The 57,671-nt window shown below is 66.0% G+C and carries 58 protein-coding genes and 1 tRNA gene (2 of these 59 running past the window's edge); 55 read left to right on the top strand and 4 right to left on the bottom strand.

The annotated features are described in order from the left end of the window. The 7 genes from H5T74_07420 to H5T74_07390 all read left to right on the top strand — a co-directional run. Positions 1-1,270: the 3' portion of a PAS domain-containing protein gene (locus H5T74_07420; protein ID MBC7230204.1), read on the top strand. It extends 932 nt beyond the left edge of the window; only the last 1,270 of its 2,202 coding nucleotides appear in the window; the start codon falls outside the window, past its left edge; it ends in the stop codon at positions 1,268-1,270. Between the two features lie 365 nt (positions 1,271-1,635). Further along, entirely contained in the window at positions 1,636-2,304 is a 669-nt protein-coding gene (locus H5T74_07415) for a translation initiation factor IF-3 (protein MBC7230203.1), read from the top strand. Further along, complete coding sequence (rpmI, locus tag H5T74_07410; protein ID MBC7230202.1) at positions 2,216-2,413, top strand: 50S ribosomal protein L35; 198 nt, start codon at positions 2,216-2,218, stop codon at positions 2,411-2,413. Before H5T74_07415 ends, rpmI begins: the two co-directional genes overlap by 89 nt. Positions 2,414-2,473: 60 nt before the next feature. Further along, positions 2,474-2,860, top strand: coding sequence for a 50S ribosomal protein L20 (rplT, locus tag H5T74_07405; GenBank protein MBC7230201.1), 387 nt, complete (start codon positions 2,474-2,476; stop codon positions 2,858-2,860). After that, positions 2,853-3,686 (top strand): RNA methyltransferase, encoded by an 834-nt coding sequence (locus H5T74_07400; GenBank protein ID MBC7230200.1) that lies wholly within the window; start codon positions 2,853-2,855, stop codon positions 3,684-3,686. Before rplT ends, H5T74_07400 begins: the two co-directional genes overlap by 8 nt. Positions 3,687-3,720: 34 nt before the next feature. Continuing rightward, complete coding sequence (gene pheS / locus H5T74_07395) at positions 3,721-4,776, top strand: phenylalanine--tRNA ligase subunit alpha (protein MBC7230199.1); 1,056 nt, start codon at positions 3,721-3,723, stop codon at positions 4,774-4,776. 7 nt (positions 4,777-4,783) lie between these two features. Then, on the top strand, positions 4,784-7,204 hold the full coding sequence (locus tag H5T74_07390) for a phenylalanine--tRNA ligase subunit beta (protein MBC7230198.1): 2,421 nt from the start codon (positions 4,784-4,786) through the stop codon (positions 7,202-7,204). Positions 7,205-7,285: 81 nt separating this feature from the next. Here H5T74_07390 and rpsT read toward each other — a convergent pair whose 3' ends face one another. After that, entirely contained in the window at positions 7,286-7,549 is a 264-nt protein-coding gene (gene rpsT / locus H5T74_07385; protein MBC7230197.1) for a 30S ribosomal protein S20, read from the bottom strand. 352 nt (positions 7,550-7,901) lie between these two features. Between rpsT and lepA the strand changes: the two genes are divergently transcribed. From lepA to H5T74_07290, 19 genes are all read left to right on the top strand, one after another. Continuing rightward, positions 7,902-9,716, top strand: a complete 1,815-nt coding sequence (gene lepA / locus H5T74_07380) for an elongation factor 4 (GenBank protein ID MBC7230196.1) — start codon at positions 7,902-7,904, stop codon at positions 9,714-9,716. 76 nt (positions 9,717-9,792) lie between these two features. After that, positions 9,793-10,947, top strand: coding sequence for a radical SAM family heme chaperone HemW (hemW, locus tag H5T74_07375; GenBank protein MBC7230195.1), 1,155 nt, complete (start codon positions 9,793-9,795; stop codon positions 10,945-10,947). A 63-nt stretch (positions 10,948-11,010) separates the two neighbouring features. Continuing rightward, positions 11,011-12,045 carry a heat-inducible transcription repressor HrcA gene (gene hrcA, locus H5T74_07370; GenBank protein MBC7230194.1) on the top strand — a complete coding sequence of 345 codons (1,035 nt, stop codon included), beginning with the start codon at positions 11,011-11,013 and terminating at the stop codon, positions 12,043-12,045. An 18-nt stretch (positions 12,046-12,063) separates the two neighbouring features. After that, entirely contained in the window at positions 12,064-13,176 is a 1,113-nt protein-coding gene (dnaJ, locus tag H5T74_07365) for a molecular chaperone DnaJ (GenBank protein MBC7230193.1), read from the top strand. Next, positions 13,173-13,901, top strand: a complete 729-nt coding sequence (locus H5T74_07360; protein MBC7230192.1) for a 16S rRNA (uracil(1498)-N(3))-methyltransferase — start codon at positions 13,173-13,175, stop codon at positions 13,899-13,901. The genes dnaJ and H5T74_07360 overlap by 4 nt, the downstream gene beginning before the upstream one ends. Before the next feature lie 8 nt (positions 13,902-13,909). Continuing rightward, the gene (locus H5T74_07355; protein ID MBC7230191.1) at positions 13,910-15,196 is read left to right on the top strand and encodes a MiaB/RimO family radical SAM methylthiotransferase; all 1,287 of its coding nucleotides are present in this window, start codon (positions 13,910-13,912) and stop codon (positions 15,194-15,196) included. Positions 15,197-15,221: 25 nt separating this feature from the next. After that, complete coding sequence (locus H5T74_07350; protein MBC7230190.1) at positions 15,222-15,566, top strand: histidine triad nucleotide-binding protein; 345 nt, start codon at positions 15,222-15,224, stop codon at positions 15,564-15,566. 85 nt (positions 15,567-15,651) lie between these two features. Then, complete coding sequence (locus H5T74_07345; GenBank protein ID MBC7230189.1) at positions 15,652-16,596, top strand: PhoH family protein; 945 nt, start codon at positions 15,652-15,654, stop codon at positions 16,594-16,596. Between the two features lie 85 nt (positions 16,597-16,681). Beyond that, entirely contained in the window at positions 16,682-18,739 is a 2,058-nt protein-coding gene (locus tag H5T74_07340) for an HDIG domain-containing protein (protein ID MBC7230188.1), read from the top strand. Continuing rightward, entirely contained in the window at positions 18,736-19,170 is a 435-nt protein-coding gene (gene ybeY / locus H5T74_07335) for an rRNA maturation RNase YbeY (protein MBC7230187.1), read from the top strand. Before H5T74_07340 ends, ybeY begins: the two co-directional genes overlap by 4 nt. 5 nt (positions 19,171-19,175) lie before the next feature. Next, entirely contained in the window at positions 19,176-20,486 is a 1,311-nt protein-coding gene (locus H5T74_07330; GenBank protein ID MBC7230186.1) for an HlyC/CorC family transporter, read from the top strand. Then, positions 20,461-21,303: a laccase domain-containing protein gene (locus H5T74_07325; protein ID MBC7230185.1), complete on the top strand. Its 843-nt coding sequence runs from the start codon at positions 20,461-20,463 to the stop codon at positions 21,301-21,303. Before H5T74_07330 ends, H5T74_07325 begins: the two co-directional genes overlap by 26 nt. Before the next feature lie 10 nt (positions 21,304-21,313). After that, the gene (locus tag H5T74_07320; protein MBC7230184.1) at positions 21,314-21,592 is read left to right on the top strand and encodes an acylphosphatase; all 279 of its coding nucleotides are present in this window, start codon (positions 21,314-21,316) and stop codon (positions 21,590-21,592) included. Between the two features lie 6 nt (positions 21,593-21,598). Beyond that, positions 21,599-22,258: an MgtC/SapB family protein gene (locus H5T74_07315; GenBank protein MBC7230183.1), complete on the top strand. Its 660-nt coding sequence runs from the start codon at positions 21,599-21,601 to the stop codon at positions 22,256-22,258. Further along, entirely contained in the window at positions 22,150-22,956 is an 807-nt protein-coding gene (locus H5T74_07310) for a YggS family pyridoxal phosphate-dependent enzyme (protein ID MBC7230182.1), read from the top strand. The genes H5T74_07315 and H5T74_07310 overlap by 109 nt, the downstream gene beginning before the upstream one ends. A gap of 15 nt (positions 22,957-22,971) precedes the next feature. Next, positions 22,972-23,424 carry a cell division protein SepF gene (sepF, locus tag H5T74_07305; GenBank protein ID MBC7230181.1) on the top strand — a complete coding sequence of 151 codons (453 nt, stop codon included), beginning with the start codon at positions 22,972-22,974 and terminating at the stop codon, positions 23,422-23,424. 38 nt (positions 23,425-23,462) lie between these two features. Continuing rightward, the gene (proC, locus tag H5T74_07300; protein ID MBC7230180.1) at positions 23,463-24,260 is read left to right on the top strand and encodes a pyrroline-5-carboxylate reductase; all 798 of its coding nucleotides are present in this window, start codon (positions 23,463-23,465) and stop codon (positions 24,258-24,260) included. Between the two features lies 1 nt (position 24,261). Further along, entirely contained in the window at positions 24,262-24,540 is a 279-nt protein-coding gene (locus tag H5T74_07295) for a YggT family protein (protein ID MBC7230179.1), read from the top strand. A 162-nt stretch (positions 24,541-24,702) separates the two neighbouring features. Continuing rightward, entirely contained in the window at positions 24,703-25,773 is a 1,071-nt protein-coding gene (locus H5T74_07290; protein ID MBC7230178.1) for a DivIVA domain-containing protein, read from the top strand. Positions 25,774-26,086: 313 nt separating this feature from the next. Here the strand turns inward: H5T74_07290 and H5T74_07285 are convergent, their stop codons facing one another. Then, positions 26,087-26,410 carry a DUF167 domain-containing protein gene (locus H5T74_07285; protein ID MBC7230177.1) on the bottom strand — a complete coding sequence of 108 codons (324 nt, stop codon included), beginning with the start codon at positions 26,408-26,410 and terminating at the stop codon, positions 26,087-26,089. 333 nt (positions 26,411-26,743) lie between these two features. Between H5T74_07285 and ileS the strand changes: the two genes are divergently transcribed. From ileS to H5T74_07250, 7 genes are all read left to right on the top strand, one after another. Beyond that, positions 26,744-29,497, top strand: a complete 2,754-nt coding sequence (gene ileS / locus H5T74_07280; protein ID MBC7230176.1) for an isoleucine--tRNA ligase — start codon at positions 26,744-26,746, stop codon at positions 29,495-29,497. 280 nt (positions 29,498-29,777) lie between these two features. Continuing rightward, positions 29,778-30,170, top strand: coding sequence for a TraR/DksA C4-type zinc finger protein (locus H5T74_07275; GenBank protein ID MBC7230175.1), 393 nt, complete (start codon positions 29,778-29,780; stop codon positions 30,168-30,170). Then, positions 30,167-30,640: a signal peptidase II gene (gene lspA, locus H5T74_07270; GenBank protein MBC7230174.1), complete on the top strand. Its 474-nt coding sequence runs from the start codon at positions 30,167-30,169 to the stop codon at positions 30,638-30,640. Before H5T74_07275 ends, lspA begins: the two co-directional genes overlap by 4 nt. 58 nt (positions 30,641-30,698) lie before the next feature. Next, positions 30,699-31,466 (top strand): prolipoprotein diacylglyceryl transferase, encoded by a 768-nt coding sequence (locus H5T74_07265; protein ID MBC7230173.1) that lies wholly within the window; start codon positions 30,699-30,701, stop codon positions 31,464-31,466. Position 31,467: 1 nt separating this feature from the next. Next, positions 31,468-32,400, top strand: coding sequence for an RluA family pseudouridine synthase (locus H5T74_07260; GenBank protein MBC7230172.1), 933 nt, complete (start codon positions 31,468-31,470; stop codon positions 32,398-32,400). A gap of 112 nt (positions 32,401-32,512) precedes the next feature. Beyond that, a complete protein-coding gene (locus H5T74_07255; protein ID MBC7230171.1) occupies positions 32,513-32,833 on the top strand; it encodes a hypothetical protein in 321 nt (106 codons plus the stop codon). Between the two features lie 514 nt (positions 32,834-33,347). Next, a complete protein-coding gene (locus H5T74_07250) occupies positions 33,348-33,767 on the top strand; it encodes a hypothetical protein (GenBank protein MBC7230170.1) in 420 nt (139 codons plus the stop codon). On the opposite strand, the gene H5T74_07245 is transcribed toward H5T74_07250, so the two are convergent. Then, complete coding sequence (locus H5T74_07245; GenBank protein MBC7230169.1) at positions 33,762-34,643, bottom strand: PD-(D/E)XK nuclease family protein; 882 nt, start codon at positions 34,641-34,643, stop codon at positions 33,762-33,764. The genes H5T74_07250 and H5T74_07245 overlap by 6 nt on opposite strands. Before the next feature lie 253 nt (positions 34,644-34,896). On the opposite strand from H5T74_07245, the gene H5T74_07240 reads away from it, so the two are divergent. The 20 genes from H5T74_07240 (at position 34,897) to H5T74_07145 (ending at position 56,405) form a co-directional block, all read left to right on the top strand. Then, positions 34,897-38,328, top strand: a complete 3,432-nt coding sequence (locus H5T74_07240) for a DNA polymerase III subunit alpha (GenBank protein MBC7230168.1) — start codon at positions 34,897-34,899, stop codon at positions 38,326-38,328. A gap of 77 nt (positions 38,329-38,405) precedes the next feature. Then, a complete protein-coding gene (gene hisD / locus H5T74_07235; GenBank protein MBC7230167.1) occupies positions 38,406-39,665 on the top strand; it encodes a histidinol dehydrogenase in 1,260 nt (419 codons plus the stop codon). Positions 39,666-39,711: 46 nt separating this feature from the next. Continuing rightward, positions 39,712-40,296 carry an imidazoleglycerol-phosphate dehydratase HisB gene (hisB, locus tag H5T74_07230; protein ID MBC7230166.1) on the top strand — a complete coding sequence of 195 codons (585 nt, stop codon included), beginning with the start codon at positions 39,712-39,714 and terminating at the stop codon, positions 40,294-40,296. 18 nt (positions 40,297-40,314) lie between these two features. After that, a complete protein-coding gene (gene hisH, locus H5T74_07225) occupies positions 40,315-40,920 on the top strand; it encodes an imidazole glycerol phosphate synthase subunit HisH (protein MBC7230165.1) in 606 nt (201 codons plus the stop codon). A 12-nt stretch (positions 40,921-40,932) separates the two neighbouring features. Beyond that, a complete protein-coding gene (gene hisA, locus H5T74_07220; GenBank protein MBC7230164.1) occupies positions 40,933-41,658 on the top strand; it encodes a 1-(5-phosphoribosyl)-5-[(5-phosphoribosylamino)methylideneamino]imidazole-4-carboxamide isomerase in 726 nt (241 codons plus the stop codon). 94 nt (positions 41,659-41,752) lie between these two features. Beyond that, complete coding sequence (gene hisF / locus H5T74_07215) at positions 41,753-42,514, top strand: imidazole glycerol phosphate synthase subunit HisF (protein MBC7230163.1); 762 nt, start codon at positions 41,753-41,755, stop codon at positions 42,512-42,514. Positions 42,515-42,800: 286 nt separating this feature from the next. Continuing rightward, on the top strand, positions 42,801-43,991 hold the full coding sequence (locus tag H5T74_07210) for an ABC transporter substrate-binding protein (GenBank protein MBC7230162.1): 1,191 nt from the start codon (positions 42,801-42,803) through the stop codon (positions 43,989-43,991). A gap of 93 nt (positions 43,992-44,084) precedes the next feature. Then, complete coding sequence (locus tag H5T74_07205; protein ID MBC7230161.1) at positions 44,085-44,978, top strand: branched-chain amino acid ABC transporter permease; 894 nt, start codon at positions 44,085-44,087, stop codon at positions 44,976-44,978. Between the two features lie 88 nt (positions 44,979-45,066). Further along, entirely contained in the window at positions 45,067-46,092 is a 1,026-nt protein-coding gene (locus tag H5T74_07200; GenBank protein ID MBC7230160.1) for a branched-chain amino acid ABC transporter permease, read from the top strand. After that, positions 46,093-46,893, top strand: coding sequence for an ABC transporter ATP-binding protein (locus tag H5T74_07195; protein MBC7230159.1), 801 nt, complete (start codon positions 46,093-46,095; stop codon positions 46,891-46,893). Between the two features lie 115 nt (positions 46,894-47,008). Further along, positions 47,009-47,761: an ABC transporter ATP-binding protein gene (locus tag H5T74_07190; protein ID MBC7230158.1), complete on the top strand. Its 753-nt coding sequence runs from the start codon at positions 47,009-47,011 to the stop codon at positions 47,759-47,761. Continuing rightward, positions 47,742-48,110, top strand: a complete 369-nt coding sequence (gene hisI / locus H5T74_07185) for a phosphoribosyl-AMP cyclohydrolase (protein ID MBC7230157.1) — start codon at positions 47,742-47,744, stop codon at positions 48,108-48,110. Before H5T74_07190 ends, hisI begins: the two co-directional genes overlap by 20 nt. A 212-nt stretch (positions 48,111-48,322) precedes the next feature. After that, a complete protein-coding gene (locus H5T74_07180; GenBank protein ID MBC7230156.1) occupies positions 48,323-49,042 on the top strand; it encodes a zinc ribbon domain-containing protein in 720 nt (239 codons plus the stop codon). A gap of 251 nt (positions 49,043-49,293) precedes the next feature. Next, positions 49,294-49,800, top strand: coding sequence for a hypothetical protein (locus H5T74_07175; protein ID MBC7230155.1), 507 nt, complete (start codon positions 49,294-49,296; stop codon positions 49,798-49,800). A 60-nt stretch (positions 49,801-49,860) separates the two neighbouring features. After that, positions 49,861-50,079, top strand: a complete 219-nt coding sequence (locus H5T74_07170) for a hypothetical protein (protein MBC7230154.1) — start codon at positions 49,861-49,863, stop codon at positions 50,077-50,079. After that, positions 50,055-50,207 (top strand): hypothetical protein, encoded by a 153-nt coding sequence (locus H5T74_07165; protein MBC7230153.1) that lies wholly within the window; start codon positions 50,055-50,057, stop codon positions 50,205-50,207. Before H5T74_07170 ends, H5T74_07165 begins: the two co-directional genes overlap by 25 nt. Positions 50,208-50,382: 175 nt before the next feature. Next, a tRNA-Leu gene (locus H5T74_07160) sits at positions 50,383-50,469 on the top strand. A gap of 367 nt (positions 50,470-50,836) precedes the next feature. After that, complete coding sequence (gene polA / locus H5T74_07155) at positions 50,837-53,545, top strand: DNA polymerase I (protein ID MBC7230152.1); 2,709 nt, start codon at positions 50,837-50,839, stop codon at positions 53,543-53,545. 129 nt (positions 53,546-53,674) lie between these two features. Continuing rightward, a complete protein-coding gene (gene rpsA, locus H5T74_07150; protein ID MBC7230151.1) occupies positions 53,675-55,342 on the top strand; it encodes a 30S ribosomal protein S1 in 1,668 nt (555 codons plus the stop codon). 442 nt (positions 55,343-55,784) lie between these two features. Then, the gene (locus tag H5T74_07145; GenBank protein MBC7230150.1) at positions 55,785-56,405 is read left to right on the top strand and encodes a dephospho-CoA kinase; all 621 of its coding nucleotides are present in this window, start codon (positions 55,785-55,787) and stop codon (positions 56,403-56,405) included. A gap of 33 nt (positions 56,406-56,438) precedes the next feature. Here the strand turns inward: H5T74_07145 and H5T74_07140 are convergent, their stop codons facing one another. Further along, a complete protein-coding gene (locus tag H5T74_07140; GenBank protein ID MBC7230149.1) occupies positions 56,439-56,660 on the bottom strand; it encodes a hypothetical protein in 222 nt (73 codons plus the stop codon). Positions 56,661-56,749: 89 nt separating this feature from the next. Here H5T74_07140 and H5T74_07135 point away from each other — a divergent pair, with 89 nt between their 5' ends. Beyond that, on the top strand, positions 56,750-57,481 hold the full coding sequence (locus H5T74_07135; protein ID MBC7230148.1) for an HAD-IA family hydrolase: 732 nt from the start codon (positions 56,750-56,752) through the stop codon (positions 57,479-57,481). Between the two features lies 1 nt (position 57,482). Beyond that, positions 57,483-57,671: the beginning of an excinuclease ABC subunit UvrB gene (gene uvrB, locus H5T74_07130; protein ID MBC7230147.1), read on the top strand. The gene runs 1,824 nt beyond the window's last position; only the first 189 of its 2,013 coding nucleotides appear in the window; its start codon is at positions 57,483-57,485; its stop codon lies beyond the right edge, outside the window.

Genomic DNA, 57,671 nt, shown 5'->3' with positions numbered 1-57,671 from the left:
CGTGCCCCTCTTCGCGAGCTCCAGCGTCATCGGGGTGTTGAGCTGCTATTCCAAGCGGGCCAACGCCTTCGACGACGACGCCGCTCGCATCCTGCTCACCCTTTCCAGCGAGGCGGCGCTGGCCCTCGAGAAGGCGAGCCTCTACCGCACCACCCTGGAGGACAAGAGGAAGATAGAGGCCATCATCAACAGCCTGACCGACGGCATCATGGTCCTTGACCGGGAGGGGAGGCTGGTGCTGGCCAACCCCTTCGTGGCGCGGCTTCTGGACATGGGGGAGGATGACCGAGGCCGAGAGTTGGGGGAGATCCTGCAACGCGACGGAGAAAAGGTGGATTTCGGCGAGACGTCCCTGCGGCAAGCCATGGAAGAGGTGTTCGCGCACGGCCGGTCGGTGAAGGGGGAGGTGTGCGTGAGGACCGAGCCGCCCATCGTATTCCAGGTGCTCTGGGTTCCCCTCCATGACGAGGAGGGGAAGGTGGGCGGCGCCATCGTCCTGCTCCACGACGTCACCGATTTCATCGAGCTCGACCGCATGAAGTCCGACTTCATCTCCATCGTCTCCCACGAGCTGAAGACCCCCCTTACCTCCATCAAGGGCTTCGTCCGCCTGCTGGCCGCCGGCAGGGTGGGAGAGGTGAACGAAAAGCAGCTCCATTACCTGGATATAGTGATGCAGCAGACGGAGTCCCTCACCGAGCTCATAAACGACCTCCTAGACCTCTCGCGGATCGAATCGGGGATCATCGAGGTGAGGCGGGAGCCGGTACAGCTGCGCGAGGTGATCGAGGAGGTCCTGCAGGGACTGGAGAACCTGGCGCGCGAGAAAGAGGTCGTCCTGGTGGAGGAGGTCCCGGCCGGGATGCCCGCGGTGTGCGGGGACGCCTACCGCCTGGCGCAGGTCTTTACCAACCTCATCCACAACGCCATAAAGTTCACCCCTCCGGGAGGCGAGGTGCGCGTCGAAGGGGAGGGGGACGGCGAGCGGTGTCTGGTGAGGGTGAGGGACAGCGGCATGGGCATACCTCCCCAGGACCTGGAAAAGATCTTCGACAAGTTCTATCAGGTGGACTCCTCCTCCACGCGGCAGCAGAGCGGGACCGGCCTCGGTCTCTGCATCAGCCGCCAGCTGGTGGAGGCACACGGAGGGGAGATCCACGTGGAGAGCGAGCTCGGGAAGGGCTCCACCTTCACCGTCTCCCTCCCCGTCCGCATCCCGGCGGAAGAAAAAGCCGGAAGGGAAAGGGAGGCGAAGGCGGCGGCGGGCTGAGAGGCGACGGGGGGTTCGCGAGGCCTACACCGGACAACGCGGGGCGTGCGCACCGCGGCGGAAAGGCCGGACGCGGGCCGCGGGAGCAGCTCCGAGGTTGCCGCGCGGGAGAGCCCCATGGCCATCCCGGAGCGGGGGACTTCTGCGGCGGCATGAGCGGAAACGCCGTCCCCGGGGATGCCGCGTCGCCCCGGCAAGCGATCTCCTGTCGATGCGGGAGTGAGGGACCGGGAACGGGGATTGCCTGCGGGGCCGCCATAAACTATACTTCACCCCGTAAAAACGAATAACGACAAGAAGAGGCGGTACCGCTTCTCACCCCGCGGCGCAAAGCCAGCGGGGTTACGGGGTCGAGGGACCCGCGGATAGCGAGGAGGACCGCTATCCTTTTTGATTTTAAGGAGGGATGCCAGATAGACAAGCACGTGCGCGTCAACGAGGGGATCAGGGCCAGGGAGGTCCGCCTGGTGGGACCTGACGGCAACCAAATCGGCATCAAGACCATCGAGGAAGCCCTGAGGATGGCGGAGGAGATGGACCTCGACCTGGTCGAGGTGGCGCCCCAGGCCCAGCCCCCGGTCTGCAAGATCATGGACTACGGCAAGTACCGTTACGAGCAGACGGTGAAGATGAAGGAGGCGCGCAAGAAACAGAGCGTGGTGGTCTACAAGGAGATGAAGATGCGTCCCAAGATCGACCGCCACGACTACGAGATCAAGCGCAGGCATATCGAGAGGTTTCTCAAGGCCGGCAACAAGGTCAAGGTGACCATCATGTTCAGGGGACGGGAGATGAGCCACACCGACTTGGGCAGGAGCCTCCTGGAGCAGCTGGCGGAGGAGCTCTCGGAGCTGGGGACGGTGGAATCGCAGCCGAAGTTGGACGGGCGCAACATGCAGATGATCCTGGCGCCCCTGAGCACCGCGAAGAAGGACGGAGGAAGGAATGCCAAAGCAGAAGACGCACCGGGGCGCGGCGAAGCGCTTCGAGGTGACGGGAAAGGGAAGGATCAGGAGGAGGAAGGGATACGGTAGCCACCTCCTCACCAAGAAGAGCGCGCGGCGCAAGCGCGGCTACCGCGTCAAGAACGAGGTTTCGCCCCATGACCTCTCGGGCGTGAGGAAGATGCTCGGCAGGGGGTAGGGGTAAGGCGCCGTCGCAACGGCACAGCCGCAGATAAGAAGCTGGAAAGGACTGATCAGAGTGTCCAGGACAAGACATTCCGTGGCCAGGAAGAAGAGGAAAAAGAAGGTGCTGCGCATGGCCAAGGGCTACCGGGGGGCCCGCAGCAGGACCTTCCGCAGCGCCAACGAGCAGGTGATGCACTCTCTCCAGTACGCGTACCGGGACCGCCGCACGCGGAAGAGGGATTTCAGGAAGCTGTGGATCGCGCGTATCAACGCCGGCGCCAGACAGCACGGCCTCACATACAGCCGTTTCATCCGGGGCCTGAAGCTGGCGGGGATAGAGGTCAACAGAAAGATCCTCGCGGACATGGCGGTGAACGACCCCGCCTCCTTTGCCGCGCTGGTGGAAAGCGCCAGGGAGCATCTGGAGAAAGAGCCCGAGGTGAAGGAGGCGAGTGCCTGATGGGGTTCGCCTGTCGGGGGTGATCGAAAGCCCGCGCAACGAGCGCATTAGGCGTTACCGCAGGCTGCTGAAGAGGAATTTCCGCTACCGGGAGAGGAAGTTCCTGGTAGAGGGGCTGCAGTGCGTCTCCGAGGCCCTGGTACATCCCTCAAGACCCGAATGCCTGATCTGCGACGAGAAAGGCCTCAACGCACTGGAGGCGTATTCGGATATCGTCGCGGACCGCGGCATCCCCGTTTTCCAGGCGCAGCCAGCGGTGATGGCCTGCCTGACCACCGCGGTGACGCCCCAGGGAGTACTGGCGGTGATGCCCATGCTCGACGTGGACCTGGCGGCCTTACTGGAATCCGCCGCTTCCACGCTGGTGATCGCCGACCGCGTCAGGGATCCGGGCAACCTGGGCTCCATGATGCGGGCCGCCGACGCGGCGGGCGCGGGGGGGATGGTGGTGTGCGCGGAGAGCGCCGACCCCTACAACCCAAAGACGGTGCGCGGCACGGCCGGTTCCATATTCCACCTCCCGCACAGCGTGGGGCACGACATGCGCGATGCGGTGACCGCCCTCAGGGAACGCGGATTCACGATCATCGCGGCCCACCCGCATGCGGGAACGGAACACTGGGATTTCACCTGGCCTGAACGTATGGCCCTGGTGTTGGGCAACGAGGCCTGGGGCATTCCGCGGGAGGACGAGGAGCTGCTCGATGACCTGGTGAGGGTTCCCATCCTCGGCAGGGCGGAGTCGCTCAACGTGGCCGCCGCCGCGGCGGTACTGCTCTACGAGGTGGAGCGCGTACGCAGGATGGGGCGAAGAAGTACTGATTGACGGACGCCGGGAGGTGAGCATGTCCGCCGAGGAGATGACGGGCGAGGACGCGGAGAGCCAGGAGATCAGGTCCCTGCGGGAGGAGGCGCGTGCCGCGGTGATGCAGGCCGGCGACCTCGCGCAGCTCGAGGAAGCGAGGGTGGCCTTCCTGGGACGCAGGGGCAGGGTGACCGCGCTGCTGCAGGGGATAAAGGACCTGCCCACGGAGGAGAGACGAAACGCCGGCATGCAGTTGAACCGCCTCAAGGCATGGCTGGAGCAGGCCCTGGGGGAGCGCGAGGAGGAGCTGCGCAGGCGGGAATTCGATGTCGAGCTGCGCGGAGAAAAGGTGGACGTGACCCTTCCGGGACGCCACGTGGCCTTGGGCACGCGCCACCTCATCTCCAGGATCATCGAGGAGATCGAGGATATCTTCACGGGCATGGGATACCGCGTGGCGGAGGGCCCGGAGGTGGAGCTGGACTACTACAACTTCGAGGCGCTCAACACGCCGCAGTGGCATCCCTCGAAGTCCCTGCAGGACACCTTTTACGTGGACGCCTCGGAGGCGGGGAGAGAGGACGTGCTCCTCCGTACCCATACCTCGCCGGTCCAGATAAGGGTCATGGAGGCGACCGCCCCTCCCCTTTACGTCATCGCTCCCGGGAAGGCCTACCGCCACGACGTTCCCGACGCCACCCACTCGCCCATGTTCCACCAGGTGGAGGGGCTGGCCGTGGACGAGGGCCTCACCCTGGGTGACCTCAAGGGTACCTTGGAACATTTTGCCAGACGCATGTTCGGCGAGGAACGCGCAGTGCGTTTCCGCCCCCATTTCTTCCCCTTCACCGAGCCCAGCGCCGAGGTGGACGTCTCCTGCATCATCTGCGGGGGCGGTGGATGCCGGGTCTGCAAGGGAACGGGGTGGCTGGAGATCCTGGGCGCCGGCATGGTCGACCCCAACGTCTTCGCCTACGTGGGTTACGACGCGGAACGTTTCAGCGGTTTCGCCTTCGGGATGGGGGTGGAGCGTATCGCCATGCTCAAGTACGGTGTCCCGGACATCAGGTACCTTTTCGACAACGACATGCGCCTGCTGGCGCAGTTCTAGGGAGGAGATGGAATTGCGGGTCTCTTTGGAGTGGCTCAGGGAATACGTGCATTTCGACCTCGACCCCCACGAGCTCGCCGAGTTGCTCACCATGGCGGGGACGGCGGTGGATGCGGTGGAGCGGCTCGGCGCGGGGCTGGAAGGACTGCTGGTGGGACGCGTGATGGAGGTGAGGCCCCACCCCGATGCCGACCGCCTCTCGGTCTGCCGGGTGGACCTGGGGGGCCGTCAGGCGGAGATAGTATGCGGGGCGCCGAACGTGAGGGAGGGTATGCTGGCGCCGGTGGCTCCCCCGGGGGTCAGGCTGCCGGACGGAAGCGACATCGGCGAGGTGGTGATCCGCGGCGTGACCTCCTGCGGGATGCTGCTCTCGGAACGCGAGCTCGGCCTTTCCGATGACGCGGCGGGGATCATGGAGCTGGAAGGGGCGCCGGAGCCCGGCACGCCGTTGAAAGTGGCGCTGGGCGAGGAGGATACCGTGCTGGTCCTGGAAGTCACTCCCAACCGTCCCGACTGTCTCTGCATGCTCGGGGTGGCGCGGGAGGTGGCGGCCCTCACGGGGGGAAGGCTGGTACGACCTTCCTTCGAGTTGCGGGAGTGCGATCCTCCAACCGGCGAGGAAGTGGAAGTGGAGATACGAGACCCCGATCTCTGCTCCCGCTACGCGGCCCGCCTCATCGAGGGGTTGAGCATAGGGGCCTCGCCGTGGTGGATGAGAAGGCGACTGCGCGCCGCCGGGGTCAGGCCCATCAGCAACGTGGTGGATATAACCAACTACGTCATGCTGGAGGCGGGGCAGCCCCTGCATGCCTTCGACTTCGAGCTCATAGCGGAGGGAAGGATCGTGGTGCGCCGGGCTTCCGCGGGCGAGAGCATGGTCACCCTGGACGGGGTGGAGCGCAGGCTGACCCCCGACGACCTCCTCATATGCGATGCGAGCGGGCCGGTGGCCTTGGCGGGGGTCATGGGGGGCGAAAACACCGAGATCGGAGAGGGCACCACCCGGGTGCTGCTGGAATCGGCCCACTTCCATCCCGCCGGCATCATGCGCACCTCCCGCACCCAGGGCCTGTCCTCCGAGGCCTCTTATCGCTTCGAGCGCGGCGTGGACCCCTCGGGATGCGTGCGCGCCGCCGACCGCGCCGCCTACCTGATGCAGGAACTGGCGGGAGGGAAGGTCAGAAGAGGGGCGGTCGATGCCCGCGCGCGGGAGACCGCCCCCCTGCGGCTGGACCTCAGGGTGGGACGCGCCGCCCGCCTCATCGGCATCGATCTCCACGAGGAGAGGGCCCGCGATATCCTGGTCTCCCTGGAGCTGGAGGTGAAGGGGAGGCGGGAGGAGAAGGGAGAGGCGGTGCTGGACCTGGAGGTCCCCACCTTCCGGCCCGACCTGGAGCGGGAGATCGACCTGGTGGAGGAGATCGCCAGGATATACGGTTACCACCGCGTCCCCTCCACCCTCCCCGCCAGCTCGGCGAGCATGGGCATGCTCTCGATGCAGCAGAGATGCAGGAGGGAGGCGGCGCGGACCATGGCCGGCCTGGGCCTGCACGAGGCGGTGACGGTCTCCTTCATCTCCGAGCGCTGGCTGGAGCTCCTGGACCCCCCGCGCGTACTCTTTCCGCGACGCGCCGTGCGCCTGAGGAACCCCCTGAGCGAGGAGACCGCGGTGCTGCGGCCCAGCCTCCTCCCCGGGCTGCTGGAGGCGGCGCGCTTCAACGTCAACCGCCGCATCACCGACGTCCACCTCTTCGAGATGGGGAGGGTCTTCCTCCCCGCGGCGGGAGAGGCCCAGCCGCGGGAACCCCTGCACCTGGCGTGCCTGCTCACGGGAGACTGGATGCCCAAGCAGTGGGACGGCGCCGCCCAGGCGGTGGACTTCTTCACCGCCAAGGGGATACTTGAGAGGCTGGCCTCCTCGCTGCACGTGCCCGGATTGGAGTTGGAGAGGGAGGAACTTCCCTTCCTCCACCCCGCCCAGTCCTGCGCGGTGCTTGTCGAAGGGTCGAGGGCGGGGTTCCTGGGACTGCTGCACCCGCGCGTCTGCGACGAGGTGGACCTGCCCCGCAACACCGCGGTCATGGAGCTGGAGTTCTCCCGCCTCGAGGAGAGCCGGGCGGAACCGCACTTCCGCGAGATCCCGCGCTTTCCCACCCTCCAGATGGACCTGGCGGTGGTGGTGGACGAGGAGGTGGAGGCCCGCGACCTCGAGACGGCTATCAGGGAGGCGGGGGGAGAGCTGCTCTACGAGGTGAGGTTGTTCGACCTCTACCGCGGCGAACAACTGGGAGAGGGGAAGAAGAGCCTGGCCTTCAACCTGGTCTTCTGCGCCATGGACCGTACCCTGCGGGACGAGGAGGCGCGCTCCGTACTCGAGGACATCGTCTTCGCGCTGGAGAGAGGGTATGGCGCGCGACTGCGCGCATAGCGACCCCCCACAGGGATCGGGGAACGGAAGTATGCCCTCTTGGTGGTCCGTGGGTCCGCGCGCCCTATAACCCCTCCGGGTTCAGGAGAGGGCGTTGAACTTGCGCATGAGGCGCGACTTGCGGTTGGCGGCGTTGTTCTTGTGGATGATGCCGTCGCCGGCCGCCTTGTCCAGGGCCTTTATGGCCTTGGTCAGGTAGAGCTGGCACTCTTCGCGGTCGCCCCGCTGCCGGGCCGCCTCGAAGCGGCGGATATAGGTCTTGATCTCCGATTTGCGCGAGCGGTTGCGCATGCGCCTCTTCTCCGCCTGCCGCATGCGCTTTTCCTGCTGCTTTATGTTGGGCAACGCTACACTCCTTTCGTCAAACAGAGGAGATTGTAACACAAGGTGGGGAAGGGGTAAATCCCCTGTGCCGGTTCACTGCCTCGTGGGCACATGCACCCCGTCCCTGCCGCCCTCGATCCGTTCTGCCAGAGACTCCCTGCGAGAAAGATATACGGGCACTCCGCCCGGCGGAAAGCGGGAGAGGAAGCCCCAGGAGGGGAAAACCGCATACGGTCCCTCCATCATCCCGCGGGTGGCGGACACGGGCGAGGCGGGATGCGTGCGGAGGAGGGCCGGTATGCTCCGGCCGAGCTCGCGAGGTTCCGGGGGCGCCCCGGACGCGCAGGGGCTATAATTACCTGGGAGTTGAGACATGGACAAGAGCGGGATAAGGAACTTTTGCATCATAGCTCATATAGACCACGGGAAATCCACCCTGGCCGACCGCTTCCTGGAGCTGACCGACACCGTGCCGCGCCAGAAGATGGCGGAGCAGTATCTCGACCGCATGGAGCTGGAGAGGGAGCGGGGGATCACCATCAAGGCCCAGGCGGTGCGCATGCGGTACCGTGCCCGCGACGGACGCGAATACCGCCTCAATCTCATCGACACCCCGGGACACGTGGACTTCTCGTACGAGGTTTCACGCAGCCTGGCGGCCTGCGAGGGAGCCATACTGCTGGTTGACGCCTCCCAGGGAGTGGAGGCGCAGACGGTGGGCAACGCCTACCTGGCGGTGGAGTCGGGCCTGGAGATCATCCCCGCCGTGAACAAGATCGACCTTCCCGCATCCGACGCCGAGGGCACGGCCATGGAGATCGCGGACCTTATGGGCATCGATCCCGGGGAGGTGCTGGCGGTCTCCGCCAAGACCGGCGAGGGGGCGGAGGAGCTCCTGGAGGCGGTGGTGGAGCGCGTGCCGCCCCCCGCGGGGGAGTCGGATGCGCCGCTGCGCGCCCTGGTCTTCGACTCCACCTACGATTCCTACCGCGGGGTGATCGCCTTCGTGCGCGTTATGGAGGGAGAGGTCAGGCAGGGGATGAAGATCCGCTTCATGGCCACCGGGGTAACCGCCGCCGTTGATGAGGTGGGTTATTTCTCCCCGGACATGATCTCCAGCCCGGGCCTGGAGGCGGGGGAGGTGGGCTACATCATCACCGGCATCAAGGACGTCACCCGCATCAAAGTGGGGGACACGGTGACGGGAAGGGAGGCTCCCGCCGCAGAACCGCTCCCCGGCTACCGCGACCCCAAGCCCATGGTCTTCGCGGGCATCTATCCCGTGGATGCGGACGATTTCACCGCCCTCGGCGAGGCCCTGGAGAAGCTGAAGCTCAACGACGCCGCCCTGAGCTTCGTGCGAGAGAACTCCAAGGCGCTGGGCTTCGGTTACCGCTGCGGGTTTCTCGGGCTCCTGCACATGGAGATCGTGCAGGAGCGCTTGGAGAGGGAGTACGGGCTGGACCTCGTGGTGACCTCACCCAACGTGGTCTACGAGGTGGAGGACCGGGCGGGAAGGGTGTCCTATGTGCGCAATCCCTCCGAGATGCCGGACATGGGGGCCCTGAAGGAGATCAGGGAGCCCTACGTGCAGGCCACCATCCTGGTGCCCCCTGATTTTCTCGGGGGAGTGATGGAGCTGGTCAAGGAGCGTAGGGGCATCTACCAGGATGTGAGCTACCTCTCGGGTCGGCGGGTGGAGCTGCGCTGCCGCATCCCCCTGGCGGAGATGGTCATGGATTTCTACGACCAGCTCAAATCGCGCAGCCGGGGGTATGCGTCGCTGGACTACGAGCACATCGGGTTCCTCCCCGGAGACCTGGTGCGGCTGGACGTGCTCATCAACGGAGAGCCGGTGGACGCCTTCTCAGTCATCGTGGAGAGGAGCAGGGCGCACGAGCACGGAAAGCGCATCACCCAGAGGCTGCGCGAGCTCATCCCGCGCCAGCTCTTCGACGTCCCGGTGCAGGCGGCGGTGGGCGGAAGGGTGGTGGCCCGGGAGACCATCAAGGCCAGGCGCAAGGACGTACTGGCCAAGTGCTACGGCGGCGACGTGACCAGGAAGAAGAAGCTGCTGCAGAAACAGAAAGAGGGCAAGAAGCGCATGAAGATGGTGGGCAAGGTGGAGATCCCCCAGGAGGCCTTCATCTCCGCGCTGAGGACGGGCGGGGAGGAGAGGGGGAAGTGAGGGAGGCGGGGAAGGGTCCCGGCGGCGGTCCCGCCGGGGACGGGACGGTGCGCCTGCCGCCGGGGAGGCGGAGCCCATGAGGCTGTACATCCACTGGCCCTTCTGCCGCTCCCGCTGTTCCTACTGCGATTTCAACTCCCGCGTGGCCCCCGGGCGCGTGGTGGATGCTTACCGCCGGGCGTTGCGGAAGGAGTTGGAGATGTGGGCATACCTCCTGGAAGGGCGCGGCGGCTGCTTGCGCTCCGTCTACCTGGGGGGAGGGACGCCGTCGTGCCTGTCGGGGGCGGAGGTGGCGGGCCTCCTGGCCGCGGTTACCGGCGCCTTCGGCCTGCACGAGGAGGCCGAGGTGACGGTGGAGGTGAACCCCGCGACCTGGAGCGAGAAGGACTTCCGGGATGCCGTGGAAGGGGGAGTCGATCGCCTGAGCATCGGCGTGCAGTCCCTGGAAGACGGGGTGCTGCGCCTCCTCGGGCGCCCGCACGGAGCGGCGGAGGCGAGACGGGCTCTGCGCACGGCCCTGTCCTCCGGGGCGCGCTCCGTGGGCGCCGATCTCCTCTACGGGCTTCCGGACCCGGGCGGCCGCGCCTTCCGGAACAGCCTGGAGGAGGTCGCCGCCCTCGGGATCCCGCACCTCAGCATCTATGCCCTCACTCTGTCCGAGGAGGCGCCTCTGGCGCGCAGGGCGGAAAGCGGCGAGGTGGCGCTGCCGTCCGAGGACGCGGTGGCGGATGAATACCTGGAGGCCTGCGAGGCCCTGGACCGGCGGGGTTACGAGCACTACGAGATATCCAATTTCTGCCTCCCTGGCCATCGCTGCCGCCACAACCTGTCCTACTGGCGCAGGGAGGACTACCTTGGGCTGGGGGCGGGTGCGCACTCCATGCTGGGGGGCGTGCGTTTCTGGAACCAGCGCTCGGTGCTGCGATACCTGAGAGTCCTGGAGGAGGGGAGGCTGCCGGTGGCCGGCGCGGAGCGGGTTGCGGGCGAGGAGGCGCGCGAGGAGATGGTCATGCTGGGCTTGCGCACGGCGAGAGGGGTGCCCGAGAGGACCCTCCGCCGGTCGCGGGAGAGGCTGCGCGAGCTGGCGCGGGCAGGCCTGCTCGCCCTCGAGGGAGGGAGAGTTAGGCTCACGCCGCGCGGCATGCTGGTGTCCAACGCGATCATCTCCGAACTGGCCTGGGGAGGGGAGGACGCCGCCCGCGCCACCCGGTGCTCCGCCGGCATCACTTGACGGGCGGCGTCGGGGAAAGATAATTTGATTATGTAGGTAGCACTCGAGGGAGGAGAGTGCTAAATGCTGGACAAAAGGCAGCAGAAGATACTCAAGGCGGTGGTGCACCGCTATATCATGACCGGGTCGCCCATCGGCTCCAAGGCCCTGGCCGAGAGCCTTAACCTTGGGGTGAGCCCGGCCACCATCCGCAACGAGTTGAGCAAGCTGGAGGGCATGGGATACCTCTACCAGCCCCACACCTCCGCGGGACGCGTGCCCACCCACCTCGGATACCGCTTCTACGTCGACAGCCTGAGCGGGAGGACGCGCCTGCGCGAGGAGGAGAAGCAGGCCATCCTCACCCTCTTCTCCTACAAGACGCGTGAGCTGGAGGGCCTGCTGCAGGAGACCAGCTCCCTGCTCTCCCGGCTCACCAGCACCGCCGCCCTCATCATCGCGCCGCGTCTGAGGCGCAACACCATCAAGCACATCGACGTGGTGAAGCTGGCGGGAGAGGTGGTGCTGCTGGTGATCATCACCGATACCGGAAGGGTGGAGAAGAAGGCCATAGAGGTGACCGGCGAGGAGCTGGACGAGGACCTGGAGGCGGTGCAGTCTTACCTGAACCGGCGACTGCAGGGCAAGGGACTGGAGGAGATATACGCGGAGGAGAGCGGAGGCGAAAAGAAGGGCGGCGGACGCCCCCTCTCCGGGCTCACCCGCAGGGCCCTGGAGGCGATACGGGACATGCTCTCCCGCGACGACTACGAGAAGGTCTACGTCGGAGGCACCGTGAACCTCCTCCGCTACCTGGACGAGGAGGGCGTGCGGCGCATCGAGTCGCTGCTCAAGCATTTCGAAGAGCAGTATTTCCTCTTCAACCTCCTCAGCGAGGCCCTGCGTGCGCGTGAGCTCACGGTGCGCATCGGCGACGAGAACGCCTTCAAGGAACTGCAGTCCTTCAGCCTGGTGGCCACCCCCTACGCCATCGGAGACGAGATGATGGGCACGGTGAGCGTGCTCGGACCCACGCGCATGGATTACGCGCGCGTCATACCCACGGTGGAGTTCATCGCGAAGTCGCTGAGCCGCACCCTGGAGATGCTCAGGGGCTAGGAGGACGATGACCCTACGATGAAGGATTACTACGCCATACTCGGTGTCGCCAGGGATGCCGACCAGGAACAGATAAAAAGGGCGTACCGACGGCTGGCGCGTCGCTACCATCCCGACGTGGCGGGAGGCGACCGCGAGAGCGAGGAGCGCTTCAAGGAGATAAACGAGGCCTACGAGGTGCTGGGCGACCCGGAGAAAAGGCACCGCTACGACCTCTTCGGGGAGACGGGGATCGCCGCGTCCCCCTTCGAACGGGGCTTCGAGGGATTCGGCAGTCCCTTCGGGGATATCTTCAACCTCTTCTTCGGAGGCGGCCAGGGGCGTGCCCGCACCGCCTCACCCCGTCGGGGCAGCGACCTCCTGGCGGTGGTGGAGATAGAGCTGGAAGAGGCTTACAGCGGAGCGCGACGCGAGATAGAGGTGCCCCGGCACGAGAGCTGCCCGGAGTGCGGGGGCTCGGGGCTGGAAAAGGGATTCGGGCACGACCTCTGCCCGGACTGCGGGGGAGAGGGGCGCTTCACCCGCACCCGGCGCAGCGCCTTCGGCACCTTCACCTCCACCACCACCTGCCGGCGCTGCGGGGGCAGCGGGGAGATCAACACCCATCCCTGCGGCGGCTGTGCGGGAAGAGGGATAAGGGAGATACTCGACCGGGTGGAGGTGGAGATCCCGGCGGGCGTGGAGGATGGCGACCGTATCCGCATGAGCGGAAGGGGCGAGGCGGGGCAGCTGGGCGGGCCTCCCGGAGACCTCTTCGTGGAGGTGAGGACGAGGGAGCACCCCGTCTTCACGCGCCACGGGCGCGACCTGCACGCGGTGGTGAGCGTGGACATGGTGGAGGCGGCCCTGGGGGCGGAGGTGGATATCCCCACCCTGGACGGCGAGGAAAAGCTGCACGTGCCCCCCGGCAGCCAGCCCGGCGACTCCTTCCGGCTGCGCGGGAGGGGGATGCCCGAGGTGCATTCCCGCGCCCGCGGCGACCTCTATCTGACCCTGGAGGTGAGGATCCCACGGAGGCTGACGGCGGAACAGAAGCGCCTCCTGCGCGAGTTCCAGCGCCAGCGCTCACGCGACGAGGAGGCGCCCGGGGTCATGGAGCGCCTCCGCAAGGCAGTGAGGCAGAAGGCTTGACCATCCCGAGGTTCTTCGTGACCGCGCGGGACCTGACCCGGGAGCGCGTGGTCCTCTCCGGCGCGGATCACCATCACCTGAGCCGTGTGCTGAGGGCGAAGGTGGGGGACGAGGTGCGCATCCAAGACGGATGCGGCGGCACGGCGAGGGCCTTGATCGTCGGCATCGGGCGCGAGGCGACCGACCTCGAGGTCACGGAGAGGTGGCGAGAGGAGGAGGAGCGGCCGCGCCTCCATCTCTTCCAGGCACTGCTCAAGGGAGCCAGGATGGACCTGGTCGTGGAAGCGGCGGCTGAGCTGGGGGTCTCGTGCGTCGCTCCCTTTGCCTGCCGGCGTTCCCGCGCCCTGAGCGAGGAGACGGAACGCAGGGTCGAGCGCTGGCGCGCCATATGCCTGCAGTCGTCACGGGTGGCGGGAAGGCTCTACCTGCCGGAGGTCTTCCATCCCCTGCCGTGGGAGGAGATGCTGGGGTCCCTGTCGTCTTTCGACCGCGTCCTCTTCGCCGACGAGCAGGGAGGGGAGAGGCCGGCGGAGGCGTTGGAAGGGACGGGATGGGGGGAGGTGGCGCTGGTCGTGGGTCCCGAGGGGGGATTCGAGGACACGGAGAGGGACGAGCTGCGCGCGCGCGGCGCGCGGCCGGTCAGCCTGGGGCCGTACGTACTGCGCGCCGAGTACGCGGGGATGGTCCTGGTGGCGGCGGCGAGGTGCGCGTGCGGGCTGCTGTGAGGTGGGATATGGCCAAGGTGGCGGTGTTCACCCTGGGCTGCAAGGTCAACCAGGCGGAGAGCGAGGAGCTGAGGCTGCTGCTGGCGGAGGCGGGGCACGAAGTGGTGGAGGACCCCGCGCTGGCGGACCTTTGCGTGGTGAACACCTGCACGGTGACGGCGGAGAGCGACCGCAAGAGCAGGAAGTTGCTGCGCCGCCTGTGGAGGGAGGGCGCGGAGAGGATAGTGGCGGCGGGCTGTTACGCGGAGATAGAGCCCGAGACCGTCGGGAGGTCGCCGGGGGTGGTGGCGGTGCTCCCCAACGCGCGCAAGCGGGGCTGGGCGGAGGAGATCATCGCCCTGCTCCCTCCCGCCGGGGACGCGGGCGTGGGGCGGACAAGGCCCACGCGACGCACCCGCGGCTTCGTCAAGGTGCAGGACGGCTGCGAGCGCGGATGCTCCTACTGCATCGTCCCCCGCGCCCGTGGGGAGGAGGTATCGGTTCCCCCCCGGTCGGTCGTGGAGATGGTGGCGCGCTGGAGGGTCAGGGGCTGCGAGGAGGTGGTCCTCTGCGGGGTAAACCTGGGGCGGTACGGCCACGGCCCGGGCTACGACCTGGCCTCGCTGGTGCGGGAGGTGCTGGGATCCGGCGAGGGCTTCCGGCTGCGCTTGAGCTCCCTGGAGCTCGAGGACCTGCGACCGCGGTGGGTGCGGGAATGGTCGGCCATGCCCCGCCTGTGCCCGCACCTGCACCTGCCGCTGCAGAGCGGAGACGAGGGCATACTGCGCGACATGGGCAGGGGATATACCCCTGAGGATTTCCTGGAGGCGGCGGGAGAGATGCGCCGCGCCTGGCCCGCGCTGGCCATCACCACCGAGGTGATGGTGGGCTATCCGGGCGAGGGGGAGGCCGCTTTCGAAAACACGGTGAGGACCCTGGAGAGGCTGCGGCCGGCCCGCGTGCACGTCTTCCGCTTCTCGCCCCGTCCCGGCACCAAGGCCTGGGACCGGGGTGACGCCGTGGAGCCGGCGGAGGCAGAGAGGCGGTCCGCCGCCCTGCGCGCGCTGGCGGAGAGATGGCGTTGCTCCTACGTCGAGGAACGTCGCGGGCAGGGGCGAGGCCTGCTGGTGGAGAGGATAACCTGCGGAAGGGACGGGAGGACCGCCTGGGGAACCACCGAGGACTACATCAAGGGCGCCCTGCGGGAGCCGCCCCCGGAGGCGGAGGCTGGTAAAATAATCCCGGTGGAGATCGCCGGCCTGTGGAAGGGGGTGGCCCTCATGAGGCCGCTGCCGCGGGAAGACGGGTCGGTGTAGGCGGGGGAACAGGAGAGGGGGAGCCATGGAGGAATGCGTATTCTGCAGGATAGTGGCAGGCGAGATGCCCGCGGAGATCCTGTACGAGGACGAGGAGGTGGTCGCCTTCCGCGATATCAATCCCCAGGCGCCCGTGCACCTCCTGGTGGTCTCGCGGAAGCACATCTCCTCGGCGCTGGAGCCCGCGGCGCGAGACGGCAAGCTGCTGGCGAGCGTCTTCGAGGCGGTGGCGCGCCTCTCCGAGGACGAGGATATCGACTCCAGCGGGGTACGCGTGGTCACCAACGCCGGAAAGGCGGCGGGGCAGGAGGTCCCCCACCTGCATTTCCATCTTCTGGGCGGGAGGATGATGTCCTGGCCTCCGGGCTAGGCGGGCACGGGCAGGGAAAGGAGGAAAGGAGACGGAGGAGAGCAGGCAGAGCGAGCTCAAGATACTGGTGCCCGGCAATCGCCCCATGGTCAGCCTGCTGGGCGAGAGGGACGAACTGCTCAAGGTGGTGGAAAGGGCCTTCCGCAGCACCATACTGGTGAGGGGCAACGAGATCACCATCACCGGGGAGGAGGGCGAGCTGGAGACCATCTCCAGGCTTTTCGAGGAGCTCCTCGAGCTCCTCGACTCGGGCATGGTCCTCACGGTGGAGAGCGTGGAGAAGGCCATAGAGATGATCCTCGAGGAGGGGGACCTGAACCCCACCGACGTCTTCACGGACATCATCATCTCCCGGCGCGGCAAGGTCATCCGCCCCAAGACCCCCAACCAGAAGAGATACGTTGAGGCCATACGCTCCAACACCATCGTCTTCTCCATAGGGCCGGCGGGGACCGGCAAGACCTACCTGGCCATGGCCATGGCGGTGAAGGCGCTGCTGTCCAAGCAGGTGGGCAGGATCATCCTCACCCGTCCCGCGGTGGAGGCGGGGGAAAAGCTGGGCTTTCTCCCTGGCGATATGTACCAGAAGGTCGACCCCTACCTCAGACCCCTCTACGACTGCCTCTACGAGATGATCGAGGTGGATAAGTTTTCCAGATACATGGAGCAGGGGATCATCGAGGTGGCGCCCCTCGCCTTCATGCGTGGACGCACCCTCAACGACTCCTTCATCGTGCTGGACGAGGCGCAGAACACCTCCCCGGAACAGATGAAGATGTTCCTCACCCGCCTGGGGTTCGGCTCCAAGGCCGTGGTCACCGGGGACATCACCCAGATCGACCTTCCCGGAGGCCAGCCTTCGGGCATGAACGTGGTGCGGGAGATACTCAAGGGCATCGAGGGCATAGAGTTCGTCTACCTCGACGAGAGGGACGTGGTCCGCCATAAGATCGTGCAGGAGATAGTGCGCGCCTACCAGCGATACGACGGTGACCGCGGCGGGGCGGGCGGAAAGCCGGACAGGGGTTGAGCGCGCCCGCCGGCGCTGAAACCCTGTATAATCCGGTATAGAGAAGATGGACGATAAAGAAGGACCAATACGAAAAGGGTCCCGGTTGGGGGCCCTGTGGCGGCGGGTCGGGAAGAGGCAGCCCCTCCTCATCTCCCTGCTCCTCCTGTGCGTGGTCGTTTCCGTGCTCGTTCTGGAATATGTGCCGCGCTCCTTCCGCTTCGAGGTGGGGAAGCCGAGCACGGAGACGGTCATCTCCCCGCGCAGCTTCGAGGTGGAGGACGCAGCGGAGACGGAACGTGCGCGCGAGAACGAGAGGCGAAGGATAGCGGACCTCTTCATCAACCCCCAGGCACAGGCGCAGGCATTGGAGGAGCTGGAGGGATTTCTCGATCTCTCGCGGAGCGTGGCCCGGGAGGGGGGAGCCATCTCCGCGCAGGTGGAAACCCTGCGCCAGCGGGGAGGCAAAGACCTGGGCGAGGACACCCTGAGGACCATCCTCTCCCTTGACGAGGAGGAGGCGGCATCATTCTACACCGCGGTGGCCAACCAGCTCGCCTCGGCCATGGAGAAGCCCGTGGCCCCCGATGCGCTGCAGGAAGCGCGTGAGGAGATACGGTCGGGAAAGGAGTCCACCCATCTTGGCGGGGTTGCCTCACAGGCGGCGGCGGAGCTGGCCGCGGCGCTGCTGAGGACCAACACCCCGTATTCCCGCGCGGTGATAGAAAGGGACATGGAGGCGGCGGCGAACGGCGTGCCCCCGGTGACGGTGCGTTTCGAGACCGGCCAGCGCATCGTGGGCAAGGGAGACATCATCACCCCCCTCATCCTCGAGGCCCTCAACGAGGTGGGAGCGCTTTCGCCCGTGGGCACCTATCAGCAGGTGCTGGGAATGACCCTGATGGTCCTCTTTCTCTATGCCATGTCGTTGTACTTCTTCGCGGTGTTCCAGCGGGATATCGCCGCCGACTGGCGCCTCGCCGCCACCGTATGCCTGGTCTTTCTGGTCTTCTTCGCGCTGGCGCGCATCTTCGCCGTGTTCGCGGACGAGAACCAGATATGGGGCTACCTCGTCCCCCTGGCCCTGGTGGGCATGCTGTCGGCCATCCTCTTCGACCGCCTCACTTCCCTCTTCCTGGTCGGAGTGGGGAGCGTGGTCACCGCCCTGGTGCTGAAGGGAAACCTGAACCTCACCGTGGCGGCCATGCTAGGGGGGATGGCGGGGATGATGCTGGTGCGCGGGGTGCGCACGCGTGAGGACCTCATGCGCGCCGCGGCGGAGGTCTCGCTGGCGACGGCCGCGGCGGCCATGATCACCTCCGCCATGACCAGGGAGCTGCGCGTGCTGCCCCTGGCAGGGCTGGCGGGATTGGGGAACGGGGTGCTCTCCGGGCTCTTGGTCCTGGGATCCATCCCGGTGCTGGAGCGGTTATCGGGGATGGTCACCCCCATGCACCTCCTGGAGCTGGCCTCACCGGACCAGCCCCTCATGAAGGAGCTCATCTCCAAGGCGCCGGGAACCTACAGCCACAGCGTGGTGGTGGGCAACCTGGCGGCGGCGGCGGCCCAGGAGATCGGAGCCGATGCCCTGCTCGCGAGGGTGGGTGCTTATTATCACGACATCGGAAAGATAAAGCGCTCCGCCTTCTTCGTCGAAAACCAGCCCCGCGGCTTCAACGGCCATGATCGCATCAAACCCAACCTCAGCGCCCTGGTCATCTCCTCTCACGTCCGGGAAGGGGTGGAGCTGGCCAGGAAGCACAGGCTTCCCCGCGAGATAATCGACATCATCAGGCAGCATCACGGCACCACCCTCATCCGTTATTTCTATGCGCGGGCCCTTGAGGAGGGGACGGAGGGGGTGAGCGAGAGCAGGTTCCGCTATCCCGGTGAGCGGCCGCGCAGCAAGGAGGCGGCGCTGGTGATGCTCGCGGACGCGGTTGAGGCTTCGGCCAAGGCGCTGGGCAAGCCGAGCGCCGTCAAGCTGGAACAGGCCGCCAGGGACATCATAGAGGAGAGGCTGCGGGACGGGCAGCTGGCGGAATCCAACCTCACCCTGGGCGACCTGGAGCGGATAGCCCTGGCCTTCACCCGCATCCTTTCCGGAATGTACCATGAGCGCGTGGAATACCCGGTGCTCGTAAAGAGGGAGGGCGCTTTTTGAGGATCGAGGTCAGGGACGAGGCCGGGCTGGGGGAGAGGGCGGTCGAGGAGTTGAGGAGAGCCTGCCGCAGGGCGCTGCGGGCGGAGGGAGCCCGGCGCGACGCCGTGCTCTCCATCGCCCTGCTGGCCGAGGAGGAGATGGCGGCGCTCAACCGCCGCTACACAGGCAGGGAGGGCGCCACCGACGTGCTCGCCTTCCCCATGCGCGAGGAGAGCGGGGAGGGGTTCATCCTGGGCGACATCGCCATCTGCCCCGCGGCGGTGGACGCCTGGCGAGAGGAATACGGCGTGGAGAGCGGGGAGGCGCTGGCCTTCGTGGCGGTGCACGGTGTGCTTCATCTGCTGGGATACGAGGACGGAGACGAGGAGGGTGCCGGACGCATGGACAGGAGGCAGCGGGAGATCCTGCGCCTCGCCGGAGGGGCAGGATGACGGGGATGATGACGGGCGGACCCGCGGCGGCTGCGGCGGTGAGCGGCGGCGAGATCGCCTGGAGGCTGACGGCTCTGGTCGGATTGCTCGGTGCGTCCGCCTTCCTGGCGGCCTCCGAGATCTCGCTGGTGAGCGTGAACCGATTCCGCGTCCGTTCCCTGGCCGAGGAGGGAAGCCGGAGGGCGCAGGTCCTGGAAGGTCTGCTGGAGCAGCCGAACCGCTTCCTCTCCACCATCCTCATGCTCACCCTGCTGGTGCAGGTGGGCGCGTCGGCCATCGCCACCGGCCTGGCCCTGGCCTTCGAGCTCCCGCTGGCCGCCGCCATCGCCACCGGCGCCATGACCTTTTTCATCTTCATCTTCTCGGAGATGGCGCCCAAGACCTACGCCACCAACCACCCCGAGAGGGTGGCCCTGGCGGTGGCGCCCGTGATCAAAGCCCTTTCCGGGCTCTTCTATCCCCTGGTGCGACTGCTGATCATGCTCTCCAACGGGGTCATTCGCATGTTCGGGGGCAAGACCATAAAAGAAGGGCCCTTCGTGACCGAGGGGGACATCAAGGCCCTGGTCTCCGCGGCGGAGGAGCAGGACGTCATCGAGGAAGAGGAGAAGAAGCTCATCCATTCCATCTTCGATTTCGGCGACACCCTGGTCCGCGAGGTGATGATCCCGCGCACGGACATGGTGATGCTGGAAGACGACGCCAACCTGGAAGAAGCCCTGGAGGTGATCATGCGCACGGGATTCTCGCGCATACCCGTCTATCACCGTGATTTCGACCATATAACCGGGGTGCTTTACGCCAAGGACCTGCTCCCCTACCTCAAGCGCGGAGAGAGCGACGTCAAGCCCAGGGACCTACTGCGGGAGGCGTATTTCGTGCCCGAGACCAAGCGCGTGAGCGAGCTCCTCACCGAGCTGCGCACCCTCACCATACACATGGCCATCGTGCTGGACGAGTACGGAGGCACCTCGGGGCTGGTGACCATCGAGGACCTGCTGGAGGAGATCGTGGGGGAGATCTTCGACGAGTACGACAGCGCCATGGAGCTCTACGAGAGCCTCGGCGACGGCAGGTACATCTTCGATGCACGTATCCCCATCGACGACATCAACGAGCTGCTGGGAACCTGCCTGCCGGCGCACCAGTGGGACACCCTGGGCGGACTGATCTACAACCTCATGGGAAAGATCCCCAAGCAGGGGGAGTCGGTGACCTTCGAGGGCATGCGGCTCACCGCCCAAAAGGTGGTGGGCAGGCGCATCTACAAGGTGCTCCTGGAGGTGCTGGATGGGGAGCAGTCCGTCGGGGGATGAGGGAGGTGCGAGGAACGGCGGGGACGGGGGCCCCGGCCCGGGATGGCTGGAGGCGGGACACCTCCTCGGCCCCGGCTTCCGCCTTGTCTTCACCGACCGCCGCGGAGGGGTGAGCGAGCCCCCCTATCGGAGCCTGAACCTGGCCTTCCACACCGGAGACGACCCGCGGAGGGTATCCGATAACCGCGCTATCCTGGCAGGGGCGCTGGGCATCGACGGAAGGCGCATCGCCTACCCGGAACAGGTGCATGGCCTGCGCGTGGCCTGGGCGGACGACCTCGCCGGGAGGAGCGAGGGCATCCGCGTAGAGGCCCTGCGGGAGACCGACGGCCTTCTGGCCACGAGAGAAGGCCTGGCCCTCTGCGTACTCACAGCGGACTGCGTTCCCCTGGCCATGGCCTACCCGGAGCACGGCATCATAGCCATGCTGCACGCGGGGTGGCGCGGAACCCTGGGCGACATCGCGGGGATCGCCTGCCGCCTGGTGGAGGAGAGGATGGGCATCGGGCCCTCCCGGGCGAGGGCGGTCATCGGCCCCTGCATAGGGCCCTGCTGCTACCGGGTGGACGAAGGCAGGGCGGAGCTCTTTGTCGAAGAATATCCCGGGGAAGGGGTGGTGGTGCGCAGGGGAGAGGCATGGAGCTTGGACCTGCGTCGCGCCAACATCGTAAACCTGGTGAGGTGCGGGATGGAGGAGAGGAACATCCACTGCGCGGGGGGCTGTACCTGCTGCGAGCCCCGGTATTTCTCCTTCCGGCGGGAAGGGGTGACGGGCAGACAGGGAGCGTTGATCTGGAGAGAGCGGGAGGACGGGTGATGCGGCCATGATGGCGAGGGCGCACGTGCTGGTATCGGGACGGGTGCAGGGGGTGTATTACCGCTCATACGCCGTGGACATGGCCAGGGAGCTCGGCCTGACGGGGTGGGTGCGCAACCGCTACGACGGGCGCGTGGAGGCGGTATTCGAGGGCGAGGAAGAAGCGGTGAGGAAGATGGTGGAGTGGTGCCACGAGGGCTCTCCCTCCGCGCGTGTCGCGAGGGTGGAGGTGTCCTGGGAAGAGGCCACGGGGGAGTTCGGCGATTTCAGGATCGTGAGAGGGGAGTAGGCGGCGGTGAGCGGAGGAGAGATCATCCTCAGGTTGCTCATGGCCGCCGCTTGCGGCGGCCTCATCGGCGTGGAGCGGGAGAGGGGGGACCGGCCCGCGGGCTTCCGCACCTACATCATGATCTCCATCGGGGCGGCTCTCTTCACCGTGATGTCCCTAGTCGCCTTCCCGGGGTCGGACCCCGCGAGGATCGCCGCCCAGGTGGTGGTGGGCATCGGTTTCCTGGGAGCCGGCGTCATCGTGGTCTATGCGGGGACGCACGTGGTGGGGATCACCACCGCGGCCACCATGTGGGCCACGGCGGCGGTGGGCATGGCCGCCGGCGCGGGTTATTTCCTGACCTGCCTCTACACCACGGGCATCATGCTGGTGGTGCTGGTGGCCCTGCCCTGGGTGGAGGAGAGGGTGATCGCGCGCTTCCTGCGCCGCAGGCTATATTTCACGGTGAGGAGCGTCGCCCGGCCCGACCTGGTGGAGGAGGTGACCGCCACCCTGGCGCAGTACCGGGTGAAGGCGGTACTGCTGCGCTTCGAGCAGTGCCTGGCGCCCCAGGCGGAATGCAGCCTCCTCCTGCGGGCGAACGTTACGGCGAAGGTGGACCTCCTGGAGGTCATGGAGGCTCTGCGCCAGCTGCACGGGGTGACCATGGTGAGCTTCGAGGAATAGGCGCGGAGGTGAACGAGGTGACGAGGGTGCCGGAAAACCTTGCTTTGGTGAGGGAACGCATCGCGGCGGCGGCCGAGCGCAGCGGCCGCGATCCCGGCGGTATCGTCCTGGTCGCCGTAAGCAAGAACGTGCCCGACGACCTGGTTATGGAGGCGGCGGAGGCAGGGCAGCGGGTGTTCGGAGAGAACCGCGCCCAGGAGCTGACCGGCAGGCTGAAGCGTCTCGGGGCCGGCCTCGAGTGGCATTTCATTGGCCATCTGCAGAGGAATAAGGTTAATATGGTGGTGGGCAGGGTAGCCCTCATACACAGCGTGGACAGCGAGCGCCTGTTGGAGGCGATACACGAGCGGGCACGAGGGATCGACGTGGTACAGGACGTCCTCCTGCAGGTGAACGTGACCGGGGAGGCCAGCAAGTTCGGCCTCGCGGAGGAGGAGGTGGCCGGACTGTTGGAGAAGGCCCGTTCGCTTCCCAACGTGCGGGTGCGGGGCTTGATGACCATGGCGGCGTTCGCCGAGGACCCGGAAGAGGCCCGGCCCTGCTTCCGCAGGCTGCGGGAGCTGCGCGAGATGCTGGAAGGAGAGGGCGAAGGAGCGGGCCTGGAGATCCTCAGCATGGGGATGACGCAGGATTTCGAGGTGGCCGTGGAGGAGGGAGCGAACATGCTGCGCGTGGGCACGGCCATATTCGCGAGGTGACGGGGAGGTGCAGGCATGGCTGGATTCTTTCGCAGGGCGCTGATCTACTTAGGCCTGGTGGAGGATGACGAGTTCGAGGAGATGCTGGAATACGACGAGGTGCAGCCGGCTGCCGTGGAGCCGGTGGTATCGCGGCGCGCCCAGCGCGAGGAGGCGCGCCTCGCTACCGTGCAGCCGGTTCCCAGCAGGCAGGTGCGCGTGCACATGGTGGAGCCCAAGTCCTTCAACGACGCCGAGCAGATCGGGCAGAAGTTCAAGGCCGACATCCCGGTGATCATCAACCTGCAACAGGCCGACGCGGAGCTCTCGAAGCGGCTCATCGATTTCGCCAGCGGCCTTACCTACGGACTGGATGGCGGCATCCAGCGCGTGGCGGAGAGGGTATTCCTCCTCACTCCCCATAACGTGGAGGTGTCCGCCGAGGACAAGCGGTGGCTGCGCGAAAAAGGGTTTTTCAACCAGTTCTGAACCACGGCGGAGGGCCGGAAGGGAAGAGGAGAGGCGGAATGACCAGGATCGCCTTTATCGGCGGCGGAAAGATGGCGGAGGCCATACTCAAAGAGCTGCTGCGGAGCGGATGGGCAGCTCCCCATGAAGTGATGGTCAGCGACGTGCTCGAGGAACGCCTGCGCTACCTGGCGGACGCATACGGCGTGCGGGTCTCGACCTCCAACCCCGAGGCGGCCGCGGACGCGGAGGTGGTGCTGCTGGCGGTGAAGCCGCAGAAGATGGAGGAGGTGCTGCGGGAGTTAGCGGGCGCGCTGAAGCCGGGACAGGCGGTGGTCTCCATCGCCATGGGGAAGAAGACGGAGTTCATCGAAAGCCTGCTTCCGCCCGGGACGGAGGTGGTGCGGGTGATGCCCAACAACCCCGCCATGGTGGGAGAGGCGGTATCCGTGCTCAGCTACGGCGCCGCAGCGGGGGAGAGAGCCCGGCAGACGGCGAGGGCCATCTTCTCCTCCCTGGGACAGGTTTACGAGGTCGAGGAGAGGCTGCAGGACGCGGCCATGGCCCTTTCCGGTTGCGGACCCGCCTATTTTTACGTCATCGCGGAGGCCATGAGCGATGCGGGGGTAAAGCTGGGCCTGGACCGTGAGCTCAGCCTGCGGCTCGCGGCGGGGACCATGGTCGGGGCGGGCAGGATGCTCCGGGAGACGGGCATGCACCCCGGCCAGCTCAAGGACATGGTGACCTCTCCCGGGGGGTCGACCATCGTGGCGCTGGAGGCCTTGGAGGAGGCCGGCCTGCGAAACGCCTTCTTCAAGGCCCTGACGGCGGCCTGGAGGCGGGCCCAGGAGGTATGAGGTGGAGACCGTCGGCGATATCCTGTGGTGGATATTGCTGGCCTATCTCCTGGTGGTCTTCGCGAGGGTGATCATAGGATGGCTTCCGGTGCGGTGGCCGCGGGGGGTGAGGTCGGTGGTGGTGTTCATCTACGATGTCACCGAACCGGTGCTCTCGCCGTTGCGTCGTTTTCTCCCCACCATCCCGGTGGGAGAGGGCGTGGCCTTGGATCTCTCCCCCACCGTGCTCATCTTGCTGATCTTTTTCCTGCAGTGGCTGGTGCGCCGGCTCTTCGGATAGTCGGATGCAGGGGGAAGGGGATTAACTTGCGGCGCGGAAGCCCCGATAGAATAATAGGGGGCGAGGCTTAAGAGGTGCCGCGCGGCAACCCGGTGGGAGGATGCCGTTCTTATAGGTTCAGGTTGGCAGTGGGTGTGGCGTGTCCCGAAGGAGGCGGTTGAGTTGGCTATTGGCCCCATGGATATCCATCACAAGGAGTTCAGCACCGTACGCGTGGGAGGTTATAACAAGGAGGAGGTGGACGCCTTCCTGGACATGGTCGCGGATGAGCTCGAAAGACTGCTGCACCGCAACCAGGAGCAGGCCGAGCTGGTGGAATCCATGCGGCAGAAGGCGAGCCAGTTCGACTCCATGCAGCAGACGTTGCAGAACGCCATCATCAATGCCCAGAAAAGCGCCGACAACATCGTGATGGAGGCACGCAACCAGGCGGATGCCATGCTCAAGGAGGCCCAGGAGCAGAGCCTGCGTATGCTCGAGGAGGCAAGGGCGGAGCGCAGCCGCATCTCCCAGGCCTTCGCGGGCATCAGGGACCAGGTGATGAACTACATTGCGACCATCAACGAACTCCTGGATAAGAACCGGGCGTTGATGAAGGACTACGAGGGGAGGCTTGCGGCCGCCGAGCTGCGTGAGGAACCCGTGGCCGCCGCCGCGCCTGCTCCCGCAGCTGAGGCCCGGGTGGCACCCGAGCCCGCGCCACCGCCGGCGGAGCCCTCGCTGGAGGTGGCCCCTGCCCCCGCCGAGCCCCTCGCACCACCGGCCGCGGCCGAGGAGATGGCAGCTCCTTCCATCCCCGAGCCGGACTTTGGCCGTTATAGGGCGCCGGCGGAGGTGGAGACCCCGCCCTATTCGCCTCCCCCGCTGACCATGGCGCCGGCTGCCGAGCCGTTGGCGTCGGCGCCCGGACCTGCAGCTCCCGCATACGAACAGGCGCCCCCGGCGGCCGAGCCCGCCGGCGCGCCTTCCGTGGAGAGCGGTCCCGCGCCAGCCTTCACGCCGGCGGAGCCGTCCGTCCTGCCCGATGAGTTCGCTCCCTCCAGGGTGCCCTCTCCCGGCGAGCCCAGACCCGACGCCGGACCGGCTCCGCAGGCGAGGCGCCCGCTCCTCACTCCCGAGGAAGAGATGGAGCTCATGCGGCGCAGCATGGAGCAGGAGGCGCCACCCGCCCCGCCGCCGCCTCCCCCGCCGGAGGAACCGGGTGGGAGCGAAAAACACTTCTTCTGGGAATAAAAGAAGAGTGGGGTCAGCCCCGGACATGGGACATCTTCCGGCCCGGGCCCGCGGGTAACGGCCCTCGCTCCGCGTTGGCGTGCTGCATGTCCGCAAGGAAATCCTTTCCCTCGGGTGTGCCGCTCGCGGATGTCGCTTCGTGCCGACCCCCGGTTCCCGGGTGGGGTTGCTTTTTCATATTTCTTCCGGCCTGGGCCGCCGGTCAGTGGTCGTAGGCAAGGGAGAACGGGCGCCTTTGCGACTGCGGGGATTAGCTGAAGCGACGCTGCATCATCGGAGAATAAGAGACAATACCCCCGAGGAGAGAAGGGGCTTAGCGCGATTCGCTTTGGGGAAGCGATGCCAGGATGCGCAATGCCTCTCCGCATGGCAGGCCGCGCACGAGGACGGTCTTGTCGCGGGAGGTCTCACCCTTAAGCACGGCGAGGCTCGAGGTAGGAACTCCCAGGAACGAGGCGAGGACGCGCAGCGCCTCGCGGTTGGCCCGGCCTTTTTGGGGTGGGGAGTGAACCGCTACCGCCACCCGGCCTCCCACCAGGCCGTCCACGCGGCTGCGGGAGGACCCAGGCCTCACCCGCACCTCGCAAACGCACCCTACGGGATGCTCCCTGACCGCGGGTTCCTCGAAAACGGGCATCTCTTCCACCATCCGTGATAACGCGGAGGGGCTTCTCCACGGGATAATGATATACCCTGAAAGCGCGTTTACATATCGGGAGAGCGGTTTCTTGTGCATCCACGGGAGGTACCTGCGGCGCCGGTCATCCTTTAATCCGCGTGGCAAAGGCAACATCCACGAAGGGTCATGCGGGCGGCGCCGTCCTCGCATCAAGGACGCGGCTGCGGTCGGTCCCGCGGACGCTTCGCTTCAGCGAAAAAACCCCCGAGGCCTTGCCCCCCGCGGTTGCGCTATGATTACGCGCGTGCTAATAATGGAGCAAAATCCCAAGTAAAACGGAGATGAGAGAGGATGGATTACCGCAAGACCCTTAACCTTCCGCGCACTGATTTCCCTATGAAGGCCGACCTGCCGCGGCGCGAACCCGAGATCCAGCGGGCGTGGAGGGAGAGGGACATATACCGCAAGATGTTGGACAAGACCAGGGGCTTGCCTCCCTTCATCCTGCACGACGGACCTCCTTACGCCAACGGCGACCTTCACCTGGGCACCGCCCTGAACAAGATACTCAAGGACATCATCATCCGTTACAAGAGCATGAGCGGGCATTTCTGCCCCTATGTGCCGGGATGGGACTGCCACGGCCAGCCCATCGAGTACAACGTGGAGCGCCTGTTGGGAGAGGAAAAGGGCAAGCTCGACGTGATGGAGGTCCGGAAGCGCTGCCGCGACTACGCCCTGCATTACGTGGGGCGCCAGTCGGAGCAGTTCCAGCGTCTGGGAGTGCGCGGCGATTTCGACAACCCCTACCTGACCCTGAAGCCCTCCTACGAGGCGGTGAACATCGGCGTGCTGGCGGACCTGCTGGAGAAGGGGCTGGTCTACCGCAGCCGCAAGCCCATCCACTGGTGCCCGCGCTGCGTAACCGCCCTCGCGGAGGCGGAGCTGGAATACCGGGATAAGGTCTCCCCCTCCATCTACGTGCGCTTTCCCCTCGTGGACGGGCTGCCCGGGGACGGGGGAGAGGCGTCGGTGGTGATATGGACCACCACCCCGTGGACCCTCCCGGCCAACGTGGCCATCGCCCTGCACCCGGACATGGAGTACGTGCTGGCCGATACCGCGGTGGGCTGCATCCTGGTGGGCGCCCCCCTCCTGGACCGCGCCATGGAGGAGATGGGGATCGGTGAACACGTGGAGGTGGCGCGCTACCGCGGCGGGGATCTGGCGGGGCTGGAGGCGCGCCATCCCTGGCGGGAGCGCCGCTCCAGGCTGGTCACCTCGCAATACGTCACCACCGAGCAGGGGACGGGAGCGGTGCATATCGCCCCCGGCCACGGCGAGGAGGATTACCACGTGGGCCTGGAATACGACCTGCCCATGGTCATGCCCGTGGACGACCTGGGGAGGTTCACCTCCGAGGCCCCGGAGTTCGAGGGCCTGTTCATAGAAGACGCCAACCCGCGCATCATGGACGACCTCGCCGCCCGAGGCCTCCTGCTGGGCAGGGGAGAGCTGCCCCATTCCTATCCCCACTGCTGGCGCTGCAAGGGACCGGTCATCTTCCGGGCGACCCCGCAGTGGTTCGTGGGGGTGGACATACCCTACCAAGGAGCTACCCTGCGCGAGCGCTGCCTGGCGGCCATGGAAGAGGTGGTGTGGATACCCTCCTGGAACAGCCGCCGCATGAAGGGGATGCTGGAGTCCCGGCCCGACTGGTGCATCTCGCGCCAGCGGGCGTGGGGGGTCCCCATCCCCGCCTTTTACTGCGTGGAATGCGGTGGAGAGCTGTTCACGCCCGAGTCCCTGCGCAAGGTGGAGGAGCTGATCGCCCAGGAAGGCGCGGACGCGTGGTTCAGCCGGGAGCCGTCGGAGATACTGGGCGACGGTTTCTCCTGTCCGGGGTGCGGATCGACGCGTTTCCGCAAGGAGATGGACATCCTGGACGTGTGGTTCGAGTCCGGTGTAAGCCACGAGGCGGTGCTCACGCAGTGGGAGGGACTCGCCTGGCCCAGCGACATGTACCTGGAGGGGAGCGACCAGCACCGTGGCTGGTTCCAGACCTCCATGCTCACCGCGGTGGGCAAGCGAGGCGCGCCTCCCTACCGCTCCGTGCTCACCCACGGCTTCGTCGTGGACGGCGAGGGCAGGAAGATGTCCAAGCTCCTGGGGAACGTCATCAACCCCATGGATATCTGCGATACCCTCGGCGCCGACATCCTGCGCCTGTGGGTGGCGGCGGCGGATTACACCGTGGACATCCCCGCCTCCCGGGAGATCTTCGACCGCCTGGTTGAGGCCTACCGCAGGATCCGCAACACCCTGCGTTTCCTGCTGGGGAACCTATTCGATTTCAACCCCGCCGAGCATGCCATGCCTACAGCGGTGATGGAGGACCTGGACAGGTGGATACTCTCCCGGCTGCACGACCTCGTGCGGCGCTGTACCCGGGCTTACGAGGAGTACCAGCTTCACGTGGTCTATCATTCCCTGCACAATTTCTGCGCCGTGGACCTCAGCGCCCTTTATCTGGACATGCGCAAGGACTGTCTTTATACCTTCGCGCCCGCTTCTCCCCAGAGAAGGTCTGCGCAGACGGCCATCTTTCACCTCCTCGACAACCTCGTGCGCCTCATGGCCCCCGTGCTATGCCATACCGCCGAGGAGGCCTGGTCCAACCTGAAGGGCACGGAGGAGGAGAGCGTGCAGCTTGCTGAGTGGCCCGAACCGCCCGCGGAATGGAAGGACGCCGGGCTGGAGGAGGAGTTCGCGCGGCTGCTCGAGGTGCGGGAGCTGGTGACGAAATCCCTGGAAGAGAAGCGCGCCTCCAGGGAGATGGGGACCTCTCTGGAGGCGGAGGTGCGCCTGCTGGCGCCTCCCGGCCGCGCATCGGAGCTGCGCGCCAGGCTGGACCTGCTCCCCACCCTCTTCATCGTCTCCAGGGTGGAGGTGGTAGAGGAGGAGGGTCGGGACGAGGTCGAGGTGCAGGTAGCAAGGGCGCCGGGAGAAAAGTGCGCCCGCTGCTGGAATTATCGCACCACGGTGGGGGAGAACCCCTCGCATCCTGAGATATGCGACCGCTGCCTGGCGGTAGTGGAGGGATGACCCGGCTCGCCTCGCCCGGTCCGAGACGCCACCTCGAGGGATCATGCGCTCCAAGCCCGGCGGAGGAGAGAACGCATACACGCCGCCGACCGGCACCGGGATGACCGGCGTCTTGCGCCGGCAGGATGAGCGGGTTGTCGGTCCCATCCTCAAAAGCCTGGATGGAGGCCGGTTTGCGCGGGGGTTTACGAGGTTGTTGCCCGCGGACCATCGGCGCCCTTCCGGCACTTGTGCGAAAAAAAGAATCGTGCATAATAGGGATAATGCTTGGACGAAGGCCATGGCGACGAGGAGCGGCATGAACAAGAGGCAACTGGCTGCTTTTAAGAAGATACTTCTCGCGGAGAAGGCGTCGCTAGAGAAGGAATACCGCGACCTGGAGGAGGGGAACCTGCACTCCTCGCAGTCGGAGTTCTCGGGCGAGATGCCTTTCGAGGAGGATTACGCGGCGAGCGGCACCGCGACCTTCGAGAGGGAGAGGGACCTCTCGCTCTCCGAGAACGTGAAGGACATCCTGCAGAAGGTCAACGAGGCCCTCGAGCGCATAGAGGAGGGCACCTACGGCAAGTGCGTGTCCTGCGGGTCGGACATCCCCCTGGAAAGGCTCCAGGCCCTGCCCTACGCGAGCCTCTGTATCCCGTGCAAGCAGAAGGAAGAAAAGGCCTCCCACTGACGCTGGCGGCCGCCTTTCTGGCGGCCCTGGCCCTCGACCAGGCGAGCAAGGCGATGGTGAGGGCCCTCCTGCCCCAGGGGGAAAGGGTGGTATCCCTCTCCTTTATCAAGCTGCGGCAGGTGCGCAATCCCGGCACCGCTTTCGGCATCATCCAGGGCAGGTCATGGCCCCTTTTTCTGGCCAGCATCGCGGTGTTCGCGGTTCTCCTCCTTGCGCTCTGGAGATGGGGGAGGCCGGGCGGGCGCCTGTTCCAGGCCGGGCTGGGCTTGATAATGGGCGGGGCCGTGGGTAACATCATCGACAGGATCGCCCTGGGCGCGGTGGTGGATTTCATCGACGTGGGTTTCTGGCCGGTGTTCAACCTGGCGGACACCGCCATCGTGGTCGGGGTGGGGATGGTGCTGCTGTCGGTGATCATGGATACGTCGCGCACGCGGCCGGGGAGGGAGAGGGAGAAGGGCGGCGTTTGACCCGCGCCCTCGGGATGCCGCGGCTTCAAGGATCCACGGGAAGAAGGAGGAAATCCGCTTGAGACCCGAGCTCTTCCGCATCGGACCGCTGACCGTGCACGCCTACGGGTTTTTCCTGGCCCTCGCCTTCATCGTGGGGATGCTGGTGAGCTTCTGGTATCTGCGGCGCCGCTTCGTGGACGCCTACGTGGTTTTCGAGCTGGTGCTGGCGGCGGCGGTGGGAGGGATCGTCGGCGCGCGCGTCTTCTACGTCCTCGGGCACTGGAGCGAGTTCTCGTCCTCCTGGTGGGAGGCCTTCAAGTTCTGGAACGTGCAGGGGCTGGTTTTCTACGGCGGCTTCATCTTCGGCGTCGCGGCCGCCGCCGCGGTGGTCAGGTTCCGCGGCCTCTCCATCGGCGAGGTCCTGGATTCCGGGGGTCTCGCGGTGCCGGCGGCGCTGGCGGTGGCCAGAGTGGGGTGCTATCTCAACGGCTGTTGTTTTGGCAAGTCCTCCGGGCTGCCCTGGGCGGTGACCTTCCCCCTTCAGACCCAGAGGACCATGGGCATGCCCGCGAACCCCGTCCACCCCACCCAGATCTACGAGCTCATCATGGACCTCGCCATATTCGTGATCCTTCTCGCGGTACACAGGCGTTTCCGCTACCGGGGCGAGACCATGCTCGCCTTCATCATGCTCTATGCCGTGGCGCGCTTCGCGAACGAGTTCTTCCGCTTTCACTCCAAGCCCTCGGGCAGCCTTTTCTTTCAGATCTTGAGCGCGGCGGCGTTCTTGGCAGCGGGGGTGGTGCTGGTCTTCAGGAGGCGACTGCTGCAGGAGGCAAGGTAGCTTGAGGGTCTTCGCGTTCACCGCTTCCGCAGAGGACCAGGGCACGAGGCTTGACGTCTGTATCTCGCGACATACCGGGATTAGCCGCGCCGCAGCGCAGCGCATCATCGCCGAGGGCGGGGTACGGGTGGACGGCGCCCCCGCCCGCAAGAGCCATCTGGTGAGCGCCGGGGAGAGGTTGGAGGCCTGCCTCCCGGACCCCGTCCCCCCCGAGCCTCCGGCGCAGGACATACCCGTACGCGTTCTCTACCAGGACGATGACCTGGCGGTGGTGAGCAAGCCGGCGGGCATGGTGGTGCACCCCGCTGCCGCCCACCGCGAGGGCACGCTGGTCAACGCCCTGCTTCATGCCCTGGAAGGGCTCTCCGGCGTGGGGGGCGTGAGCAGGCCGGGCATCGTCCACCGCCTGGACCGCGACACCTCGGGCCTGCTGGTGGTGGCCAAGAACGACCGCTCCCACCTCCTACTGCAGGGGATGATCAGGGACCGGACCCTGCACCGCTATTACCTGGTGCTGGTGCACGGCGTCCCCGCCACGGGATTGGGCACGGTCGACGTGCCGGTGGGAAGGGACGAGCGGAACCGCAGGCGCATGGCGGTGAACGCGGTCTCGGGAAGAAAAGCGGTCACCCATTTCCGGGTGTTGCGGGAGCTGGGACGCGCCTCCCTCCTGGAGGCGGAGCTGGAGACGGGGCGGACCCACCAGATCAGGGTGCACATGGCCTATATAGGGCATCCGGTGGTGGGGGACCGGGAGTACGGGCGTCCCGGGTCACTTGAGGCCGAGCTGGGCATAGAGCGGCAGTTCCTGCATGCATGGAAGCTCGCTTTCAGGCATCCCGTGAGCGGGGAGGAGATGGAGTTCGAGGACCCCCTGCCCGGGGACCTGGAGGCCGCGCTCGAGGTCCTGGAGTCACGGACGGCGCGCACCTAGAGCTCCCGTTCGCCCCCCGAATCGACCATTCACGCCTTCAAATGGCACGCTTTCGGGAATCTCCTCATCATTTTCCCGCAGAACGCTGATAATCATAGTGAAAGGAGGTCGCATGAGCCGTTTGCATGGCGAAAGGGTCTTCCCCGGCGGGAATGGGGCCTGCGACAGCATAATACGCATCGAGCTCATCACCCACTTTCACCGCCATCCGGGCATGGAGTGCACGCCGGAGCGCATGGCGGAAGCCATTGGGCGCGACCGGCTCCGGGTGGAGGCGCAGCTGAAGAAGCTGGTCCAGCTGCGCATCCTGCAGGAAAGGGCGAGGGGAAAGGAGACGTATTATCGCTACCTTCCCCCCGTATCCGTATCCTCCCGGGAGCGGGAGGATACGGACTTGCCCAGGGCGAACGACGCGTCGATGGGGATGTCCTGATACGCTCAGATAACCAGGTGGGACCACCACCAACATCACCATAGACACCCCGTGCACAACCTTGGATCCAGTGTTCCCGGGATCTTCCGCCCCGAGAGATCGCGTGCGGGCCTCCGCGTGCGCGTTGATACGTATATCGCGAAGTCTTTCCGGCCGCCGTGTACGTGGGCTGGAGTATGCCGAATGGATGCGAGCGCCGCTTGCCATCGGGCTGCATGAACGTAAATCCTGGACATCGCGCCGCGCCCAACGGGGATCGGCGGCCTCGCGATGGGAGGCGGTCCCGGAGGCGGGACGGCTTCATCGCAGAGCTGCCGCCCGCGCCTCGGGGTTTCCCGCGGCTTTTCGCCGGAGGGCGTCGGCGCCCCGCTCATCCCCCATGTGTTACCTCTCGGTAGAGATTTTGCGCCTTTGACGGAGCTTTGCTTTGCCCGGGAGGGACGGAGGCGGATAATCTTCTCAGGGCGAGGAAACGGCAAGGAGGCGGGATAAAGAGGTAATACGGGGAGGGGAGATGTCCGGCAAACTGGTAAGGGTAGAGGCGATAGCCTTTTTCAACCGCTACCCCCACCGTCGCTGTACCTGCGAGGAGGTCGCCGAGCACCTCGCCAGGACCAAAGACGACGTGGAGCCGCAGCTCGAGGCCCTGGTGCGCCTGGGGATACTGGACCGTTTCGACGAAGGGCGGAAGGTGTACTACCGCGCCAGGTCGGCCTATACGGACGGTTCGGGACATCGTGAGCATGCAACCGCGGGGGAGGAGGCCCCGGATACCTCGCTTCCAGCAGGTAAGCCCTCATCGCCGCGAGCTTCTCCGGTGGCCAGCAGCGACGAAGGTGAGGGGGGACGCGAGGACACCGAAGTCCGAAAGGCCGGGGGCGGAAACGCCGTGCGCGGCTTCATGTTCATGAGCATCAACGCGAGAGGCCTATGAGGGCTGGCCGCCGCCGTCCTCCCCTTCGCCCTCCATGGCGGGGGAAACCCCCCGCGTCGCCATCTCTTCCTCCAGTTCGCCGATGAGCGCCTCCAGCCTCTCCCGGCGCTGCAGAAGCGCGCGGTAGCGGAAGCGGTAGGCCTCCTCCTCGTCCACCTCCCGGGGGAAGGCCGGGCAGATGTCGCGGTAGGAGCACCAAGGACAGAGGCGGTTGGGGCTGGGGTCGAATTCACCGTGCGCTATGCGGGAGGCGACGAGGTCGATGCGCTCCCTGACGCGCGCCAGGCTTTCCCCGTCCAGGGGGCGCGTGGAGAACCGCTGGTTGGGCACCAGGTAATAGAAAGTGAGCTTGGCGGGGGTGATCCCCCATATCTCCCCGCAGGCGATCTGATAGATGGGGAGCTGGAGGTCCTCGCGCAGCCTCGAGAGTTCGGGTAGTCTGCGGTTGGTCTTGTAGTCGATTATCTCGTATCTGCCGTCGGGATGGCGGTCCACGCGGTCTATGACCCCGCTGAGCACGTAGTCGCCCATGTCCAGTTCGAAGCGCGCTTCGAGGGCCACCGGGAGGCGGAAGTCCCCCACGTTGAGGCGATAAAAGCAGCTCAGGACCTCTTGTGCGTGAGCGAGGAAGGACCTCTCCTGCTCCTCGTCCTCGAACCCCTCGTTGCTCCAGCAGGTGACCAGGTAGTCCAGCAGTTCCTCCAGGGAAGGGGGCACGGGGACGTCGCGTTGGTACAGCCACTCCAGGGCGGCGTGCAGGCTGCGGCCGAAGGAGAGATGCGGACTGGGCTCCTCCTCTATGCCGTCCAGGTAGCGATATCGGTAGGAAAGGGGGCATCGCTCGTAGGAGCTGATGGCGGTGTAACTCAGGCGCATGATCCTCCTCCCGTCCTCTCCGCGCCGTCTTCCTGCACCAAGGTCTGCTCGCGCTCTCTTGTGCGGGCGGTTCCCTCCCCCGGGCGCCGCGGCGGTTGTCCCCCGGGGAGGTTATAATAACACCGGCCGGTGACGGAAAGGACCCGGCGGGCGGGTTGGCGAAATCCCCCGTGGAGCGGTGAAGCCGCTTACCTGCATGGCCCCGGCCTCGAGCGGGGAGCCGCACCCGGAGAGCGGAGGTGAGGAGTTGGGAGTGCCCTTCGTGCACCTGCACAATCACACCGAGTATTCCATGCTGGACGGCGCTGCGCGCATCCCGAACCTGGTGTCCTCGGCCAGGGAGATGGGCTACGATGCCCTGGCCATTACCGACCACGGGGGCATGTATGGCGTGGTGCCCTTCTACCGCGAGGCGGTGAGGCAGGGGATCAAGCCCGTGATCGGAGTGGAGGCCTATGTCACGCCGGGCTCGCGGTTCGACCGCAAGCCGGTGAAAGAGGATCCCAACTACCACCTCCTGCTCCTGGCGGAGAACCTGGAGGGATACCGCAACCTCATGAAGCTGGTCACCATCTCCTACATGGACGGTTTTTATTACAAGCCGCGCCTGGACAAGGAGGCGCTGCGCACGTACCACAGGGGCATCATCGCCTGTTCCGCCTGCCTTAAGGGGGAGGTAGCCTCGCGCCTGCTGGGAGACGATTACGAGGGGGCCGCCGTGGCGGCGCGCGAGTACCGGGAGATCTTCGGGGAGAGGAACTTCTTCCTCGAGCTCATGGACCACGGCCTCCCGGAGGAGAAGAAGATCAACCCGGGATTGCTGCAGTTGGCCGAGGAGCTCGGCATAGGCCTGGTGGCCAGCAACGACCTCCATTACGTGCGCAGGGAGGACAGCATCCACCACGACGTCCTTCTCTGTATCCAGACCAACTCCACCCTCGACCAGGAGGACAGGCTGCGCTTCTCCAGCGACCAGTTCTACCTCAAGGACTACGAGGAGATGAGCGGGCTCTTCGGGGGGGCGCCGGAGGCCCTGTCCAACGCGGTGGAGATCGCGGAGCGCTGCAACGTGGAGCTCGATTTCGGCCGCTACCTTCTCCCCAGGTACCAGGTGCCGGAGGGTTACGACATCGACGGCTATCTGGAGAAGCTGGCCTGGGAGGGGCTGCGCCGCCGCTACCGGGAAGTCACCCCGGAGCTTGAGGAGAGGCTGCGCTACGAGCTGTCGGTCATCCGGGAGATGGGCTTCTCGGGGTATTTCCTCATCGTCTGGGACTTCATCCGCTACGCGAAGGAGAACGGCATCATGGTCGGCCCGGGCAGGGGCTCGGCGGCGGGGTCCCTTACCGCCTACTGCCTCGGCATCACCACCGTGGACCCTATGCGCTACGGCCTCCTCTTCGAGCGCTTCCTGAACCCCTCGCGCCGCACCATGCCCGATATCGACATCGACTTCTGCTACAAGCGACGTCCCGAGGTCATCGAGTACGTGAGCCGCAAGTACGGCGAGGACCGCGTGGCCCAGATCGTCACCTTCTCCACCATGGCCGCCAGGGCTGCGATCCGCGACGCGGGCAGGGTGTTCAACCTGGAATACGGCAAGGTCGACCGCTTGGCCAAGATGGTACCGGACAGCATACAGAACGTCACCATAGACCAGGCCCTGGAGATCTCTCCGGAGCTGAGGGAGGCCTACGAGTCGGACGAGCTCGCGCGCAAGATCATCGATACCGCGCGCAACCTGGAGGGGATCACCCGTCAGGACTCCATCCATGCCGCGGGAGTGGTGATCGCCGACGACGAACTGTGCAAATACACGCCCCTGCAGCGTCGTGGCTCGGACGAAGAGGTGGTGACTCAGTTCGACATGTCCACCATCCAGGAGATCGGCCTCCTGAAGATGGACTTCCTGGGGCTGCGCACCCTCACGGTGATCAGCGACACCCTGGACCACATCCAGCGCATGCACGGCGTCCGCATAGACCTGGACGAGATACCGCTGGACGACCCGAAGACCTACGAGCTCCTGCAGCGCGGCGAGACGGTCGGGGTGTTCCAGCTGGAGAGCGCGGGCATGCGCTCGCTGCTGCATGAGCTGCGGCCGGACTGCTTCGAGGACCTCATCGCCTGCCTGGCCCTCTACCGCCCGGGACCCCTGCGAGGCGGGTGGGTGAAGACCTACGTTAACCGCAAGCACAAGCGCGCCGCGGTGGAATATCCCCACCCTGACCTCAAGCCGGTGCTGGAGGAGACCAAGGGCATCATCCTCTACCAGGAGCAGGTCATGCGCCTGGCGGTGGAGATGGCGGGCTACAGCATGGCCGAGGCGGACGTGCTGCGAGGGGTGGTCGCCAAGAGCAAGGCCAAGGAGATGGAGGTGCACCGCGCCAAGTTCGTGGAGGGCGCGGTGGAGAGAGGCTACGACCGCCGCTTGGCGCAGATGATCTTCGACCTCGTGAAGGAGTTCGGGTTCTACGGCTTCAACAAGAGCCACTCCACCGCCTATGCCTTCATCTCCTACCAGACCGCCTACCTCAAGGCTCACTATCCCCGGGAGTTCATGGCCGCCAACCTCACCAGCGTGACCGGCAACAAGGACAAGGTCCCGGTGTTCGTCAACGAATGCCGCAAGCTGGGCATCCCCATACTCCCTCCCGATATCAACGAGAGCCTCAAGGAGTTCACGCCGGTGGAGGAGGGGATCCGATTCGGCCTCTCGGCGGTTCGCAACCTGGGGGACAACGCCGCGGAGAGGATCATCGCCCTGCGCAGGGAACACGGACCCTACGAGTCGCTGCTCGATTTCTGCACCAGGGTGGGTTCCGGGGTGGTCAACAAGCGCGCCCTGGAGAGCCTCATCAAGAGCGGCGCCTTCGATTTTCTGGGGTATACCCGCAACCATCTCCTCAAGGTGTACGACCGCGTCGCGGACCTGGCCGCCGAGAGGCAGCGCCTGCTGGAGGAAGGGCAGTTCTCGCTCTTCGGGGACGAGGACGTGGACGACCCCATGGCCAGCGACCCGGTGGAGGAGGAGTTGCCCAAGGACATGCTCCTAGCGTACGAGAAGGAGATGCTGGGCATCTACGTCTCCGATCACCCCCTCATGCAGGTCCGGGAGGAGCTGCGGCGACATGTGGAGTGCGAGATCGCCGACCTTCCCGAGCTGGGAGACGGCGCTGTGAAATGGATAGGGGGGATCATCGGCAAGATAAACCAGAGGGTGACCAGAAAAGGCGACCTCATGGCCGGCTTCACCCTCGAGGACCTCACGGGAAGGGTGGAGGTCACGGTGTTTCCGGCCCTCTACTCCCAGCACCGGGAGATCCTGCGAGAGGACGGCGTGGTATGCGTCAAGGCGAGGGTGGAGGCAAGCGAGAGGGACGAGGAGGGCGGCGGCACGGTGCGGGTGGTGGCGCTGGAGCTAAAGGAACCTCGCCTGCGCGGGCCGCAGGACAGCGAGCTCTGCATCCGGCTCTTGAGATGCCAGGCGGAAAGGGATATCCTGGAGGACCTCAAGGAGGTGCTGGGAAGACATCCCGGCGGCACTCCTGTTAAACTCAAGCTGGAGGAGGGAGACACCCTCAAGGTGTTCCGCCTGCCGGACGAATACCGCGTGGATCCGGACGGTTCGCTGTATGCCGAGGTGCTGTCCCTCCTGGGCGACGGATGTATCGCGCTGGAATAGGCGCGGCGCATGCATCCGGAAGAGAAGAGTGAGTGGTCAAGTAGAACGGTACGAGGGAAAGGGCGGGAACGGTCCTGATGAGGATAGTCAGACACGGGGATTTCGCCGATGTGGAGGAGATAAGGCGCGCCCTGAGCTGGGATTTCTGGCTGGAGGAGACCCCTGCCGCGGAGGTGAAGGAGATAATCGATCGCGTGAGGCAGGGAGGAGACGTCGCCCTCCTGGAGTTGACGGAAGAGCTCGACGGGGTGGATATATCTTCCAGGGGGCTGCGGGTGTCCCGGGCGGAGGTGGACGCGTCCGCGGAGGCGGTGGGAAGGGAATTCGCGGAGGCGGCCCGCGCGGCGGTGAAATCCATCACCGCCTTTCACCGCCACCAGACCTGGGAATCGGATTTCTGGGACTCCGAGGAGGGCGCGCGCCTGGGGCAGATGCTCAAGCCCCTGCACCGCGTGGGCGCGTACGTGCCGGGAGGGATGGCCGCCTATCCCTCCACGGCCATGATGACGGTGATACCCGCCAAGGTCGCGGGGGTGCAGGAGATAGCGGTGTGCGTTCCGCCCGGCCGCGACGGCGGCGTCAACCCCTACACCCTATATGCCCTGAAGCTTCTGGGGGTGAGCGAGGTCTACCGCCTGGGAGGCGCGCAGGCCATAGCCGCCATGGCCTACGGGACGGAGACCGTAAAAGCGGTGGAGAAGATCGTGGGTCCCGGGAACATCTACGTCACCCTGGCCAAGAAGGAGGTCTACGGGCGGGTGGGCATCGACATGCTGGCCGGTCCGAGCGAGCTGGTGGTGATAGCGGACGCGGAGGCGGACGAGGAGTTCGTGACCCTGGAGATGCTGGCGCAGATGGAGCACGGAGGAGGGGCGCGGGCCTGCCTGATCACCACCAGCGAGGAGCTGGCGCTGAGGGTGGGAAGGCGCCTGGAGGATTCCGGCGAGGCCCTGGAGGACAGGGCGACCGCGGTCCTGGTGGAGACCCTCGAAGAGGGGGTCAGGCTCGCCAACCACCTTGCGCCGGAGCATCTCCTGCTGGCCACCGTGGATTTCCCGTCCCTGCTTCCCAAGGTGCACAACGCGGGCTCCGTGTTCCTGGGCACGGAATCACCCGTGGCCCTGGGAGACTATGCCATGGGCGTCAACCACGTGCTCCCCACCCGCGGTGCGGCGCGCTACGCCTCACCCTTGGGGGTGTACGACTTCGTCAAGCGCTCCAACATCGTGTTCTCCAACCCCAGGGCCAACCGCATCCTGGGGCCGGTGGTGCAGACGCTCGCCGCCATGGAGGGCCTCGTGCGCCACGCCGAAGCCATGCGCAGGCACTCGGATTGAGCGGGGTCCGACACCGCGATGCGTATATGCTAATCTAATGAACATGATGAGAAGGTCAGGCCTGGAGAGGAATACCGCCGAGACGCGGGTAAAGCTTGAGCTCGACCTGGACGGCGAAGGCCGTTGCGAGGTCTCTACGGGCATCGGGTTTTTCGACCACATGCTGGAGCTCATGGCCTACCATGCCGGCGTGGACCTGCGCCTGGAGGCGCGAGGGGACCTGGAGGTGGACCAGCACCACACCGTGGAGGACGTGGGGCTGTGCCTCGGAAAGTGCTTCCGGGAGGCGCTGGGAGAAAAGGAGGGCATCGAGCGTTACGGATGGGCCCTGCTGCCTATGGACGAGGCCCTCTGCCGGGTATCCCTCGATCTCAGCGGCAGACCCCATCTCTCGTACCAACTCGAGCTTCCGGCGCGCCTGGTGAGCGATTTCGACCCCACCTGTCTGCGGGAATTCCTCCAGGCCTTCGTCAACGAGGCCGGGATCACCCTGCACGTGAAGGGCCTGGCTGGAGACAACCCCCACCACGTGATGGAGGCGGCTTTCAAGGGCATCGGGAGAGCCCTGGGCGCCGCGATAAGGCATGCTCCGGGTGGCCGGGGAGTCCCGTCGAGCAAGGGAACCCTCTGAAGTGACGGAGCGCGCGCCATGATCTGCATCGTCGATTACGGCATGGGGAACCTGCGCAGCGTGGAAAAGGCCTTCGCCTTTCTCGGGAAAGAGGTCGCGGTGAGCCCGGAGCCCGCCGACGTGCTGGCGGCCTCGGGGGTGGTGCTCCCCGGCGTGGGGGCCTTCGGCGACGCCATGCGCGAGCTGGAGGAGAGAAAGTTGGCGGATCCCCTGCGCCGGGCCATCGACGGCGGCGTGCCATTCCTGGGTATCTGCTTGGGCCTGCAGCTGCTCTTCGAGGAGAGCGAGGAAAGCCCCGGCGTGCGGGGCCTGGAAATACTGCCGGGCAGGGTGGCGAGGTTTCCCTCCCGGGTGAAGGTGCCCCACATGGGGTGGAACGACATCCGCGTATTGAGGGACCACCCCGTGCTTGAGGGGCTCGCGGAGGGCTCGTATTTCTATTTCGTGCATTCCTATTACGTCATCCCGGAGAGGGATGAGCACCGCCTCACCCTCACCCAATACGGCGAGGAGTTCGTCTCCGGAGTGGCGGACGGCAACCTGGTGGCCTTCCAGTTCCATCCCGAGAAGAGCTCCGGGGCGGGGTTGAGGTTGCTGGAAAACTTTGCCTCCCAATGCGCCTGAGGAGAGAGAGGGTTGTTCCGCATCTATCCCGCCGTGGACATCAAGGGAGGCCGCTGCGTGCGGTTATACCGGGGAGAAATGGACCGGGAGACGGTCTACGGGTCGCATCCCTGGGAAGCCGCCCTGGCCTGGGAGAGAAAGGGGGCGTCCTACCTGCACGTGGTGGACCTCGACGGGGCCAGGGAGGGAAGACCGGTAAACCTGGCGGCGCTGCGCGAGATCCTGGAGAGGGTGAAGGTGCCCGTGCAGGTGGGGGGAGGGGTGCGTGGAGGAGAGGACGTGGAGCGCATGCTCTCCCTCGGCGCAGCCAGGGTTATACTCGGAACCCGTGCCCTGGAGGATCCGGCCTTCGCGTCCGAGATGATGCGAGAGTATGGCGAGCGAGTGATCGTGAGCGTGGACGCGCGCGGAGGAAGGCTGGCCTTGAAGGGTTGGGTAGAGGAGACGGACATGGGGCCCGTGGAGGCGGTGGAGCTCCTGGCGTCGCTGGGGGCGGAGCGCATCATCTACACCGACATAACCCGCGACGGTACCCTGCAGGGATACGACACCCGGGGCCTCGACCTCCTGTTGGGACGCGGCGTGAGGGTGATCGCCGCCGGGGGCATAGGCGGTCTGGAAGACCTGCTCGCCCTGAAAGAGCGGTCGCCCGGCGGCGTGGAGGGCGCGGTGGTGGGCAGGGCCCTTTATACCGGGGACATCGACCTCTCGCGGGCCCTGGAGCTGGAGGAGGATTGAGGGGCATGGGAAGAGGAGCGGTTGCCGGCGGGAGGAGCGGCGGTGACGGGACGGTGGCGCTAACGCGGCAGGACTCCCCGCGGGGGGGATGGTGATGCATACCAAGCGCATCATCCCTTGTCTGGACGTGGATCGCGGACGCGTGGTCAAGGGCATAAACTTCGTTTCCCTGCGGGACGCCGGCGACCCGGTGGAGATGGCGGCGGTCTATGACCGCGAGGGTGCGGACGAACTGGTTTTCCTGGACATCACCGCCTCCCACGAGGAGCGAGACCTGGTCTTCGACATGGCCGCCCGCGTGGCGGAAAAGGTGTTCATCCCCTTCACCGTGGGCGGGGGCCTGCGCGGGGAGGCCGATATCCGGCACATGCTGGCCACCGGCGCGGACAAGGTGTCTCTAAATACCGCGGCGGTGAAGAACCCCGAGCTCATAACCGTCTCCTCGCGGCGCTTCGGAGCGCAGTGTGTGGTGGTGGCCATAGATGCGCGGCGCCGGTCGAAGGGCTCTTGGGAGGTGTACATCAACGGGGGGAGGACGCCTACCGGGCTGGACGCGGTGGAGTGGGCGCGCCGCGCCGAGGCCTTGGGGGCGGGGGAGATCCTCCTCACCAGCATGGACCGCGACGGCACCCGGGACGGGTACGACCTCGAGCTGACCCGCGCGGTAGCGGATGCGGTGAACCTTCCGGTGATCGCCTCCGGAGGCGCGGGGAACCTGGAGCACCTGGCGGAGGTGATCCTGGAGAGCGGCGCCGACGCCGTGCTGGCAGCCTCCATCTTCCACTACGGCGAGTACAGCATCCGCGAGGCCAAGGCATATCTGCGCTCGAAGGGGATCCCGGTGAGGATGGCCTGAAGGTCCCTCGAAAAGCCGTGACGCGGTCGTGCGCCGCGGCGGGGGGACGGACCCGCGAAAGCCGTATGGTGACCAGATGAAGGAGAAACGATGAGTCGGCTCGGCGCTCAACGGCGTTCCGGGTTGTTTTCCAGCAAAACAAGCTCTGGCGTGTCCCGCCATCTCAGCGGTGGTGGACATCAGAGCAGGCCGTGTGGTAGAAATAACTTCTATGGTGGGAGCATACGGAAAATCCCTTTCCGTATGCGGGTCGGAGAACATGGAGGATAAAGGGGGTCGAGAGAGGTTGAGAAGGAGAAGGTACATTCTGGTAGCTCTGCTGGCCGTAGCGCTGTCCGCCACCATGCTGGCGCACATGGGCTGCGGCACGAAGGAAGGCGGGACCAAGGAGCCCATCAAGATCGGTGTGGTGCTCTCGGAGAGCGGCGCCAACGAGCCGCTGGGAAAGCCCGAACGTAACGCCATCAAGCTCTTCGTCAAGCGCCTCAACGAGGCGGGAGGAATCGATGGCCACGAGATCGAGGTGATCATCAAGGACGACCAGAGCGACGCCAACAAGGCCAAGCAGGCCATGGTGGAGCTGCTGGAGCAGGAGGATCCCGTGGCGGTGATCGGATCCAGCGGGACCGGCACCACCATCGCCATGAAGCAGGAGGCCGAAAAGGCGGGGGTTCCCCAGGTATGCATGGCTGCGGGAGCCAATATCATGGACGGCGACATCACCTGGATCTTCCGCACCCCGCCCACCGCCACCGAGGCGGGAAAGAAGGCGCTCTCCTACATCGCCGAGGTGCTCAAGGTGAAGAAGGTCGCCCTCCTCTACGACACCAACCCCTTCGGCACTGACGGCAAGGCGGTGGTGGAGAAGGAGGCGCCCGGATTCGGGCTGGAAGTGGTGGTGGCCGAGGGATACCAGACGGACGAGTCCGAGGAGGGCATGGACACCCACCTCACCAACGTCATGACCGCCAAGCCCGAGGTGGTGCTGGTGTGGGGGACCAATCCCGGGCCGGCGAAGATCGTCAAGCGCATGCGCGACAAGGGCATCGATCTCCCCTACGTGGGCAGCCACGGCATCGCCAACCAGGCCTTCATCGAGCTGGCGGGCGCGGCGGCCAACGGCGTGGTCTTCCCCGCGGGCAAGATGCTCATCTTCGAGAAGGTCCTCGAGCCGGGAAGCGAGGAATACGAGTTCATCAAAGACTTCTCCGACGCCTATTTCGAGGAGTACGGCGAGAAGATCAACACCTTTGCGGGACACGGCTGGGACGCAATCCTCATCATCACCGAGGCCCTGAAGCGGGCGGGCGCAAACGCCACCCGCGAGGAGCTACGGGACGCTATCGAAGCGACCAGGGGACTGGTGGGGACCGCGGGCGTGTTCAACTACAGCCCCACCGACCACAACGGGCTCACGCCCGACGACCTGACCATGGTGGAGATCGTCGACGGAAAATGGGAGCCGGCCAAGGAATAGACTGCAAGACAGCGGCACGGAAGGAGGAGGCGGAGACTCCCTCCGGCCTCCTCCCTTATTTGTTCCGGGAGGAGAGTTCAGCTGGGATCGCTGGTGGATTTCCTCGCTAACTGCCCGCAGTATATCGCCAACGGGCTTGCCAACGGATGCATATACATCCTGGTGGCCATGGGCTTCAACATCATCTTCAACTCCACCGGCATCATCAACTTCGCCCAGGGAGAGTTCTGCATGTTCGGCGGGCTCTTCGCCTACACCCTAGCGGCGTCCGCCGGGCTGCCGCTGCCCCTGGCGGTGGTCCTAGCGCTGGCCATCACCGCCGCCATCGGGGGTCTCATGGAGCGGTTGCTGGTCTATCCCCTCCGCCGCGCCGGGGTGCTGGTGGCCATCATCGCCACCATAGGCGCCTCCATCTTCTTCAAGTCACTGGGGAGAATCCTCTGGCCCAAGGAGGCATACAAGGTCCCGGAATTCACACCGGGGAACATCTCCCTGCCCGGCGCGACCATCTCCCGGCAGTTTCTCTGGGTCTTCGGCCTCACCATCGTGAGCGTGGCGGCGGTCTATCTGTTCTTCAACCATACAAGGTCGGGCAAGGCCATGCGGGCGTGTTCCGTGAACCGCCTCGCGGCAAGCCTGGTGGGCATAAACGTCATGCGCATGTCCCTCTATTCATTCCTCCTGGCGGCGGCGCTGGGTGGGCTGGCGGGACTCATCAACGCTCCCTACGCCAGCTATTCCATAGGGCTCTTTCTGGGGGTGAAGGGCTTCACGGCGGCGGCGGTGGGAGGACTGGGCAACACTTTCGGGGCGGTGGCCGGGGGAGTGGTCCTGGGCTTGCTGGAGGAGCTTATACCGGGATTCCTCACCGTGGTACTGGGCGTCTCCACGGGTTACAAGGACGCCGTGGCCGCCATATTGCTGATCGCGGTGTTGTTGTTCAGGCCCCAGGGCATCCTGGGGCGCGGAGTGGTGGAAAAGGTCTGAGATGGCTGCCCGGAGAAGAGAGCGGGAAGATACCGGCTTGGGAGGGCTTAACCGGCCAGCGGCGTTCGGTGCGGGCTGGCGGGGGCTCTTGCGGAAGAACGCCATCCTGCTGGCCTTTACCGCCTTCATCATGGTCATGCCCTTCTGGGCGGCGCCCCTTTCTAAGTCCATCGACATCCCCATCGTGCTGACCATGCGACTGGTGGGCATCTACGCCATCGTGGCGGTGGGCCTCAACCTCCTCATGGGGTATGCCGGTCAGGTGTCCTTGGGGCAGGGCGCCTTCTTCGGCATCGGGGCCTATGCCTCGGCCCTCCTCACCACCAAAGCGGGCTTTCCGGTCTGGCTGGGGATACCCTGCGCGGTGCTGGTGGCGCTGATCTTCGGGATCCTCCTGGCGCCGGTGCTGCGCCTGAAGGGACACTATCTGGCCATGGGCACTCTGGCCATGGGGATCGTGGTCTTCGTGTTCCTGCGCGAGATGACCTGGCTCACGGGCGGGAACGACGGCGTGCGCAACATACCGCACCTCTCGTTGCCCTTTCTGGAGGTCACCTCCACACGCGGGGAGTTCTACTACGTCTGGGTCATCGTCATCATCGTCCTCGCCCTGTGCTCCAAACTGGTGGAATCCCGCGTGGGGCGCGCCATGCGGGCCCTGCACCAGTCCGAGGTGGCGGCGGAGGCCATGGGGGTCCCGGTATCCGCGCTCAAGAAGAGGGTCTTCGTCCTCTCCGCCGCCCTAGGTGGGCTGGCGGGAGGCCTCTTCGCCCACCTGCAGAGGTTCATCGACCCCAACCAGTTCACCATCATCCTCTCCATCTCCCTGGTGACCATGGTGGTCATCGGGGGCATGGAGAGCGTGTGGGGATCGGTGTTCGGGGCGGGCCTCATCACCTTCCTTCCCAAGTTGGTGGAGGCGTTGCCGCGCTGGTTCGGGGACGTGCCGGATTGGCTGGAAAAATATAGCAACTACGAGGGGATGGTCCTCGGCCTCATCATCATGCTCACCATGGTCTTCATGCCCAGCGGCATAACCAGGGGCCTGGTGGACCTGTTTTCCCGACGGCGCAGCCCATTTGTGAACCCGTTCCGCAGAAAGGCGGTGGATTGAATGGCCAACAGGTGCGCGGCGGCTGTGCCCGGGGAGGAGGCCGTCCTCTCGGTATGGGGCCTCACCAAGTCCTTCGGGGGACTGACGGCGGTGAAGGAGATATGCATTGAAGCCCGCGAGGGGGAGATAATGGCCATCATCGGCCCTAACGGGGCTGGGAAGACCACCCTCTACGACCTCCTCACGGGCATATATCGCCCCGATACGGGCAACATCGTTTTCTCGGGCCGGGAGATAACCGGGCTCCCCCCGCACTGCATCACCGCCATGGGCATAGCCCGCACCTTCCAGACCGTGCGCCTCTTCCCGGAGATGACGGTTGCTGAGAACGTGATGGTGGGGATGCACCACCGCACGCGCGCGGGCTTCGCGGCCTGCGCCTTGAGGCTTCCCTCCGCGCGGCGGGAGGAGGGCTGGATGCGGGAGGAGGCGGCGCGTTTCCTGGGCATGGTGGGGCTTGAGATGCAGGGGGAAAGCCTCGCGGGGTCGCTGCCCTTCGGGCAGCAGCGCCTGCTGGAACTGGCACGCGCCCTGGCCACCAGGCCCAGGCTGCTGCTCCTCGACGAGCCGGCCTCGGGGCTCAACGCCTACGAGACGCGCGAACTGGGGGACATCATCTACCGCGTGCGGGACATGGGGATAACGGTGATCCTGGTGGAGCACGACATGGGCCTGGTGATGCGGATCTCTGAGAGGGTGGTGGTGCTCGACTACGGCGAGATCATCGCGGAGGGGACGCCGGAGGAGATAAAATCCGATCCGCGGGTCATCGAGGCCTACCTGGGCTCGGAGGTGGACTGATGCCGGGCGTGAATGCGGCGTCGGGATTCTTTCTCACCGCCGGGGGCAGAGGTCCGGGGAGCTTCGGCCCACGGAAGATAGGCCCCGCCGCGGGCACGGAGAACGGGAGAGCGTGATGCTGGAGATTAAAGGTCTGTCGGCCTTCTACGGCAACATAGAGGCCCTCAGGGCGGTGGACCTCTGGGCGAGGGCGGGCCGCATCACCACCATCATCGGCGCCAACGGGGCGGGAAAGACCACCCTCCTGCGCGCGGTTTCCGGGCTCATCCCCGCACGTTACGGGGAGATACGGTACGTGGGCCAGGACATCACCAACCTGGAGCCGCATCGCATCGTGAAGATGGGGATATCCCACGTCCCCGAGGGGCGGCAGGTGTTCGCCACCATGAGCGTGGAGGAGAACCTCATGCTGGGAGCGTATCTCCGCTCCCGCCGCCGGAGTGGAACGGAGATACGGTCGGACCTGGATATGGTCTACGAGGTCTTTCCCGTCCTCAAGGAGAGGAGGGGACAGGCGGCGGGCACGCTCTCGGGAGGGGAGCAGCAGATGCTGGCCATCGGGAGAGCCCTCATGTCGCGGCCCCGCCTGCTGCTCCTGGACGAACCCTCCATGGGGCTAGCGCCCCTGGTGATCAGGGATATCTTCGCGTGCCTGAAGCGCCTGCACGAGGAGGGGCTGACCCTGCTCCTGGTGGAACAGGACGCGCAGATAGCCCTCAGCGTATCCGATTACGGTTACGTCATGCGCGCTGGCAAGATCCGTATGGAGGGCGAGGCGAGGGAGCTCCTGGGAAGGGAGGAGATCAAGAGCCTTTACCTCGGCGAGGAGACGGCGGTGGAAGGAGCGGATGATGGAGATAAAGTTTGACTCGCAAGGCCTGGTGCCCGCCATCGTACAGGACGTGGAGAGCGGCGAGGTGCTCATGCTGGCGTACATGAACGAGGAGTCGCTGCGACGCACCCTGGAGAGCGGCCGCACCTGGTTCTGGAGCCGGAGCCGCCGGGAGTTCTGGTGCAAGGGGGAGACCTCCGGCCACCGCCAGTACGTGAGGGAGATACGCTACGACTGCGACGGCGACGCGCTGCTGGTCAAGGTGCTGCAGGTGGGACCCGCCTGCCACACCGGCGAGAGGTCGTGCTTCTTTCGCGTGGCCGAGGGCGCCAGGACAGACCTCGTGCCGGAGGATGAAGGAACCCCGGGGTGGGGCAAGGAATAATCCAATAAGTGGTCGGTCGGGGGAGCTTGCGCAAAGAAGCCCCGGCGGCGGGCGGGAACCCGTTGAGGTTCACCGGGAAAGGGATTGACGAGGCTTCCGGATGGCGCGGTTGGGTCGCGGCGATGATCTCCGAGCCCGCACCATGGCTATAGAGGCGATGCGGGATTGCCGAATGATCCTCTGGAGAGGAGGCGGCGCGGAAAGGACGGGCCATGCGTTTATGCCCTCACTGTGGTGCGGAGAACCCCGAGGGATCGATATTCTGTTCTCTCTGCCTGGCGAGATTCGCGACGGACGCTTTCCCGAACCGCGCGGCGGACACCCCCACCGGGCCGCCCCTATCGGCACCACCTACCCCGGAGGAATATGTCTCCCCAGGGGATTATCGCGCCCTGGCGCGGGAGATGGCGCAGGGGGCTGGTCCGTACGGGGACGCCTACCGCGCAGCGGCCATGAGCCATCCCGGAGCCATAGCCGCCGCCCCACCGCCCGCATGGGCGAGGAAGCGCGGCGGGACGGATATAGCGCTGCTGGTGCTCAAGTACTCCCTCCTCTCCTATATCCTGCTGTTCACGGTCAATTTCCTCATCGGACTCTTCATCTTCGGAGCGGCCTTCGGGGGCAGCGAGTCGGGGTTCGACTTCGGGGTGGGGATGCTCTACCTCGCGGACGCGGCGGTGCTCATACTTACGGGATACTGGGCCTCTGCGAAGGCCATGCACGCCGGGAGGGGTTGGGCTTACGGGGTGGCCTGCGTGGCGGCGGTGGTGTTCTTCTGGGAGCCGCTGATCTCGCTGATCATCGTGCTGCTCATCTCCGGAGAGTTCTTCGTGCCCGTCTTCAAGCTGTCCGGCATTCTCATCGCCCTGTTTCTCTATATACCCCTGGGCGCCCTGGGGGGATGGGTGGCTGAGAAGAGGTATATGGGTTGAGGGGATCGCCGGCCCCCTCCCGTCTTCCGGGCGGGGAGGCGGCGGCGGAAGCAGCGCGCCGTCGCAAGGGGACCGGGCGGCAGCGGGGCCTTGCGCCCCCAGGAGCGGAGGACGGATGAGATATGATATGTCCAAAATGCGGAGCCGATAACCCGGAGAGCGCCGAGTTCTGCTCCCTGTGTACGGAACGCCTGCGGGGGGGAGGGGGGACGTCTCACGCGCCCACATCCCCCGGAAAGGCGGGCCATTACGTGGCGCCCAGCGAATGGCGGGGCGACGCGGCGGTGCTGCGTCCCGCCTTGAGCGAGGCGGTGGAGCGGAAGGTGCGCCGCTTCCGCTGGAAGGTCTTCGCCTACTTGACGATGATCGCCGCCCTGGTCATCTGGCTAGTGCTCAGCCTCACGCTGTGGAGCAACCCCTCCCCGCACAAGGTGTGCAACCGGCTTCTGGATGCCGCCAACCGCAGGGACGCGGAGGCCTTCACGCAGCTTTTCACCCCCAGTGACCGGGGGCTGGCGGAGGACATCTATGGTGACCTGATCTTGTACCTGGGAACAGGGGGCAGGTTTTCTGGCGTGTCCGTACGCGCCGACAGGTTGGACGCCTATGGCGCGCGCTGCTACCTGGAGGGCGGAAGCATCGAGACGGGCACCGGATCCACCGTGGAGATCGAACCGGGAGACAACCTCGTTGTCTCCATGGAGAACCGGGAAGGCCGCTGGTACGTGACCGCTAGGGGAACGGACATCATCCCCTGAGGCGGAGCCGGCGCCGGGGACACGGAAAGACCGTGCGCCTGCTGCCGGGGAGTCAGGGATATGGGCTGGAGCGAGAGCTATCAAGACGATATGGCCGCGGAGGCGGGGCGCGAGTTCTCGGCGCGCCTGCGGGAAGTCATGGAGGCCTTAAGACGCCTGCGCCTTTCCGCCTCCACATACCGTCATTTCCATCCCCCCTTCGACGAGGCCGCGAGGCGGGCCGAGGGATGGGAGGAGGAGCTGGCGGGAATGTTGTGGGAGCGTGGGGAAGAGCGGTAAGGGGAGCCGGAAAAAGTCGCCGTCCCCCCTTCGACGAGGCCGCGAGGCGGGCCGAGGGATGGGAGGAGGAGCTGGCGGGAATGCTGGGGGAGCTGAGGAAGAGCGGTAAGGTGTACCCGACGGGTTAGTCCAGGCCCGCCCCCGCGCCGTTGACCGTCGATGCGCTCGAAGGCCACGTGAGCGGTTCGCGGGAGGAGAACGCCTACCTCCCCGACCCGGCCCCGGCGACTTCCCCTTCCGGCATGCCGAATAGGACCCGTGTTCAAGCTCCTCCTCTCGGGTGTTAAAATAGCGCTCGTGGACGCCGGAGTGGCGGAACGGGTAGACGCGCTGGTCTCAAAAACCAGTGGGGGAGACCCCGTGCCGGTTCGAGTCCGGCCTCCGGCACCACCATCTAAAGGCGGTTTTGCATATTAAGAAGAGGGAGAGGGGAAGGCGGCCGCGATCGTCAGTGCCCGAGGCCGTGCCCGGGAGAGCGGCCATATGCACGGATGATGAAAGGCGGGCGCCGTGCTCAGCCCGTGGATCCGCGCCGTGAGAGGTGACCGTCCGGGGTTCGCGTCGCGGTGCCCGGAGGGGCTGCCGCCGCCCCGATCCGGCACGCGCGGCTTTCTTTACGGAGAGGGCGGCGCCGGAAAGGAGTTTTTGTCACTAGAGGGTGCTATCATCAGGCTACGTTCTCCTTGGGTGAGGGGGCGGGACGGATAACGTCCCGTCCCCGAACCTCACCATCGAGCCCGGAGGTCGCGGGAGGGGCATGGTCGCGAGTACGCCGGAGAGCCGGAGATGGGTGCTCATAGACGGGCACAGCCTCGCCTACCGCGCCTTCTACGCCCTCCCGGCGGAGATGGCCACCTCCTCCGGCCAGCCCACCAACGCCGTCTTCGGGTTCGTCTCCATGCTCATCAAGGTGTTGGAGGAGCTGCGGCCGGAGGCCATGGTGGTGGCTTTCGACAGGGGGAGGCCGGAGTTCCGCACCGAACGCTTCGCGGAATACAAGGCGCACCGCAAGCCCATGCCCGACGAGCTGAGGGACCAGATGGGGGTGATCCACGCCGTCCTGGAGGCCCTGGGCATCACCGCCCTGGAGGTGGAGGGATACGAGGCGGACGACCTCCTGGCCACCCTGGCCACCACGCTCGAGCCCCGGGACGAGGTCTTCATCGTCACCGGGGACCGTGATGCCCTGCAGCTTGTGGACGAGCGGGTGCGCATCATCGCCAACCGCAAGGGGATCACCGACATAACCGTCTACGACCCGGCCGCGGTCAGGGAGAGATTCGGAGTGGATCCGTCCCAGATCGTGGACTACCTCGCCCTGAAGGGCGACGTCTCGGACAATATCCCCGGGGTCCCGGGGATAGGCGAGAAGACCGCCGCCGCGCTCATCGCGCGCTTCGGGAGCCTGGAGGGAGTATACGAACACCTGGACGAGATCACGCCCCCCAAGGTGAGGCGGGCACTGGAGGAGAACCGCGAGAGCGCCTTCATGAGCCGCGAGCTGGCCACCGCCCGGCGAGACGTGCCTTTGCCCCTCGCCGGCCTGGAGAGTTGCGAACTCAGGCCTTGGGACGACGGTGAGCTCTACAGGATCATGGATTCCCTGGAATTCAGGAAGCATTACGAGCGCCTTTCGCAGCTCCGCCGCGCGCTCTTCCCCTCGGAAAAGGAGGAGGGCGGAGAAGGGGAGGCGGACTCGGAAGGCGTCCTGGAGGTCACGGAGGTGGGGGACGAAGAGGCGCTGGGGGAGATGCTGCGACACCTCGCGCGGGAGGGAGAGGTCTCCATCTATCCCGCCCTGAAGGGAGAGGGGTTCACGCGGGGGAGCATGGAGGCCATGGCCCTGGCGGCGGGCGAGCGCCTTTACCACCTCGACCTGCGCTCGGAGTCGGGCGTGGGGATGCTGCGTTCCTTCCTGGAATGGGTATCCGAGAACCGGGGCCTGCGTATAGACATCTACCGCGGCAAGGACTTCATGGTGCAGTGCCAACGCCTGTGCGGCCTGCACGGCGAGGTGGATTTCGACGTGGAGCTGGCCTCCTACCTGGTGAACCCCTCCGGGGTCAGGCATGATCTCGAGAGCATCTGCGGGCGCTACCTGGGCGCCGTGCGGGATGCCGCGCCCCCGGCGCAGATGGCTCTCGTCGAGGAGGAGGAGGAGGGAGCGGTCGCAACGGCGCGCCTGGCCCGCGCTGTAGGGGACCTGGTCCCTGCCCTGGAGGCGGAGATGGCCCTGCGGGAACTCCAGGACCTCTATCGCGAGGTGGAGATGCCCCTGGAGGCGGTGCTGGCGGAGATGGAGATAAACGGCATCCGCCTCGATCCCTCGGTGCTGGCGGAGATGGAGGCGGAGCTGAAGGAGGAGCTGTCCGGACTCGAGAGACGCGCTTACGAGCTGGCGGGCGAGGAGTTCAATATCAACTCTCCCCAGCAGCTTGCTCGCGTTCTCTTCGAGGTCCTCGGCCTGCCGCCGCGCAGGCGCACCAAGACCGGCTACGCCACCGACGTGGCGGTGCTGCAGTCCCTGGAGGCGGAGCACCCCATTGCCGGGGTGATCCTTCGCTACCGCGAGCTCTCAAAGCTCCTCAATACCTATATCACCGCCCTGCCTCGCCTGGTGGACCCGCGTACGGGCAGGCTGCACGCGTGCTTCAACCAGACGGTCACCTCCACGGGACGGCTTTCCTCCAGCAACCCGAACCTGCAGAACATCCCCGTGCGCACCGCGCTGGGGAGGTCCATACGCAAGGCCTTCCTCCCCACCACTCCCGGAGGCTGCATCATCTCCGCGGACTATTCCCAGATCGAGCTGCGGGTCATGGCTCACCTCTCCCAGGACCCCGGCCTGAAGCTGGCCTTCGAGGAGGACCGCGACATCCACGCCTCCACCGCCTCGGAGGTGTTCGGGATCCCCTTCCAGGAGGTGACCCCCGAACACCGCCGCCGGGCCAAGGCCATCAACTTCGGGATTATCTACGGCATCAGCCCCTTCGGGCTGGCCGAGCAGCTGGGGATCGAGCAGGAGGAGGCCGAGGAGTACATCACGCGCTATTTCAGGGAGTTCCCCGGGGTGCGCGCCTTCCTCGACCGCCAGGTGGAGCTGGCGGCCTCGCGAGGATACGTGACCACCATCCTGGGGAGGAGGAGGGAGATACCCGAGCTCGCCCAGGGCAACGTGCGCCTGCGCAGGCTGGGGGAGAGGCTGGCCTTCAATACTCCCATCCAGGGAAGCGCCGCGGACATCATCAAGCTGGCCATGTTGCGGGTTTACCGGCGCATGCGCGAGGAAGGATGTCGCTCGCGCATGGTGCTGCAGGTCCATGACGAGCTGGTCTTCGACGTGGTGGAGGGAGAGGAGTCCGCCATGATGGAGATCGCCCGCCACGAGATGGAGAACGCTTTCCGTCTCCGTGTCCCCCTCAAGGTGGAGGTGAGCAGGGGCTCATCCTGGTACGACGCGAAATGACCGGCTTCCGCTCACGGCGCCGCTCTCTGTGCAAATCCTTCAGAAAATGCTAGAATAAGCTGTCCGTGTGCCTTGACCGTCAAAAGGAGGGGCCGTGGATAAAAAATCTAATTTGGAGGAAAGGAACGAATGCTGGATCAAACGGAAAGAGAGCGCGAGTTTGTAAACCCCCCTGAGACCCCCGAACTGTCCACCCCCCTGACCAACTTCGACTACTCAGACAGCGAGACCCCCAACTACGACAAGACCATCAAGGTCTTCTCCGAGGGGGACATCATCGCCGGAACGGTGGTGAAGGTGGACAAGGACGAGGTCCTCCTGGACATCGGCTACAAATCCGAGGGGGTGATCCCGGCCCGCGAGCTGTCCATCCGCTACGGCGTCAAGGCGGAGGAAGTGGTGAAGGTGGGCGACGAGATCGACGCCCTGGTGCTCCAGAAGGAGGACAAGGAAGGGCGCCTCATCCTCTCCAAGAAAAGGGCCCAGTACGAACGCTCCTGGGACCTGCTGGAGAAGAAGATGATGGAGAACGAGCCCGTGGAGGGCGAGGTCATCGAGGTGGTGAAGGGAGGCCTCATCCTGGATATAGGCCTGCGAGGCTTTCTTCCCGCCTCCCTCATCGACGTGCACCGCGTAAAGGACCTCCATTCCTTCCTGGGCACCCAGCTCACCTGCAAGATCATCGAGATGGACCGCAACCGCAACAACGTGGTGCTCTCGCGGCGGGCGTTCATGGAGGAGACGGCAAGCGAACGCAGGAAGATACTCCTGGAGAACCTGGACAAGGGCATGCGGGTGAGCGGCAAGGTCTCCAGCCTGGTGTCCTTCGGAGCCTTTATCAACCTCGGCGGCATAGACGGCCTGGTGCACATCTCGGAGCTGTCCTGGTGCCACGTGGAGAAGCCCAGCGAGGTGCTCTCGGTGGGCGACGAGGTGGAGGTGGAGATCCTCGACGTAGACCGGGAGCGTGAGCGCATATCTTTGAGCCTCAAGGCCTGCCAGGCGGATCCCTGGGAGCAGCTCTCCCAGGACGTGATGATAGGGGAGATCATCCGGGGCACGGTCACCAAGCTGGTTCCCTTCGGAGCCTTCGTACAGGTAAGGCCGGGCATCGAAGGCCTGATCCATATCTCGGAGCTTTCGCGCCGGCACGTAGAGCAGCCGGACGAGGTGCTCTCGGTCAACCAGGAGATAGACGTCAAAGTCATCGATATCGACATCGACCGCAGGCGCATAAGCCTCAGTCTCAAGCAGGTCCCGGGAGCCGCGGACGCGGTTTATGAGGCGGAGGAGGAAGAGCCAGCTGAGGAGGCCGCGGAGGTCGCCGAGGTAGCCGAGGCCGCCGGGGCAGCGGATGAAGAGGTTGCCGCTGCCGGGGAGGGGGTCGCGGAGGCGGAAGCCGCCCTCCACGAGGCCTCCACCGAAACCGCCGCGGTGACGGCGGAGGAGCCGGCCGAGGAGAGGGAAGAGGAAGCGGAGGCGGCAGCGGAGGAAGCCGCGGCCGCGGAGCAGGTAGAGGAAGCGCCCCCCGTGGCCGGGGAAGCGACCCCGGTGGAGACGGCGGGGGAGAGCGTCCTCGAGGAGGCCGCGGAATTGCAGCCCGCGGAGACGGGCGGAGAGCCCCCCTCTGAAGAGGCGGCGGGTGCGTCCTTCGAGGAGGAGACGGCATCGGTGGCCGGACCCGAGGAGGCGGAGGCATCCGGGGAGCGTCTGGAGGCGGTGGAGGAGGAAGAGGAAGAACCTCCGGAGGGAAGCCTCGAATCCATCATCCGGGACATGAAACGCAAACAGAATTGAGGCCGGATACCCGGTGACCGCCGTAAGCGGGTTGCCCCCGTGATTTTGGCGGTTCATAACCATCAATTTCCATTTGACCAGACGTCGCGGGCGGCGGCGAAGGCGGGAGAAACCTTCGCCCCGGAGAGCGCTTCCGGCGGCAAGAGCAGAAGCCTTCCACGAGGCCATACCGGTCAGAGCCCGTTCTGGCGATGACGGAAGATCCCGGCAGATCATTTTCGCGGAGCCCGAAGCCGCGCGACCTCTGTTGATGCTGAAAACGTAGATGAGATCGGCTCCCGGAGACGCGTCGCGCCTGACAGATCGACGCAGGAAAAGAACCGCGTTCCCCGCCCTCGTCCGCGGGATAGCGGTCGGGGCAGGGCGAATACTGTGAACAACACCCCGGCGGACACGGGGGCGCGAGGCAAGGCGTAAAGGGAAGGAGAGACCCTTGTTCCTGGTGGCCCTGACGGGCGGCATAGCCAGCGGAAAGAGCACCGTGTGCAGGATGCTGGAGGAGAAGGGCGCCTACGTCATCGAGACCGACCGCCTGGCGCGGGAGGTGGTGAGAAAAGGGCAGCCCGCCTGGCGTGAGATCGTGGAGCATTTCGGCCCCGAGGTGCTGAACGGGGAGGGGGAGATCGACCGCGCCAGGCTGGGCCAGATCGTCTTCGCCGACGAGGAGGAGAGGGCTTTCCTCAACCGCGTCACCCACCCCCGCATCTTCCAGCTCATGTTCGAACGCCTGCGCGCATGGGAGGAGGATCACGGGCCCGAAGGCATAGCGGTGCTGGACATACCCCTGCTGGTGGACGTGAGGGCGGGAGACATGTTCGACTTCACCCTGGTGGTGGACGCACCGCCGGAGCTGCAGGCGCAGAGGCAGGTATCCGACCGCGGCATCTCCGAGCAAGAGGCTTGGGCGCGCATCCGCTCCCAGGTCTCGCGGGAGGAAAGGCTGGCCTACGCCGATCACGTGATACGCAACCAGGGAAGCATGGAGGAACTGCGCCGCGAGGTGGAGGCCGCCTGGAAGGCCATAGATGCCAAGGCGAGGGAGAAACGCGATAAGGAAGGGTGAGATGGCGAGCGCATATCGCCTCGCCGGCCGGCGTCAGCGCCGCTCCAGGGCTCTCTCCCGGAGGGCCTCCTCGATCTCCTCCTTGTAGCGCTCGTAGACGGGGCACCCGTACTGCAGGCAGTAGCGCAGCTCGCGCGAACAGCGCGGTTCCTCGATCTGCCAGCATTCCAGGCCCTTCAGGTAGGCCTCGCAGTAGAGGTACTGGCTGGCCGGACATCCCCTCAGGGAGCGGCAGGTGTTGCGCGCCATAACCATCGACCTCCCCGCCCGTCGGCGTGCTATCATTCATATCAGGGGCTCGATCGAGCCCTTGTTGGATTAATGATAGAGGACGGTAAGCGCCCATGACAAACCCGCCCGCGGAGAGGGGGACGGAGATGGTGTTCTTCGACGCGGGAGAGACCCTCGTCCACCCCGAGCCCTCCTTCCCCCAGCTCTTCAAGCAGGTCTGCGCCTCCCACGGGCTCGAGGTGGACCTCTCGCTGCTGCCGGCGGCCACGCGTTGCCTCATGGCGGGGGTTGAGGAACGCCAGAAGGAGGGATATACCTTCACCAACGACGCGGAGGAATCCCGGCGTTTCTGGCTTGACTTCTATTCGCGCCTGGTGCGGGAGCTGGGAGGAGAAGAGGCCGACGGAGACCTTCCCCTCCACCTCTACCGCACCTTCTCCGATCCCGCCAACTACACAGCTTACCACGACGTGCCCGAGACCCTCGCACGCTTGAGGGAGGAAGGCTACCGCCTGGGCATCATCTCCAACTTCGAGGCCTGGCTGCAGGACCTCCTCGACGACCTGGACCTCAGCCGCCACTTCGAGGTAATGGTGATCTCGGGCCGCGAGAGATACGAAAAGCCTCACCCGGAGATCTACGCCCTGGCGCTGCGCAGGGCCGGGGTGCATGCCCGCCGGGCGCTGCACGTCGGGGACTCGCCCCTCTCCGACTACCGGGGACCGAGGGAGGCGGGCATGCGGGCGGTGCTCCTGGACCGTTGGGGAAGGTTCCCGGATTTCGGCGGCGAACGCGTGCGCGACCTCAGGGAGCTCCCGGAGTTGCTGGCGCGAGGTGACCTCTAGTATGGGAGGATTCCGCATCGCCGCAGACCTCACTCCCCGCGGCGACCAGCCCCGGGCCATCGCCTCCCTGGTGGAGGGGCTGCGGGCAGGCGAGCGCGTGCAGACCCTCCTGGGGGTGACGGGTTCCGGGAAGACCTTCACCATGGCCCACGTGATCGACGCTGTGGACCGGCCCGCCCTGGTCATCGCC

The sequence above is a fragment of the Actinomycetota bacterium genome (assembly GCA_014360645.1).
GTDB lineage: Bacteria > Actinomycetota > Geothermincolia > Geothermincolales > RBG-13-55-18 > Solincola_B.
This window is presented reverse-complemented; position numbering and strand designations above follow the sequence as displayed.

Excerpts from the sequence above, each read along its gene's own strand:
- rpmI (MBC7230202.1), top strand. The coding sequence starts at position 2,216 with ATGCCAAAGCAGAAGACGCACCGGGGCGCGGCGAAGCGCTTCGAGGTG.
- pheS (MBC7230199.1), top strand. The coding sequence starts at position 3,721 with ATGACGGGCGAGGACGCGGAGAGCCAGGAGATCAGGTCCCTGCGGGAG.
- H5T74_07390 (MBC7230198.1), top strand. The coding sequence starts at position 4,784 with ATGGAATTGCGGGTCTCTTTGGAGTGGCTCAGGGAATACGTGCATTTC.
- lepA (MBC7230196.1), top strand. The coding sequence starts at position 7,902 with ATGGACAAGAGCGGGATAAGGAACTTTTGCATCATAGCTCATATAGAC.
- hemW (MBC7230195.1), top strand. The coding sequence starts at position 9,793 with ATGAGGCTGTACATCCACTGGCCCTTCTGCCGCTCCCGCTGTTCCTAC.
- hrcA (MBC7230194.1), top strand. The coding sequence starts at position 11,011 with ATGCTGGACAAAAGGCAGCAGAAGATACTCAAGGCGGTGGTGCACCGC.
- dnaJ (MBC7230193.1), top strand. The coding sequence starts at position 12,064 with ATGAAGGATTACTACGCCATACTCGGTGTCGCCAGGGATGCCGACCAG.
- H5T74_07355 (MBC7230191.1), top strand. The coding sequence starts at position 13,910 with ATGGCCAAGGTGGCGGTGTTCACCCTGGGCTGCAAGGTCAACCAGGCG.
- H5T74_07350 (MBC7230190.1), top strand. The coding sequence starts at position 15,222 with ATGGAGGAATGCGTATTCTGCAGGATAGTGGCAGGCGAGATGCCCGCG.
- H5T74_07345 (MBC7230189.1), top strand. The coding sequence starts at position 15,652 with ATGGTCAGCCTGCTGGGCGAGAGGGACGAACTGCTCAAGGTGGTGGAA.
- H5T74_07330 (MBC7230186.1), top strand. The coding sequence starts at position 19,176 with ATGATGACGGGCGGACCCGCGGCGGCTGCGGCGGTGAGCGGCGGCGAG.
- H5T74_07325 (MBC7230185.1), top strand. The coding sequence starts at position 20,461 with ATGGGGAGCAGTCCGTCGGGGGATGAGGGAGGTGCGAGGAACGGCGGG.
- H5T74_07320 (MBC7230184.1), top strand. The coding sequence starts at position 21,314 with ATGGCGAGGGCGCACGTGCTGGTATCGGGACGGGTGCAGGGGGTGTAT.
- H5T74_07310 (MBC7230182.1), top strand. The coding sequence starts at position 22,150 with ATGCAGCCTCCTCCTGCGGGCGAACGTTACGGCGAAGGTGGACCTCCT.
- sepF (MBC7230181.1), top strand. The coding sequence starts at position 22,972 with ATGGCTGGATTCTTTCGCAGGGCGCTGATCTACTTAGGCCTGGTGGAG.
- proC (MBC7230180.1), top strand. The coding sequence starts at position 23,463 with ATGACCAGGATCGCCTTTATCGGCGGCGGAAAGATGGCGGAGGCCATA.
- H5T74_07285 (MBC7230177.1), bottom strand. The coding sequence starts at position 26,410 with ATGCCCGTTTTCGAGGAACCCGCGGTCAGGGAGCATCCCGTAGGGTGC.
- ileS (MBC7230176.1), top strand. The coding sequence starts at position 26,744 with ATGGATTACCGCAAGACCCTTAACCTTCCGCGCACTGATTTCCCTATG.
- H5T74_07275 (MBC7230175.1), top strand. The coding sequence starts at position 29,778 with ATGGCGACGAGGAGCGGCATGAACAAGAGGCAACTGGCTGCTTTTAAG.
- H5T74_07255 (MBC7230171.1), top strand. The coding sequence starts at position 32,513 with ATGAGCCGTTTGCATGGCGAAAGGGTCTTCCCCGGCGGGAATGGGGCC.
- H5T74_07250 (MBC7230170.1), top strand. The coding sequence starts at position 33,348 with ATGTCCGGCAAACTGGTAAGGGTAGAGGCGATAGCCTTTTTCAACCGC.
- H5T74_07245 (MBC7230169.1), bottom strand. The coding sequence starts at position 34,643 with ATGCGCCTGAGTTACACCGCCATCAGCTCCTACGAGCGATGCCCCCTT.
- hisD (MBC7230167.1), top strand. The coding sequence starts at position 38,406 with ATGAGGATAGTCAGACACGGGGATTTCGCCGATGTGGAGGAGATAAGG.
- hisB (MBC7230166.1), top strand. The coding sequence starts at position 39,712 with ATGAGAAGGTCAGGCCTGGAGAGGAATACCGCCGAGACGCGGGTAAAG.
- hisH (MBC7230165.1), top strand. The coding sequence starts at position 40,315 with ATGATCTGCATCGTCGATTACGGCATGGGGAACCTGCGCAGCGTGGAA.
- hisF (MBC7230163.1), top strand. The coding sequence starts at position 41,753 with ATGCATACCAAGCGCATCATCCCTTGTCTGGACGTGGATCGCGGACGC.
- H5T74_07195 (MBC7230159.1), top strand. The coding sequence starts at position 46,093 with ATGGCCAACAGGTGCGCGGCGGCTGTGCCCGGGGAGGAGGCCGTCCTC.
- H5T74_07190 (MBC7230158.1), top strand. The coding sequence starts at position 47,009 with ATGCTGGAGATTAAAGGTCTGTCGGCCTTCTACGGCAACATAGAGGCC.
- hisI (MBC7230157.1), top strand. The coding sequence starts at position 47,742 with ATGATGGAGATAAAGTTTGACTCGCAAGGCCTGGTGCCCGCCATCGTA.
- H5T74_07180 (MBC7230156.1), top strand. The coding sequence starts at position 48,323 with ATGCGTTTATGCCCTCACTGTGGTGCGGAGAACCCCGAGGGATCGATA.
- H5T74_07170 (MBC7230154.1), top strand. The coding sequence starts at position 49,861 with ATGGGCTGGAGCGAGAGCTATCAAGACGATATGGCCGCGGAGGCGGGG.
- polA (MBC7230152.1), top strand. The coding sequence starts at position 50,837 with ATGGTCGCGAGTACGCCGGAGAGCCGGAGATGGGTGCTCATAGACGGG.
- rpsA (MBC7230151.1), top strand. The coding sequence starts at position 53,675 with ATGCTGGATCAAACGGAAAGAGAGCGCGAGTTTGTAAACCCCCCTGAG.
- H5T74_07140 (MBC7230149.1), bottom strand. The coding sequence starts at position 56,660 with ATGGTTATGGCGCGCAACACCTGCCGCTCCCTGAGGGGATGTCCGGCC.
- H5T74_07135 (MBC7230148.1), top strand. The coding sequence starts at position 56,750 with ATGACAAACCCGCCCGCGGAGAGGGGGACGGAGATGGTGTTCTTCGAC.